This window comes from Legionella pneumophila subsp. pascullei (assembly GCF_900637585.1).
Classification (GTDB): Bacteria; Pseudomonadota; Gammaproteobacteria; order Legionellales; family Legionellaceae; genus Legionella; species Legionella pascullei.
Genome location: NZ_LR134380.1, coordinates 2,533,164 through 2,590,834 on the forward strand (window position 1 = coordinate 2,533,164; position 57,671 = coordinate 2,590,834).

The following is a 57,671-nucleotide window of genomic DNA, read 5'->3' on the forward strand; positions in this document are numbered from 1 at the left end:
ACATTTAAACCAACACCAGGCTTAAAATAATCCGTGGCCAGAAGACCTATCAGCAAAGCCAGGGTTGTGATGAAGGTAAAAAAAAGCAATGCCCCACCTGCCAAGCGCCCAACCTGCCTCATATCGTTCATTGCTGCGATTCCAGAGACCAGAGTGAGAAATATAATAGGAGAAATTAACATCTTAATGATTTTGATAAAAACATCAGCAATGGTTTTTAATTGAATCCCTACATCAGGCAAAAAGTATCCGAGTAAAATACCAATGAAAACACCCAGAAGAACTTGTACATATAATTTTTTTAGAAAATTCATTTTTATTCTCCAGGTCGTTTACTATAAACAACTATTCAAAAGCAAAGCATGAAGCACAAAAACTCTTTCCCTAGACAAATCATTATTACATGAATAGTTTAAATTATTCTAGATATGATCAATATTGATATATTTTTTCAATTTTAACTATTATTGCAACAATTTGAAGAGATTTTGAAAAATAAAATTGCAGAATCGATTATTTCAGGTTTGCTTGATGCATCATTATTATTGGATAAACCCGAATCCTCTTAGACTGTATCTGAGCAATCGTTAAGAAATGAGCCAAATGAAAGGAGTAAATTGTATACTCAGAGCCTAGGGGTTGTTGTATAAAAATAAACCATTTTCATCGTTGCCATTACTGATGTCACAAAGCCAATCGATAATTAATACGCTTGTTCCTAAAGCGGGATCATAGAAATTGACATGCAAAGTAGCAGTATTATCCTCGAAGACATTCAAACGGCCAGAAACAGATAAAAACACGCCAGGCGAATGTTCAAATATCTTGCTTGATACGGTAGTGACCGTATCTCGCAATTGATCATTAATTCTGGTTCGAAAATGCAAATACTCTGTAAAATTGAATCTTGTGGAAGCGCCATCCAAATTTTGTACTAATTGAGTTTGCAAGGTGGGATCTGTAATTTGGCACCGATCCAATCGTATAATAGCCTTGACATCATCACCTCGCTCAACCGCCCTAACCAATTGCGTAAAATTAGTCAACAAAGAAGTAACGGCATGGGCATGGCCTATAAATAAAGACAAATAAATTAACAAGAGAAACTGATTCCATTTCTTCATAACGTCCCCTCTTATTGATTAATTATTTGCTTAATCTTTAAGAACAAATATTATATAAAGTGTATAACCAATAATCTCTATTTACCAGAAAAGTACCCATGAAATTTCTTAAAGAATTGGATATAAGACTTTTAATAAAAGAATTTGGAGAATCTAATTGATCAAATTAAAAACATTTTCGCCATTAAGAACATTGGGTATTTTAAGTAAGTCGTGTAGAATTTGGTAGAGGCTAGAGTGTTCACAAGCCCTGTATTTTTAAAATGGATATCCTGTTGTTTCATCAGGGTAGATACCTTAGAACTCGCTTTGTACATTTAACTGAAAGAGACAGTATGCAAAACATACAGCACATGATTGACTACATTCTTCATATCGATGTTTATTTAAATGCCTTTGTATCAACATACGGTTTTTGGACCTATCTTGCCTTATTTGCTGTCATCTTTTGTGAGACAGGCCTTATCGTCACTCCTTTCTTACCAGGAGATTCACTGTTATTTGCTGCTGGAAGTATCGCCGCTCAACCAGGAAACCCTATGAATATCATGCTGTTGTTTGTCTTGCTATTCATGGCTTCAATATTAGGGAATCAAGTGAATTTTCTTGTTGGACGCGCAATAGGTCCCCGTGTCTTTACTGCCAAGCGCTCCTGGTTACTGAATCCCAAACATCTGCACGATACCCATGCTTTTTATGAGAAACATGGTGGTAAAACAATAATACTGGCACGTTTTATTCCCATAATACGCACATTTGCGCCATTTATTGCAGGTATTGGTAGTATGCGATCATTGCATTTCACGCTTTTCAATCTGATCAGCGGGATACTTTGGATTGGAAGTCTTCTAAGCCTGGGATATTATTTAGGCTCTATTCCATTAATAAAAGAGAATTTTTCATTAGTTATCTATGCGGTCATAGCGATTTCAATTTTACCGCCCATCATTGCATTAATTAGTAAAAAATCAACGTCCTCAATTAAAAAGTAATAAACTAAATGACTCAATTAAAAACATTTTTAACGAAGAGATTGGAGATTTTCGTAAATTCTGACTTTATGAGGATGTAAAAGACCAAGCACGCCTTTTACATCCCGCTCTCACTAGGGAACGTATCTGTTGGCAAACAATTGCACTTCTAAAACAGAAGCTAATTTATTTAAAGAAGAAGTAAAGTGCCTGGACAAATATTGTAAATCTTTTTTATTGTCATGATCCCCTTGTAATTCATGCAGTAACATTGTTCTATAGGAATGCGGGTGCGTATTTCCATTCCTGTTGTCATTTAAATAATGAACCAAGGCTTCTTTGGCTTGATTGTAATCTGTTATTTTAGAAAATGTTTTACAGAAATTATTAGCCCGATCCCGACCTGTTTGACCATGGTAATGAAAGAAGCAAAACCAGATACTTTCACTGTAAGTTGTATAAGCGAGCGTCGCATTGGCAACAATTCGTTTTAGTTGCTCCAATTTTCTTTGGTCTTCACTAACCACCGGCCTATCATGGAAAATCCCTTTACCGATTGGTTTATTGGTTTCATTTCCTTTCCTGTTATGAGGATTAGTTAGTGTATCAAAAGGAGGTACTATAAAGTCTCGAGCTGATTCTTTTCCAAGAAGATCCTCGGTAACTGTTGGTTGATCCATTGTTCTTTTAACTCCACTTAAAGGGGAGTTACGTGCCAGAAGCATTCCTGTAGTGGCTCTCGCCGTCGTAATTTGGGTAGTCCAATGTGTATTATTGCTATTAGTTAAAGTAAGAGTATGTCGTTCTGGAATATCGACAAATTCTTGAATTGGACTATCATTCCTTAGCACATGAAGATTCACCTCAAACGCTTCGGCTAAATAATCTAAATCCAAATGAGTTCCCCAGAAAAAATCCTGAGTGATGTTATTCATAGCAGTAATGATAGGTGACTCACTCCTTGGCTCTGTTTCCAGAGTAATATTGGCTGGATTCGTGGTTTCGCCATACAATAAATTCAAAAAGAGAGGAACCAAAACATCATTTTCATGCCCTGGATGTACACTGTCTCGATCGATCTCTGCCATTTTAATCAGTATAGGAACAGAATCTGCAAAAGGATTGAAACGGGAGTCCGTATCCTGAGGATCACCATAATATAAGGCTGCAAAATTAACAAAATTGCTGTTTCCAGTTAAGCGATTATAATTTCCATTTCTAAATACACAAACATTTCTTAATTCCCGTATTTGATATTGATAGGTCACTATTCTTAAGGAGCTTTGCAACCTGTCCAGTAATTCTTTATTGGGATCTTCAAGATTAAGTTGCAAAATCTCGTCGTATAGCCCTGAAATTGACCTATCGAGACCTACCCATCGCTCAAACATGGTTCTTCTATTATATTTTGCCTCTTCCTGAATTATATTCACCAGACCCATTGCAAAGGCATAAAAAGCACAATTGCCAAGGCCAGGATTATCAATGGTTCTTTCTCTTAAGAATACGCCAGGCTCTTCTATCAAATCCAATTGCTCAGATGTTGGTGCGCTGACTTGTTTATCACCGCGATAAGCCTCCAAAGACGTCATTTTCAAGTGTGGAGGCGTCGAATCCAGAAAACGCTCATTATCTTCTTCATTACACAACACATTCCAATGCTCTTCCTTATTCTCTAATCTGATTTTGATTCGGCTGTCCGTAATGTCTTCTTCTCTATTCTCAACCAGACTGATCGATAAAGCATCTGTCATACCCTTTAATTCATTGCAACTATAACCCCTTTGAAAGGCATGAGGATCTGAACTGATTTTTTTCTTTAAAGCAGATAGTAATTCTTTTGCTCGTTCTGTCAGAAATTGTTTTACATTTTCACGTGTCAGTTCAAGTGTGTAGTCTTTAAGAATTTCTCGTAGTTTATCCAATAAGGGAAGCCTGTCTTTTTTCAAATCCAGATTTTCCAATTTGGGAAAAAGAGCCTCGCCCAAATCCCCTGTGTTCTGCAATTGAAACCAGGCGTGTCCATTTTCAATACTGACCTTATTTTTCCATACAAGATTTGTTAATTCATTGAGAATTTCTTCATCCAGATGATGTTGATATTTCTGATTCAAATTAAATAATACAGGAGCCAAAATCAGCTCAATGTCTCTGGTATCGTTGTAATAGGCTAGCCACTCTTTTAAAGTTTTCCAACTTTTGGGGTTAAATTGCGGGTGATGTTTGGCAAATTCATCCAGTAAGGCCTGATAACCGGGTGTATCCGACTGCGAATCCAGTCTTCCGCTCAAGATCTCGATACTCAGCCCAATAGCCACTGCATTAAATAGACAAGCACCATCTCCAGTAGCCTTAATTGTCTTCGCCATACATACTCCCGATAGTTCTGGTCAGTGAATAAAATTAATGTTCACATATTGTACGCTAAGGGGGTATAATAATCAATTAAAAACAGCTCATCAGGCTTTTAAAAAATTAATTATCCACTGGGCAATAATTGTGTCATCCTCATGTAATTCAAGAGATTTCATCCCTTTTGCAAATTCAATTTCATTGACCGAATCCTCGCGAGAGACCATCAAATCACGAGAATAAGATTTAGTAAACTCAGGATGCCCCTGCACACTAAAGAAAGAACCAATTTGCATCATATAATTTGGACAAAAATCGCTTCCTGCTAATATCTCCGCACCGGTTGGTAACTCAATCACCTGATCTTGATGGCTAACCAATAAATTGAAGCAATTTAGAGATGGTTTCATCCATTCTTTAAATTGATAAATTTGATTTTGTGACATACCTACCCCCCAACCCTTGGGAGATTTAATCACTTTTCCACCTAAAGCTTTCGCTATTAATTGGTGCCCAAAGCAAATACCGATTAATTTTTTTTGAGAAGCATGCAAAGTACGAACAAACTCTTCAAGCTTTCTTATCCAGGGATAATCATCATTCACTCCATGTCGACTTCCTGATATCAGATAAGCGTCTACGGCATGCATATCCGTTGGCAGCTCCCCACGTTCCGCATCAAATACCGTAAATTCAAGAGTAGCATCTGCCGGGCGTAATAGATTGGCAAACATCTCAGGGTATTGACCATGATCTTCGACAAATACTTCACTTACCTTATCACAAAGCAAAATACCAAGATTCATTTAATTCACCTAATTAATTATCTCAAAATTCTCATCAGCTGGATTAGGGTTAATTTCAATATATAAGTCCTTTCTTTCTGATTTCTACCTGACTAAACCACCCGTTTCTGCACTTTTTCCTTTAAAACGATTACTCACCAATGGCTTTGCTCAATAATTCTTTGTATTGTTCGACTGAAAAGTGAACAGGATTAGAAGATGCTGCTGCATCCTCAGTGGCCATTTTTGCTAATCGGTCTATCTGAGAACAATCAATACCCAACTGGTTTAAAGTGTTTTCAATTCCCAATTCTAATCTCATTTGCTCTATCCAATCCAAAAAACCGTCAAATCCTTTGGATATTGACAAATAATTTGCCAGTCGTTCTATCTTGTTTTCAATTTCACTACGATTAGCCAATAAAACATAGGGCATCAAAATCGCATTAAGCCGCCCATGATGAACATCATAGATTGCGCCTAATGGATGAGCCAAGGCATGCATCGCTCCAAGACCACGCTGAAAGGCGGTAGCTCCCATTGCTGAAGCCACGAGCATATGTGTCCTTGCCTCCAGATCACTACCGTCCTTATAAGCCCTAATCAAATTCTCCCTGATTAATCTTATTCCTTCCAAGGCAATACTTTCTGCCATAGGATGATAATAAGGGGCACAATAAGCTTCAAGACAATGCGAAAGAGCATCCATACCTGTTGCGGCAGTAAGTGATTTGGGAAGTCCAACTGTTAATTCCGGATCCAGAATAACCATAGCAGGCAACATCTTAGGATGAAAAATAATTTTTTTAACCTGTTTTTCAGTATCGGTAATTACAGAAGCTCGCCCAACCTCTGAACCAGTTCCAGCTGTTGTTGGAACGGCAAGAACGGGTGCCATGGCTGAAACATTCACGCGGATCCAATTATCACCTACGTCTTCAAAATCCCACAAAGATCTATCCTGGCCAACCATTAAAGCAATGGCTTTGGCGGCATCCAAAGCCGAACCACCTCCGAAAGCAATCACACCATCGTGTTGACCAGCTTTAAAAGCATAAACTCCATTCATCACATTGTCGCCGGTGGGATTTGTTTTAATTTGGCAAAATAATCCTGTTCGCAAACCGGACGCCTGAGCCTGTTGTATGACTTTAATCACCATTGACGACGAAGCCAATCCTGGGTCTGTGACTAACAGCGGAGCATCCATTCCCAACTCACGACATGCTTTCGCTAATTCATTGATGCGTCCAGCCCCAACCAGGATTCGTGTAGGGTAATTCCAATTGACAATGAATGATTGGTTTTTCATGTGTGATCTTCCTTTAATTTGAAAAAGACCATTCTAACTGATAGCGAGTACCTTTTTGCGTGAAAGATTAGGTCTTTTTTATAATTTCATTTTGAGCTTTAAAACATAAGAAATGGTGTCTACCAGGCTTTAAATCTCAATTCTAGTTCTAATATGAAATGATTTGGGGCGTGTTAAATACTCATAGCCTATGGTGGATAAGGTGCAACCCCTGCCTGATTTTTTTACTCCTGTCCAGGCCAAACCCGGATCAAGATAGTCACAACGATTGATAAAAAAAGTACCCGTTTGTAATCGCTCGCCAATTGCTATCCCTTGATGAATATCCTGAGTAAACACAGCAGCAGTCAAACCATAATCACTATCATTCATCTTTTCGATTGCTTCTTCATCACTATCAACCGACATAATCCCTACGACTGGACCAAAAGTTTCTTCTGTCATAATTCGCATGCGATGGTTAACGTCGGTTAAGATTTGCGGCGCCAGATACGGCGTACCAGGCCTATCCATTGCAAAATCCTTGGTATTTATATGGGCTATTGCTCCTTGGGCTATCGCTTCTTTGATTTGCTCTCTGACAAAGTCAGCTGATGAAGCGCGTACGAGTGGACCAAGAGTGGTTTCAGGGTTATCAGGTCGTCCCAATTTATATTGTCTAATCAAATTAACCGCTTTACTAAGAAATTTTTCGTATATCTCTTTATGAACATAAATCCTTTCTATACCACAACAGGATTGACCTGAATTAAAAAATGCACCATCTATGACTGTTTCTACCGTATGGTTCAAATCAGCATCTGCCCTGATATAAGCCGGGTCTTTTCCACCTAACTCCAAATTCACCGGAATAAAACGCCCTGCCACTATCTGTTCTACTCTTTCACCGCCGGCAACTGAACCCGTGAAAGCTACAGAATTAACCACTGGTGATCTTATGACGGACTCTGTGTCCTCATGCGTCAAATGCAAATATTGAAAAACTCCCTTGGGTAAACCTGCTTTTTTGAATGCTTGATCGAAACGTTCAGCTACTAATGGCGTTTGCGCGGAATGCTTCAAAATCACAACATTACCTGCCATAAGTGCAGGAATAATGGCATTGACCGCTGTGAGATAGGGGTAATTCCACGGCGCTATAACCAGGATAACTCCCAACGGTTCTCGTTTGATGTATCTTATAAAACCTTCTTTTTCAGGTAATTCCACAGAAGCCAGAGAGGGTTCGGCCTGTGCAATCATATATCTTGCTCTCTCTTCAAACCCATTGATTTCACCCTCAGCATAGCGAATTGGTCTTCCCACTTGCCAACAGATTTCCTCTGCAATAGCTACTTTATTAGCGACAATCTCATTGACAGCAGCCAAACAATATTCCTGACGTTCTGCCAAAGAAGACAAAGACCATAGATTTTTGGCCGCTTGTGCTTTGCTTAAAACAAATTTTATCTCTTCTTGATTCGCATATTCTCTTTCAACATAAAGAGAGTTATCTACAGGAGAATAGGTTTTTAAGGTAGCAATCATTTTTAATCCATAAGTTTTATAAAATCTGTCGTTTCAATTAAATAATTTCAAAATACCTATCCAGTTCCCAATCAGTGATATGTTTTCTAAATTCTCTCTCTTCCCATTCTCTTGAAGCAGCAAAATGCTCAACAAATTCCTGACCAAATAATTCATAAGCAGCTGACGAGTTTTTTAAACTTTGTGCCGATTCCCATAATGTGCGCGGCAATGCCAAGTCAGGGCTATGATTTTGTTCGTAGGAATTCCCTTTTACCTGAATATCAGGCTCTAACTTATTCTCAATGCCATATAATCCTGATCCTATTGCAGCAGCCAATGCCAGATAAGGATTGGCATCTGCAGAACCCAAGCGATATTCAATACGTTGCGACTTGTCATTACCTGGAATGACTCGTAAAGCGGTGGTACGGTTCTCAACACCCCAGGTTGCCTCTGTTGGTGCCCAATAGCCAGGAATTAATCTGGAATAGCTATTCACAGTCGGCGATAACATAGCTAGAAATTCAGGCATTAACTTTTGTTGCCCGGCTAAAAAATGGCGTTGAGTTTTGCTCATGTTATATTCTCTGCCCGATTCATAAAATGCAGATTTACCGCCATCTCTATCTCGTAAAGACAGATGAATATGACCACTTTGTCCAGGGTAATCTCCTGACCATTTAGCCATAAAAGTTGCTATTTTATTATTGCGTTGCGCGAGAATTTTCATAAATGTTTTAAATAAGGCCGCTTTATCTCCCGCTGCCTCAGCCTCATCAACGGCTATTGCGGCCTCAAGGACTCCCGGGCCTGTTTCGGTATGTAAACCTTCAATAGGGAAATCCATTTTTTCTGCCATAGTGAGAATTTGATGATAAAATTCAGCGTGGACTGTATTTCGAATAATCGAGTAACCAAAATTATCAGGAGTAATAGGCTTCAGGTTACGAAATCCTTTCGCACGCACACTGTCAGGCGTTTCATCAAATACAAAAAATTCATATTCTAATGCGGCATAAACATCATACCCCATGCCCGCTGCTTTATTGATCACACGACGCAAGATCCCGCGTGGACAAATGGCTTCTGCTGCTTGTGAAAATTCAGCCATAAACAGCAGCTGATTTTCTTCAAATATTATTTCTCGACAAGTTGAGGGAATAATTCGCACTGAGGCGTCAGGATAACCTGTATGCCAACCAGTATATTTCACATTATCATAGAGCTTATCTTTAGAATCCCATCCTAAAATGACATCACAAAAAGCAAAACCATGCTCCAAAGCCGAAAAAAACTTGTTCCGGCTCATATATTTGCCCAGCATAACACCATCGATATCAAAAAGACCAACCTTAATATGAGTCAATTGTCTTTCTTCCACGATGCGTTTTGCATCTTCTATGGTCCTGACCTCTCTTGGGTTTAACATGGCATATCCTTATGTCGTTCTGTCAATGTAAGCTTTTTTATTTCTCAATGCCTAATTATGATGAAGACGACACTGAGACAATAACCCATTTTGAATCCAGTTTTTTAAATAAGACGCTGCTTTCATTCCGACTTCTTCAGCAGGTATCCACTGGCATAATCCCTCACAAAGTACCCCAAAAGAGGCTCCCTGAATCAGAGCGTCTAAAGCCCAGGCCTCTTCTTCCGACAAGCTGTAATATTGAATAGTATAATTTTGACCTCGCCATAACACCCAGCCAGTAGCAGCAGAACCCTCGTTCAATTCTGGAATCTCAAGGTTATTGACCAGAGCTTGCCACAATGGAAAAACATTCCAATAAAAATTAAGCCTATGGACTGATGAATGAAGCACAAACCCCATCTCTGCCCAGGATTCAGGTGGCACTGTTGCCATCTCTTCTACATTAAGCACCGTATTATCTGCAGCATCAAAGGCTAAGGTCATTTTCCATTCCAGTTCAGCCAGTTCATACAAATAATAGCAAGACTTCGCATAGTACTTTTTTATCAATTCAGGCAATCTATCACCATACCATCGGATTGAACGGTAAGGAGATGGGTAAGAATCAATATAACGAGTACTTAACTTTTCAAATTCCTTGGTACCTAAATATGCATATAAAGCGGGGTAATTTGCCGCTAAACATTCAATCAATCTCAATCGATAACCGTCTTTATAAATATTCAAACGAGTTTCTGATGAAACCAACTTTGTTGGCACTATGGATTCTTTAATTGAGTCCTGTCCGGAATAAATGAATTCTTGAAATTGGGATTGTAAGGTCAAGAGGGAATTCATACGGCTACCTTTTCTTTTGCAGCTTGTATGGCAAGGTGTTTTGCATGATTAATTTCACATAAAAGCTCGCTAAAATCTGGCATGTTATCATCACGCTCAATCATAGTTGATACAGGACCAAGTCTCTGTATGGTAGCTTCATAAAGATCCCAAACTGGCTCAATTACAGGAGCATTGTGGGTGTCTATAATGTAATCACCGTGATTAGTGTGACCCGCCAAATGGATTTGAGCTACTCTTCCAAGCGGCATGGAATTAATATAATCCATTGGATCGAAATTATGATTGAATGAACTGACATAAACGTTGTTAACATCCAATAACAAATAACAGCCCGATTGTTTTACTATTTCCAGAATAAAATCCCATTCTGACATTTCTGACTGTTTGTATGTAAGATAACTTGATACATTTTCAATCAAAAAAGGACGTTTTAAGAAATCTTGTATTTCTTGAATACGGGATACTATGTGCTGAATAGCTTCAGTTGTATAGGGAACCGGTAATAAATCATGTGTATTTAATCCATGAACGCCAGTCCAACATAAATGATCTGAAATCCAGGCTGGTTCAATACGGGAGGCTAATTCTTGTACCTGCTTTAAATAATCCCAATCCAAAGGATCAGTAGTTCCCAGGGAAAGAGAAACACCGTGCATGACAATAGGATAGTGTTCGCGAATTTTGTCCAGATAATAGAGGGGCTTGCCTCCGGGAATTAAATAATTTTCAGTTAATATTTCAAACCAATCCAAATCAGGTTTGCTCGTCAGGATTTCTTCATAATAATTTGGCCGTAATCCTAGACCAAAACCTAAATATGGTAATTTTTGAGCTAATTTATTGGGGAATACTTCCATAGTAGACCATAAAATAGAATGGGGACCAGGCATGTTTCTTCTCCATGCCTGGTAAGATGCGACTGAAATTAATTGCTATTACTCAGCAACAGTACCACCTTGTTTTTCGCAATCTTCTTTAGACATCTCAAGAATGCCTTTGCCTTTGCAAGAATTTTGACCTTTGCAAGCGTTATCAGCAGTTTTACAGCTGCCTTGACCTTTACAAGCATTAACACCTTTACAGTGAATAGTGGTAGCTGTAGCATCAACAGCAAATGCAGGAGCCAAAGCAAACATAGAAGCAGCGCCAACAGCTAAAGCAGCACCTGTTAATTGTAATTTATTCATAGCAATTCCCTTTTTAATTAAATGAAAATGATTATAAACCCGGCAAATATCAATCGTTTTGCCAATAGCATTTTAAGAATCAATAATCAGAAAAGTCAAGATTATCCAAACCGATAAATAATTATTTTTTCAAATAGTTAAGTAAATATATTTGAGCACACCACGAGTTTCTGAAAATACTTTATATCATCAAAACCCGGCCATTTAGTCAAACAGGCTCGGGAGCCAGTTAAATCAATATGATTGTTCCTAATTTTCTAACTATCTTTAGCTCTTATTCAAAATATTAAATCAAATATTATTTTGGGGATTCATTAATCCAAATTTACCTTTTCAAGATAGTCAGGTATCTTGCAATTCCATCCTAGTTCCGTTTCAATATGTCCCTTTAATCCCAATGCCGCTTGAGGCTCGCCATGGGTAATAAAAACCTTCTTTGGGGCTTTCTCAAAATGTTTTAGCCAAGTTAGTATTTCCTCATAATCTGCATGAGCGGAGGTATTGGTTAGCATTGCTACCTGGGCTCTGACTGGATAATCATCACCATGGATTTTAACGGTCGGTTCGTGATTTAACATTTTTTCACCTCTCGTGCCAACAGCCTGGAATCCGGTCAAAAGGATAGTGCTTGCAGCATCAGGAGCATATACCTTCAAATGATGCAAAACCCTGCCTCCAGTCATCATACCACTTGCGGAAATAATAATTTTAGAGCCATGTTCCCAATCCACTGCCATTGATTCGTCAGGGGTATGGACATAAGTCGCTATTTGACAAACAGCTCGACACTCCTCTGCACTTAAGCGATGCTCGTTATGATGTTTTAATAATAATTCAGTGGCATTAATAGCCATAGGGCTATCCAGATAGACTGGAATATCCGGAATTAATTTTTTTTGTTTTAAAATATACAAATAATACAACATAGTTTGTGCTCTACCGACTGCAAAAGCAGGAATTAGTACTGTTCCCCCTCTTTTGCAAGTCGTATTGACTATGTCGGCTATAAACGCTAAAGGATCGGTTTTATCATGCAAGCGATTCCCATAGGTTGATTCAATCACCAAATAATCGGCAGAGTTCATTAACGCGGAAGGCTTCATAACAGGATCATTGAGTCTTCCTATATCACCACTAAATAATAACTTGATTTGCTTTGTTTGGAATTGAATAAACGCAGATCCTAATATATGCCCTGCCCTATGCCAGCTCACTTCGCAATCATCCATTAAAGGATAGCTTGTGTCATATTCTACAGATTCAAAATACTTTAAAGTATTATTTGCATCTTCCTGAGTATATAAAGGTAAAGCCGGATGATGCTTACTGTATCCGTATTTATTGGCTCTTTTGGCATCCTCCTCATGCAAAAAACCACTATCAGGCAGTAAGATAGAACATAAATCGGTTGTTGCAGCAGTTGCATAGATGCGGCCCTTAAATCCTTGTTTCACCAATAATGGCAAATAACCGCTATGATCAATATGTGCGTGGGTCAAAACAACGGCATCTATCGATTTGGGAGATACAGGAAGGGGGGACCAGTTTCTAAGTCTTAATTCTTTTAATCCCTGGAAAAGTCCGCAATCTACTAAAATCTTTTTATTATTTGATTCTACCAGGTACTTAGAACCGGTAACCGTACCAGTGGCACCTAAAAAAGACAATTTCATAATAATACCTTGTTGTATGTCATTATCAGTACTGTAATGAATAACACGACCTATTGCCAATTTATTTTAAGTCATTTGGAGTTTCAAATTGTCAATATTTATTCCGCCCATTCCTTTGCGCTTATGGTGTGGATGCTTTTATAAAACTGTTTTTCAAGTTTTTTACCCATTTGTCCCGATTCTCTTTAGTCATATCCGATTCTTTAATTGCATAATGAAGTACATAAATTCCATCCTTGCCCTTGGTAATTTTCAAAATTTCGTCTTGTTGCAGATTAGCAGGTTCTTGAACTTTAAATTCAAAAATGAGCAGATCGGGTTTTTCTTCAATGACATTGACCGTATATTTTACCCCTGATTTATCCAGGTTATATAAAAATTCATTTCCAAACTGAGCTGGCGTCATGTTAGTTAAACCAGGCATAAATTGTGTGGTAATCAACTCTTTCCAATTATTTATATCATCTCCAACAGGAATATATTCAACGGTAACTACCTTATCTGTTTTCTTTCCCCAAGCAATCTTCCAAGGTCTGTCATCAAAACGAACCATTTGCTTCTCATAATTGATAACTTGTGAATCAACTGATGAATCAGCCAAAGGGACAATACTGCAATAGAGTTCTTCTTTATAGGTTACAAATTCCACGCATTTTGGGTTATTTTCTTTATTGACTTTGATTAATCCTTCTGGAAGAGAAGAGCTATAAGGTTCCGCGTAGCAAATAACCGAGCCTAGTAACCCAAGACATAAGCCAATGAAATAGTTCATGCTTTTAATCCAAAAAGTGGATACTATTTAATTGTAGACGTTGAAATCTATAACCCACAATTTTCATTAGATATACTGGTATATAATTATATTAGAGAGCTAATAAGGAGATTGCCATGAATGGTTGTAAAATCAGTCCTGTTGGACTAGGTCTTTCATTAGGAGTTTTATGGGGATTATCCTTATTAATCATGGGATTAATCGCCCATTTTTATACCTATGGCAGACCTTTTGTTGAAGCAATTGCCACCTTATATCTTGGCTATGAACCTTCCATCCTGGGAAGCGTCATTGGAGGTGTCATTGGCTTTATTGATGGGTTCGTCACGGGATTCCTTATCGCCTGGCTTTATAATTGCTTTAGCTGTTGTTCTTGTTGCAGAGGCAAAGAAAATAAAAAGGAATGAGCCTGCTAACAATGAGAGGTCATGCTGTCAATGACGTAAAGATCAACGTCATTGACAAGGGAAGTTAATTTGTTTAAGACAAATCGTTTAGGGACGAACAATAATATGGTTCTCAACTGACTGAACCCCCTGCACCTGTCTGGCAATTTGTTCAGCAATATCACTCTGGCGAATTTTTTTCACATAACCACTTAATATGACCACATTTTGATTGGATTCAACATGAATTTGATTGATCACAGGATCATTGCTTTCCATTAGTGAATTTTTTACCGACTGAGCCAAAGTCATTCCTGATGGATTAGATGGAGTAAACATGTTGCTGACTGTATTGGTCTGACAACCCGCTGTACACAAAATTAAAAACACAATGATTACACTGGATAAATATTTTAGCATCACAATCTCCAAGATAGAGTGGATTTACCTACACTGAATTAAAAGAGCCGAATAATAGCACAACTCCCCTTGTTTCTACAGTAAAGTCAATGCATTTGAATCATCATTTAGCAAGATAAACTTAAGCCTTTTCAAACGATAACTCAGATTGAATTGTTATTTATGGAATGCTGCTATACTATTTTTTATAAATCAAACACCTACAGGATGCAAGGTATGAAAAAAACAACTGAAAAACCTATCAATAAAACAAACGAAATGCCTGCCTCCTCAAAAAAAGAAATCCTAAGCCCACTAGAACAAATACCTGCTCCTGAACAATCCGATCCCATTTTCAGATTCATTGATAAGTTATACCAGGCTAATCTGGGAAAGTTAACTGCCGGTATAAGTCCTGCCGCACTGGGTACAGCCTATTACTCCTGGTTTGCTCAACTGTTACAATCACCTGGGTCAATGCTAAGGCTGGCTTATTATCCGCTGTTGCATGCTAACGATTATCTTTCCAACCTTTTCAAGTATGACAATCCCAGAGATGGCAAAGACGTCCGTTTTCATACTGAGAACTGGAGCTATTATCCCTGGCGGCTTTGGGCTGAGCAATTTCTCCAATTCGAAGATTGGTGTTTACAAGCCTCAAGCAAAGTTCCAGGTATACCACTTCATGTCAAAAGAACGGTAACCTTTTCCACCAGACAGATTCTTGATGCCTTATCACCATCCAATTTTATTTGGACTAATCCTGATTTGCTCCAGGAAACAATTCGCTCGAACGGGCAAAATTTAATTCGCGGAACAGAACTTGCCTTTCAGGATTTTGTAGAAAAGATAACAGGTTCTCCTCCTGCCGGTGTTGAGAATTTTATCCCGGGGAAACAAGTCGCTATAACAAAGGGGAAAGTTGTTTATAGCAATCATTTAATTGAATTAATTCAGTACGCACCCCAAACGGAAAAAGTATATAAAGAACCGATCCTGATTTTACCTGCCTGGATCATGAAGTATTATATCCTGGATCTGCTGCCGGAAAATTCTTTAGTGAACTGGCTAGTTAGACAGGGACATACCGTATTTATTGTATCCTGGCGCAATCCGACTAAAGAAGATAGAAATCTTGGACTGGATGATTATTATAAATTGGGCGCTATGGATGCAATAAATGCAGTGAGCAATACCATTCCACATACCAAAATCCATTTAATGGGTTATTGTCTTGGGGGCACAATGGCTCTTTTAACTGCAGCCGCGATGGCTCATGATCACGATAACCGTCTTAAAACCTTATCCTTGCTCGCTGCTCAAGGCGATTTTATTGATGCCGGAGAACTACTGCTCTTTATAACCAAAAGTGAAGTATCCTTTTTAAAAAGTATGATGTGGGAGCAAGGATATCTGGACACAAAACAAATGTCTGGAACTTTTCAAATGCTCCGTTCATACGATTTGATTTGGTCTAAAATGGTTCAGGATTACATGCACGGAACTCAAAGAGGAATGATCCCTTTACTGGCATGGAACGCTGATGCAACTCGTATGCCATATAAAATGCATAGTGAATACCTGGAAAAACTATTCCTTAATAATGATTTTGCCGAAGGTCGATTTATTCTGGACGGGAAACCTGTAGTAGGCGAAAATATTCGGATACCTGCTTTTGTCGTAAGTACAGAAAAAGATCACGTGGCTCCCTGGAAATCAGTATATAAAACCCATTTGCTGATCAATTCCGATATTACCTTTGTCTTGACTAATGGAGGCCATAACGCTGGAATAGTCAGTGAGCCAGGGCATGAAGGACGTTATTATCGTATTAGGGAAAGAAAAATGGATTCAACCTATCTTGACCCAACAACCTGGTTAAAAAAGGCTGAATCAAGAGAAGGATCCTGGTGGATTGCCTGGCATGATTGGTTAGTTAATCACTCATCCCAAAAACTGGTGCCTGCGCCTAAACTGGATAAAAACTTGCCCAATGCTCCTGGAAAATACGTATTACAAAAATAAAGGGATTAGTAATGAATAATGAATTTCTTGAAAATGTCACCTATGAAGAACTGACTTTAGGGCGTCAGGCGAGCTTAAATCGTACATTAACTCAGGATGATATTAATTTATTTGCTGCTATGTCTGGAGACATCAATCCCTCTCATGTAGATCCTCAATTTGCTAAAAGCGATGTATTTCATGGCGTAGTCGGACATGGTATGTGGTCTGGGGCTCTAATTTCTACCCTGCTGGGCACCGTCCTTCCCGGGCCTGGAACTATCTACCTAGAACAAGATATTCAATTTATAACTCCTGTTCGCATTGGAGACAATCTTACAATTACCATTGTTGTTCGTGACAAGCACCCAGGTAAATCCATTGTTCATTTCGACTGTATGGGTGTGAATCAAAAAGGAGAAACAGTGATTAAAGGTCTTGCTAAAGTCATTGCTCCGACTAAAAAAATGAAGGTACCCCGAACTGTTTTACCTCTGGTGCAAATCCATCACAATGATCATTTTAATAAAATCATTGAAGCTTGCAGCAATTTGCCGCCAATCAAAACCGCAGTCGTTCATCCCGTCACCGCTAATGTCCTGGAAGCCGTTTATGATTCAGTCAAAGCTGGCTTAATCACCCCTGTATTAATAGGCCCTATGGCAAAAATCAAATGTGCCGCAAATGAAGCTAAAATTGATTTATCCAATTGGGAAATGATTGACGCAGAACACAGTGATGCTGCTGCTTTTAAAGCGGTTGAATTAGCAGCATCAGGGAAAGTAGATTCCATCATGAAAGGTGCCCTGCATACTGATGAGTTGATGTCTGCAGTGGTACCTGCCACTTCTGGACTAAGAACCAAATACCGCATCAGTCATGCCTATGTAATGGATGCTCCAACTTACCATAAACCTTTAATCATTACCGACGCAGCCATTAATATAGCTCCAAACGCGGCGGATAAAGCAGATATATGTCAAAATGCAATCAATCTCTGGCGTGTTTTATATGGAGAAGAAACAAAACCCAAGGTAGCTATCCTTGCAGCCGTTGAGATGGTGAATCCCAAGATGCAGGCAACCGTTGATGCTGCTATCCTATGTAAAATGGCTGACCGAGGTCAAATAATTGATGGCATACTAGATGGCCCGCTCGCTTTTGATAACGCCATCAATGAACAAGCCAGTAAGGATAAAAACATTATTTCTCCTGTAGCCGGCGATGCTGACATTTTGTTGGTACCGGATATTGAGTCAGGAAATATGTTAGCCAAACAACTCACCTTTCTCGGGCATGCTGACGCAGCAGGAATAGTTCTCGGCGCAAGAGTCCCTATCATTCTGGCCAGCAGAGCTGATTCATTAAGAACGCGTTTATTGTCGTGTGCTGTAGCAACCAAGATAGCCGCGGCTCGTAAAGCAGGCAAAATAAAATGAGGTATTCCGCACTGTTAATTATCAACTCAGGTTCCTCCAGTGTTAAATTCCAAGTGTTCTCCAATACCGAGAAACTTGATCTCCTTGCTAAAGGCAAGATTATTAATATTGGAGGAAAACCATCTTTTACAGCAGTTAATACAACGTCTGATCACCAGAGCACTCCAATCACTTTAGAAAAGGATTTAACGCATGAGCAAGCCATTCATAACATGCTGGATTGGATTAGCCAACAGCAACAAAACTGGGAAATTCATGCTGTCGCCCATCGGGTCGTTCATGGTGGAGAATACTTCACTCAGAGTGTCCTGGTTACCCCGCAAATCATCAGCCAATTGGAAACACTGAATTCTCTCGCGCCCCTACATCAGCCTCATAATTTGGCCGCCATAAAAATAATTAACCGTATTAAGCCCGAATTACCACAGATTGCATGCTTTGATACCGCTTTTCACGCACAGCACACTCGATTATTCACTGCCTGTGCTTTGCCAGAATATTTAAGACAACATGGGATTCGACGTTATGGTTTTCATGGCCTTTCTTATGAGTGGATTTCTCTTGTTCTAAAACAAGATTACCCTGATTTGGCTAACAGTCGAATTATTATGGCCCACTTAGGCAACGGGGCCAGTTTGTGTGCGATGCATAAAGGAGTCAGTATCGATACAACCATGAGTTTGACAGCTCTCGATGGTTTACCGATGGGAACGCGGTGTGGCAGTTTGGATCCGGGGGCTATCATTTATATGATAAGAGAATTGAATCTTACACCATGCAAGGTGGAAGAATTACTCTATAACGAATCCGGCTTACTCGGTTTATCAGGGCAAACCAATAATGTGCAAGAATTACAATCCAGCTCTGATAAAAACGCTCAATTTGCTTTGGAGTATTTTTGCCTAAAAACAGCCCAATTTATTGGAATGATGGCCATTTCGCTAGATGGAGTAGATGGTATTGTATTCACAGGAGGAATAGGGGAAAATTCAGAACTGATCAGAGCAAATATCCTCAAGAGGATACAATGCCTACGGCCTTTTTCTGTTATTGTTATTCCTGCGAATGAAGAAAAAATGATGGCTATGCATACCTTGACAGCCCTCAGGACGTAAAGGCGTATTTTTACTGGCATAGGTAATGAGTATAAAAATGGATAAAGACTACTATAAAATAATGGGAGTCAGCCAGGATGCTTCTGAAAAGGACATCAAAATGGCTTACCGAAAATTAGCCCGCAAATATCACCCCGATATTAGTAAAGAACCGAATGCGGAAGAACGATTTAAAGAAATGGCAGAAGCCTATGAAGTCCTGAAAGACCCTAAAAAAAGGTCTGAATATGATCAATATCTGAAATACAAAGAATTCAATCCCCAAAGCCATGGATTTACCGGACGAAGAACTCAAGAACAACCATTTCAGGAATTTCATTTTGATAGTGACTTTTTCGAAACCTTATTTGGGCACTCTCGCTATCAACAGCAACCAATGACCGGTCAAAATTATCATGGCAAAATCACTATTAGCCTAGAGGAAGCTTACCATGGAGCGGTTAAAAACTTACAAGTTCCTGTTGATCAAGGCCCAGAGACTAAAATACAAACCCTAAAAGTTAAAATCCCTGCAGGGGTTAAATCAGGACAACAAATTCGCTTAGCAGGACAAGGAGGCAGTGGAAGCGGTGGAGGTCCTCGAGGCGACCTTTATTTAACAGTCGAAGTGATGAAACACCCTATATTTGATGTCATGGAGAATGATATTTACCTCACCCTGCCTATCACGCCGTGGGAGGCTGCTTTAGGAGCTACGGTTGTCGTCCCTACCCTGGCAGGAAAAATCGATTTAAAAATCCCACCAGGCTCACAAGGCGGACAAAAACTCAGAATTAAAAATCGAGGTTTACCCGGCTCAACCCCTGGCAATCAATATGTGCTATTAAAAATTATTACGCCTCCTGCACAAACGGAAGAAGCGAAAGCTTTGTATAAAAAAATGGCAGAGATAATGCCTTACAATCCTCGTAAGACTATGGGAGTATAAGCGTGGGCAAAGACAATCTTTTAATAGGCATGCTTATCGAAGAAACAACCACGATTTCTTTTGTAGAAGTATGCCAGAAATATCATATTCCTGAAGAATTATTCATTGAAATGATCGAACAAGGTTTGTTTCCAGATCAACCAACCGATCCCCAAAAAATCGCACTAGGCCAAAAAGAATTGCGTCGCCTTGAATCTGCCTTTCGGTTACATAGAGATTTGGGCATTAACCTGCCTGGAGTCGCTTTAGCCCTTGATTTGCTGGACAAAATCGATCGCATGCATCATGAGCTTGAAATTTTACGCAAGCATTTTTAGGCATCAGAATCTTTAGGATTATAATCAGGTATCTCTTTAGGGCGATAACCTTTGATCGTCCTAAAAAACTCGATAATGTACTGAAAATCCTTTTTAATATCTCCTGTGGTCCAAAAAGGTTCATGAATTCTGATTTCTTTAGTGGAATAATCAGGGCCCACCATCACTATAGGAATACCTGCTTGCCGGGCAATATGATAAAACCCTTCCTTCCATCTGGTCACTGGACTTCTGGTACCTTCAGGAGCCAGGCCCAGCTTTAATTCATCAAGTTGGCGAAACAACTCCACAACTTTCTCAACCCTGTTTCCCTTTTTAGAACGATCAACAGGAGTACCTCCGACAGCACGCAAAAAATAGCTCAAAGGGAAAAAGAATAACTGATGTTTAGCTAAAAAATTGATTTTAACGCCAACAACAAAACGGGCACACAAACAAATGACAAAATCCCAATTACTGGTATGAGGAGCAACAATCACAATATATTTTTTTTCATTAGGTAATTCACCAACTATCTTCCAACCTATCAGTTTAAAAATAAAACGACATATTTTTTGCATGACAAAAATCCATTTTTGTTTTAACCCCAGTATACTGGATTTTGATATTCATATAGAAGAAATTGTTATTTCAGATCTTCAAGGTACAATATTCTTTTTTTCGAAACAACTTGCCCTATGCTATATCATGATCCATTGATTTCAGAACACACCATGAAATGGGTGCGGACATTCATTATCAATCATACGATTTGTCCTTTTGCAAAAGGGCCTGTCAATAAAGGCACATTAAGGATAATGACTTCAGATACCCAAAAAAAGCATCAGGCACTTAAAGATGTAATCACCGAAATTCAATTTCTGGAAGAAAACCCTGCTGTTGAAACGACTCTGCTCATTTTTTCTCGAGCGTTTAAAGACTTTTTTTCTTATCTGGATTTCATAAACCTTGCTGAACAATTAATTCAAAACTTAAATTATGAAGGGATTTACCAACTCGCTACTTTCCACCCGGATTATTATTTTGCTGATACTCATCCAGATGATGTCTCCAACTACACAAATCGTTCTCCTTATCCCATGATCCATTTATTAAGAGAAGATAGCCTGGACAAAGCAATCGCTGCTTATGGTGATACCCAGACTATACCAGAAAAAAATATAGCGACTATGAACGAACTTGGTTTAGAAAAAATTAAACAGTTATTGGCTTCCATTTCTATGTCCTAGCACAAAAAATAGATCAGTCAGGACTTAGGAAAAACCCCAATCTCCTCGTTAAAAAATGTTTTAATTCTGTCATTTAGTTTATCTAAACTCCCTCATTAAAAACATTTTTTGCCTTGACTTTGGCGTTTTTTGTAAGTCCTTTAGAAATTAAGCTATTGTAATACCACCATGCTTTATAATTCATTCTTATAAATGACACCATCTTTCATAATCAATTTAAGGTTTTCATCCGGGTGGAGCAGAACATTTAAATTGACTAAAGGATTACCATCTACCACTAACAGATCAGCATAAGCTCCTTCGCTTATGACGCCAAGTTTCCCCTTTTGCATTAACAATTCTGCATTGACTACGGTAGCTGAGCGAATGATATTGGCCGCTGAATCAAGCATCTTGCGCATTTCAAATTCTCTTAGCTGATCTCTCTGTGCCTCAGGGCCCCACAAATCTGTACCAAAAGCAATAGGAATCTTATGTTTTAAAGCATATTCATAAACCTTTTTGCCTTTTTCAATAGTATTTTTCAAATTGGCGACAATAACATCAGACAACCGGTTTTGTTCAGCACTTTCAATTCTTTGCTCCAATGAAATAAATGTCGGATCGTAAAACACACCATTTTCCGACATTAACTCTACAGTTGGTTCGCTTACAAAATTAGCGTGCTCAATGGAACGCACACCCGATTTAATGCACTTTCTTACTGATTCATCACTATAAGCATGAGCCATGACATAAGTATTTCTTGCACGTGCCTCTTCAACGATAGTCGATAATTCCTCCTCGGAATATTCATACAGTGTTGGATTGCTAAGGGAAGGGAAAACAACCCCGCCTGAAGCAAATACTTTTAATTGTGATGCTCCTTTCCTTAACTCTTCTCGAGCCGCCCTCCTCACTTCATCAATCCCATCTGCAATAACAGACATCGTCGAGAAAGAACTGATATGCCCGCAAGGATCAATCTGTTCATTCGGTTTTCTAAAATCAGCTCCTCCACCCGTTTGCGTTAATGCTTTGCCGGAATAAAATAATCGAGGTCCAGGAATACTCTTATTATCCAGTAATTTCGCTATTCTAAAATCAGCGCCTCCAGCTTCTCGTAAAGTCGTAAAGCCATAAAACAAGCTATTTTTCAGATAATTAGCGGCAGCCAAAAATATCTCTGCTTCGGAATAGAAGATATTTTTTGGGCTCAGGGTCAATCCGGTAATATGAGCGTGAGCGTCGATTAAACCAGGCATTAATGTCTTCCCTTTGACATCAATAATGCGCATTCCTTCGAGAGGTTGAAGCGGTGTTTGCGACACTAGGGAAATCAAATCATTTTGTACCAGAACATCAAAATTTTTTCGAATCTCTGTAGACTCTCCCAAAATAACATTAGCATTTTTAAAAAGAATTGAGTTCATTATAATCTCGAAGTCATTAATCTAACTTACTCTATTTATAGTCTATTTTGAGAACTCCGATTTGATCTCCATTTTCCCTATCCTGCTTTTTCAAAAGTATTTAATTTAACAGAGCCCAATAGAAAATTAATAAAACTTAAGTCCACATTATTAAAATAATGTACTAATATTTATCATATAGAACTCATTGTCAGGTGCATCATGAACACACAAGATCCAGCACTTTCGATCTCAAATCCTCGATTATTATCAGCAATATATTTTGGTTTGTTATCAGTCGTTGGCACGATACTGATCAATGCGTTTCTCACTTCGATTGGAATTGAGGAAATTATCCCAGTCTATCAATCGGTTATTCTGGGAATGGTTGTAGCCTCCTGCACTGGAGCCATTTTTGGAGAAGCCATTGTTCACTGTAAAAAACCTTATAAAAGAAAAACCTTTTGGTTGGGATTCAGTATGGTTATCGCCTCACTACCCGTCTTCGATCTTGGCCTTGTCTTCTTGATGTCAGAAGCTAATGCCAAGCTTTTTGAAGTAACCGATTTAAGTAGGATGGTTTTGTTCTACCTGGTTGTTCTGGCTTATAGTTATGTGCTTTTTGGTATTTTGCTGGCTGTCGCATCCGGGCTTGCTGCTATGTATTTAAGAGGGCAATTGGTATACGATATTCTGCATACCCAAACTCGACGTCAAAACAAACACAAACATGCATTGGCAAAAAGTAAATCAGAAGGACACCCCCATAAAGTTCACCGATGAGCTTAAATCAGATGAGCTTTATAATCTATTGTCTCAAGGAGCGATCGTTATTACTCCTAACAATAGATTAAGCGGGGCAATTCTTCAGAATTACTTCTCTTATTGTTCCAGAAAAACGATTATTAAGCCAAGGTGTTTGCCTTTTAATACATTCCTGGTTAAATCTTATGAACAACTCAAATTACAAAAACCAGATCTGAAACATCCCATACTTTTAAACTCGGCACAATGCCAACATTTATGGCGAAAACTGATTAAATCTCATCCTGATATTCTTTATACGCAAGGTTTGCTTAAAACAATAATACAAGCATGGGAATACTGTGAGCAATGGCAACTTACACCTGAAGAGCCTGCTTTTCACTACACACCACAAACGCAACAATTTCAACAATGGTGGCAATCTTTTAATAAAACACTTAAAGAAATCCCTGCTATTCATCAGCATCAATTAATTCCTTTCCTGCTTGATTCCAATTATCAGGGATTAGTAAAAACTATTGTCTGGATGTGCTTTGATGACTTTAATCCACAGCAATTATCCCTGCAAAATTATTTCAACACGCAGGGAATAACCCAATATACTTATGATTTAAAAGAAAATCAGGTAATCCCTACAGTTTTCTCAGCTAAAGATAAAAGAACAGAATATCAAGGATTGATGACTTGGTTAGAAAAAAAAATTCAACAAGGAAAAAAGCAAATTGGAGTTGTTGTCCCTAACCTTGAACAGGAATCACCGGTTCTGAAACGAATTTTACGCGACTGTTTTGATCCCAATTTATTTAATATTTCTTTAGGCAAACCATTAAGTGCTTTTCACTTGATCTCTCATGCTTTCATTTGGCTGAGTCTGGATCACAATCTGTTAAATAATCATCAAGCGGCTTTGTTACTCCAATCACCCTACCTTAGCAAGGCAAAAGATGAGTTTCTTCAAAGATCGCATTACTTACAGGAAAGCAAATTATTGCAAGATTACTCTTTCCCCACAAAATTATTTATTGAGGACATTACCTACAATACGCCCAAACTGGCTGAATTGTTAAAAAATATGAATTCTTACCCTGAAAAAACAACCATTGATGAATGGATCGATTTATTTCAGGAACGGTTAAATGGCATGGGGTTCCCTGGAGATTATGTTTTGAACTCAGAGGATTATCAATGCTTTAACCGCTTCACAATGATTTTTGACGAATTAAGACAATTAAGTCTGCTAAGCAATGACTTAACTCAAACAGAGGCATTGGAAGCTTTAAAATTACTCATAGACAACACCATTTTCCAACCTCAAAAAAGTAACTCGCCAATTCAAATTTTGGGATTGTTAGAAGCATCAGGTTGTGAGTTTGACAGCCTTTGGGTCATGGGATTGACCGACCAATGTTTACCACAACAAACACGTTTGTCTCCCTTTATTCCAGCCGAATTACAGCGCGAACTGGGTATGCCACATAGCATCCCCGCAAGAGAACTCCAGTATGCCAAACAAATATTGCAAAGATTACAACGAGGCAGCCTGGAAACTGTTTTTAGTTATCCACAATTTGAGGACGACACACCTAATTTACCTTGCTCATTGATTATTCATTATCCTGCTTACATAAGCCAATCTGCTGACAATAAAACAAATTTTCAAAGCGATTTGGTTCCTCTTGAAGAAAACTATGAAGTGCCCGTCAAGCCCGATGAATCCATTTCTGGTGGTACCAGCTTACTAAGCAATCAAGCCAAATGCCCCTTTAAAGCATTTGCACAACACCGACTTAAAGCCAATCCTGCCCTAAAAACTACAGATGGAATGGATGACATGGAAAAAGGTCAATTGATACATAAGATCCTGGAGTTACTCTGGCAAAGATTAGAAAATCAGGAACAATTAATTAAACTAAAATCCGATGAACTCGAACGTTGCATTGATGAAGTAATACAGGGCGCTTTGAATCCAATTAAGCAACGGCATAGCCACGCTTTTCCTGACTTGGTAGCCAATGTTGAATACATGAGATTAAAACGAATTATCTTGTCTTACCTGGAGTGGGAAAAACAACGCCCATCGTTTAAAATCAAGGGCTTGGAAGAAAATCATTCGATTAATTTGGCCGGACTCGATTTTAAAGTGAGAGTGGACAGATTGGATGAAGTTGGTAATAAGCAATGGGTCATCGATTACAAAAGTACTCTTCCTGGCGGTAAACCATGGAATGAAGAAAGACCGATGGAGCCCCAATTATTACTTTATGCGCTGCTTAACGAACAAATTAATACTTTGTTATTAATTCAATTAAAAACCGGAAAAATCAAGCTCAGTGGCTTTAGTGAGGAAAAGTGGGAAACCAAAGAGATTCATACTTTAAAAGAAGATGAAAATTGGGAAGAGTATCGACAACGTTGGCTAGAACAATTAACCCATTTAGCAGAAGAAATTAAGTCCGGCCATTGTCCGCCACGCCCTCAAAATCTGACCATTTGCCAGCGCTGTGATTTTCAGAACTTATGTCGCTTTCAGACTAAACAATAAACCAGTTTTAATTTATTGGAACTACTTATGCATCATTTAATTCTTGGTTATGGCTATTGTGGTTATTACCTGGCTCAAGAGCTTCTTGAACATCATCAACAGGTAACCGTAGTATCACGACAATTAAAAAAGGAATTGGAACTTTCGAAATTACATCATATAACCCATGATCTCGAATACCCATTTCATTGGAACGAGCCCGATTCCATTATCTACTATCTAATTCCACCTCCTTCTCAAGGTACCTGCGATACTTTCTTAGAAAAGTTTTTAAATCAAAATTCATTAAATGCAAAGAAAATTATTTACTTTGGTTCAAGTGGAGTCTACGGAAACCACCAAGGAGCCTGGGTTGACGAATTATCAACTTGTCTTATTGATTCTCCACGTCAACAAAGACGATTGGATGCCGAACAACAATGGTTAACTTATTGCCAGCAACACAATAGAGAACTCTCTTTATTGCGTATTGCCGGTATCTACGGACCCAAAAGAATTCCAGTCGATGCAGCCAAATCAAAAACTCCGATAATAAAATCGACTGAAGCCCCTTTTACCAATCACATTTTTGTCAGGGATTTGGCTTTAATTGCTTATTTACTTGGCCAAAAACAAACGCCATCGGCTGTATACAATGTTGCCGATGGCAACCCAACGCCCATGGGCGAACTTCAACAAACAGTAGCAAGCGTATTAGGAATTGAATCCGCTCCCTATGAACCTTTTGACCAAGCTTGGGAAAAAGCGAGCCCTATGAAAAGAGAGTTTATGCAAGCTTCCAAACGACTGAAGATTGACTTGTTAAAAACTATATTGGGTAAAGATATCCGTTTTACCAGCTTGTATGATGCAATAAAACAAAGCTTATGACTTTATGTTTTTGTAAAAAACATTCTTGATAAGTTAAACTTTAATTTTCTTTAAAATATGGTATTATGCTGCCACATTGGTTATATATAATCCAATAATTCGTTATAAATCAACAGGATTTTAAATTTATAATTATAATTGAGGTAAACTATGCCTTCTTACAACAATGCCCGGCTCTTGGAAAAACGCTTGCAAAATTGTGATACACAATTAAATCAACTTTTTAATGGCCAGGAATTATCAAGAAAATTTCTCCATCAGTTAAATCAAATCAAGTATTTTTATAATTCAGCTTTCAATAAAACTGATAATGAAGACGATGGTATCGAAGCCATAGAAGAATATGAAAATTTCATCTCGTTGGTCTCACAGGTAAAGTCTGGTCAAATCAACGCTGATAAAGCAATTGAAACAATAAAAGATACGACAGAATCCAAGCAGGCTGATGTTATTATCGCCAATTTCTTTAAAGTCTGTGAACTGATGTTCTGGGCTGCTGCAGCATTTTTCAGTTATTTGGCTTGTGTATCAGTAGGTATCCCCTTAACTTTTTGCGAGCCTATCCTGGGTATTACCGTCTCCTTGTCTACCTTTTTGATGACAGTCAGTACAGCAAGCAAATTTTTAGATTGTTTTGATGAATTCGAGTCTTTAGATAAGATTAACGAACATGATCAAAATCAAAAAGATACTATTCGGTTTTTCAGTAAAACTTCAAACTCCACTTCATCAGTACGCAATAAAGAAGTCGAAGTAGAAGAAAGTTCACAGAGATTATATCCGAATTTACAAACCATCTAAATCAATAAACCATGACACATCAGACCAAAAATTATTTTGGTCTGATGTTTTGCCTCCAACCAAATCAATATTAATCTCCGATGTTTACTTATTCATCCTTAATCACCAAATAAATCATCACGGCTAAAATAGTAATGAAGATATGGAAAGCTGTGGTAAGAGCTGAGTTGAGCATGGGAGACATCCACATACCAAACCATTCCCCTCCTATGGACATAAAAATCACTTGCCAGGTTACAAAGCCCAACGTGAGGCCTCCGATAGCCCAATTCTTGGAATGATTAAAAACAGAAGCACTTTCATTTCTTGCCTTAAACAATTTCCACGCACCAATTCCGCAAAATATGGCGGTTAATAGTTCCAGGATAACAATGATAATAAATGCAACATAATGCAGGGCAGGACTAGTAATTGCTCGATAAGTAATTGTGGAATTAGGAAATACATCGCTCATGGTTAATACTTTTACTACAGCAGGAAAATTGGCAGAGTAATCCGTGATGTTTCCAAATGCAGTAAGTAAACAAAAAAAAGAAACCGCAACAACAAGCAACACCTTTGAGAATCTAATAATCATCATTTCATCCTTTGAAACAAGTTAAAAAAATATGCATCACCTAATTGATAAGAACCTTCATGAAAGAGATGCCCATGCTCTTTTCTACCCAAACCAGGTTCGCATTTTTCTAGCTTTGCTAGCCAAACCGATTAATCAAAAAATCTTAACCCAAACCCCTGCTCACGTTATCATCAACTACCTTTTCTCTCTGAGTGTTTCTGGCAAAACGCAAGAGGATATGATTCGCTCTGATTGTTGCCTCGTTCAGTGCTTCTTCAGGGCTCATCAAATCTGCAAACATTGCCTCCAGAACTTCATCATTAATTCCACGAATTTGATTTTGTGGTCCCATGTGTTTATACGGTTTCTCAGGCAAATTGTCTTCCAGATCTGTTCTGGCTAATAATAAAGTAGGATGTTGACTTGATTGCACAATGTTAGCGTAAATTCCTTTTAACCCCAAGGGCAGGTAACCTGTGTGCTCATGCCAACGCTTTTGCACTTCCGGTTTTGCAATGAATGCAAAAAATCTTGCAATTCCTCGATATTGCTCTTCTGTTTGTCCTCCGACAGCCCATAGAGCAGCGCCCCCTGCCACATTAGCATGTCTTATCAAACTAGCTTCAGTATCCAAAGGCATCGTTGCAACACCCAAATGAAATGGAACAAGGGCAGACAAACTGTTATAAGCACCCGATGATTGGCTAAACAGAGGGCAGACACTACTGGTAAATAAAATAGTGGCATCATCGACACGGCCGCCATAACGAAAATAATGCAAATCATGCCAGCGCTTTAGTCGTTGAAAATGAGCCATTAATTGGGGAGTATGGAAAGCAGCACGAGCAGGATTACCTTGAGTTATGGGCAATCCATGGATAGCAAGAAAAGATTCAAATAACACCCATCCAGGATAAGCCGTGGTATAAGTACAATCATAACCCGCTTTTTTAATTTTTTCTGCCATTATTTCCATTGCTGACCAGGTTTGAGGGAAGTTATGTTTGCCATATCCCACCTTGGCCAAAATGTCAGCATTATAGTATAGAACTGGTGCCGAGAGATTGAAAGGCATCGCCATTAATTGCCCATCTCTGCTATAAAACTCACGCACTGATTGAATAAAATCTTCTTTAGGCAAACTGATAGCCTGCTCTCCCATTAACAAATCAACGGGTTTGATCACGCCGGTAGGAGTTAACATGATTGAAGTACCCACTTCAAAAATTTGAACTATTGATGGCGCCTGGCGAGCTCTGAATGCAGCAGCAAAATTGGTGAGAGTTTCCGTATAGTTTCCTTTGTAAATCGGTTTGACTCGGTATTCACTCTGACTTTTATTAAAATCATCAGCGAGCAAGCGGACTTCATCACCCAAATGCCCGGCCATCGCATGCCAAAAAACCAGCTCAACTGGTTTGGCCTGAGCAGGCATGATACTTAGAAAAATTAACAAAAACAAAAAGAGTATTTTCATTTTAACAGGTCTGGATAATCACTAAAGAGTGCATCAACACCCCAATCAAATAACTTTTTGGCCAAACGTTTACGGTTTACAGTATAGGCGCATACCACATACCCTTGATTTTTGACTGCCTTCACTCGATCAGCGGTTAATATCTTTCTGTTAAAATGTATTGAGTAACATTCCAATTGTTTCGCTTTCTGTAACCAGTCATTATCCCACTCATGCAGCAATAACCCCAAAGGCATTTCTGGAGCAATACTGCGACATAACACCAAAGCATCCCATTCAAAACAGGAAACGAGAGGTAATTCTTTATTTTGAGGCCAATAGCGATGGATATGACTTAGCACCGCTACAGTGGTTTGCTCAACAGTTCCGGGATAAGGTTTTATTTCTATATTCGCCTGGACACCGGAAAAAGACAACCACTTTAACACGTCAGTAAAGTGTGGGATTTTTTCTCCCTTATACTGTTTTGAATACCAACAGCCGGCATCAAGACTGTGAAGATAATCTGCCTCCATCAGCCCCACCTCTCCTTTTCCATTCGTGGTCCGTTTCAAATTGTCATCATGAATGACAAAAGGTTCACCATCAAGGCTGCACATCACATCAAATTCAATGAAACGGCAACCTAGAGACAATGCTTTATTAAAAGCCGCCATCGTATTTTCCGGAGCATAGCCCGATGCTCCCCGGTGACCAATAATTTTTTCAACTACCAACAAATTAATCTCCCTGCTTACGATTGGATGCTGCCTCTACCATAGCGGTCAATATCAATTCATTACTTACTGTCAATGGTGCCGGAGCAGCAGCCATAGTTAAAGCATTCATTTCTTTCGCTTGATAAGCTCTTGGTTGCTGGGGAATACTGTCTCCTTCGACAAAAACCAGGTTACTGACAGAATAATTTTGTTTGGGATAGGCTTTATTCATACGATCTAGTTCATCATTCACTTGCTGGTAAAGCTGTTCACGAATCTTGGCACGTACAACCTGAGTCTCTTCCAAACTGGGTTTGAACTCTACGCCACTGATCTCATATTGAGCTCCCGGTTTACTGACTGATTTGGCATTTTGGTAAATATTGGTCAGAACAGATTGATCGACTCGTGCCTGAGCTTGTACATAAAGTTTCTCAAGACCAGAACTATCCTGAGAACGATCAAATTGCACCAAATGCCACTCCCCTTTAGCAATTTTGTTTAAGCTATCCATTATGTCAGCGCGTGCTTTCACTAAATCAGCATTACTTAGTGTGGCATTGATACTGACATTTAATAACGCTGTTTGGGTAGTAACCCATTTTTTGGCAGAAACTTGAAAAAAAATCTTATCAAGCACCAAATCAGGTGTCTCATCATCAGCCCAAGCAAAAGGAGTTAAGACCATTAAACCCAGCATCCAGGCGATTTTTCTCATAATATGCTCCATTCATAATGTTTCTATTGGAATTAGTGTATACCAGCAAACCAGAAGACACCACAGCAGTTTGAACCATAATCACTTAAATTAATGAGGCGATTATCACCCAAAATCAAATCCTATGCGGCATTTCTAGGAAACGGTCGGATTTGAGTGCACGTTGAGAAAACAAACAGGGTAAAAAAGCGCAGTATACATTGAGGTACATGAGCATTTTTTAGAATGTTTTTTTCTCAAGATGCGCCAAATATGGCATCACCAACAAACGGTCGGATTTGAGTGCAGGTTGAGAAAACAAACAGGATAAAAAAGCGCAGTGTACATTGAAGTACATGAGCATTTTTTAGAATGTTTTTTTCTCAAGATGCGCCAAATACGGCATCACCAACAAACGGTCGGATTTGAGTGCAGGTTGAGAAAACAAACAGGATAAAAAAGCGCAGTGTACATTGAAGTACATGAGCATTTTTTAGAATGTTTTTTTCTCAAGATGCGCCAAATACGGCCGTTTGCTAAGAATTACATTGATTTAATTGACGAATAGATCTATAACTTCTCCCAAAATTATTGCAAGAGGAGCTTAAAAAATGATGTCTGTTGACAATATTAAAAATGATAACCAGGTTTTGGCTGAAGAAGATTTCCTCGAATACGCATTGTCTCATGGATTTGGTGATTTACATTTTAAGGTGGATCCGCAAACAGGTATGAAGGCTATGATTGCAATTCATAGCACCAAATTGGGGCCTGCTTTGGGTGGTTGTCGATTTATTGAATATCCTAGTACTGCTGCTGCTTTGAAGGATGCTATGCGTCTTGCCAGAGGAATGAGCTTTAAGGCTGCTTCGGTCAATTTACCTTTGGGTGGTGGAAAATCGGTTATTATTAAACCTAAGGGTTTGTTTAATCGAACTGAGTACATGCATCGGTTTGGTGAATTTGTCAATGAATTAAATGGCAGGTACATCACCGCTTTGGATAGCGGTACTGAATTAAGTGACATGGACATTATTGCTGAGCATACTGACTATGTCGCCAGCTTATCCAGATATAATGGAGACCCGTCTCCTTCTACCTCTAAGGGTGTGTTAAGAGGAATTCAGGCTGCTGTTGCCTTTAAATTAGGTAAAGACTCGCTTAAAGGTCTGCATATTGCTATTCAGGGTTTGGGGCATGTTGGCTATGCTCTGGCAAGGCAATTACACGAATTGGGCGCGACATTAACTGTTGCTGATATTTCACCTGCTGCTGTGAACATGGCAGTTCAAGAGTTGGGAGCCAAGGCAGTCAGCACTGACATTATCCATAAAGTACCATGCGATGTATTTGCTCCTTGTGCTTTGGGGGCGATTATCAATGATCTCACTATTCCTCAGTTACAAACCAGTATTATTGCTGGAGCTGCCAATAATCAGCTCGCACACACTTACCATGGCAAGATTTTACACGAAAAAGGTATTTTGTTTGCTGTGGATTATGTTATTAATGCAGGTGGCTTGATATTTGCTGCCTCTAAATACTTGCAAACCCCTGAAGATAAGGTAAGCGAGCAAATTGATAGCATTTATACCTCTCTGACTGAAATTTTTACCCGCTCTGCTAAAGATAATTTACCTACTAGCGAGATTGCTGATACTTTGGCTAAGGAAAAATTGGCTTAATTTGGATACCGTTTATGAAGCATTTATCCCTTACTCCAGAGTTGTATGAATACCTGATTGATGTTTCCTTGCGTGAACATCCTGCTCTTACAGCATTACGCAAAGAAACATCCACTATGGAACTCGCCAATATGCAGGTAGCTCCTGAGCAAGCTCAATTTATGCAGATGCTCATACGTTTGATTGGCGCAAAGAAGGTATTGGAACTTGGTACATTCACAGGTTATAGTGCCTTGGCCATGTCCCTTGCTTTGCCTGACGATGGGCAACTGATCACCTGTGATATTAATGAGGGCTGGACAAAGCATGCTCATCCTTATTGGCGTGAGGCAAAGCAGGAACATAAAATTAAATTATGTCTTGGACCTGCCCTGGATACTTTACATTCACTACTTACTGGAGGAGGAGAGCATCAATTTGATTTCATTTTTATTGATGCTGACAAGACCAATTATCTGAATTACTATGAACTGGCTTTAAAGTTGGTTACACCTAAAGGATTAATTGCCATAGATAATATTTTTTGGGATGGTAAAGTAATTGATCCAAATGATACCAGTGGTCAAACCAGAGAAATTAAAAAATTAAATCAAGTGATTAAAAATGACTCAAGGGTCTTTGTCAGTTTGTTAGCTATAGCTGATGGGATGTTTCTGGTGCAGCCCATTTAATCTGTAAAATCCCCGGCAAGCAATACACTGCATTGCTATGTAAATAAGTACAAGGAGAATCTGATAATGCAAAATAACAACCCCTGCGGATTAGATGGCTTTGCCTTTTTAGAATTTTCAGGCCCTGATAGGAACAAATTACATCAACAATTTTCTGAAATGGGATTTCAGGCCGTTGCCCACCATAAAAATCAAGACATTACCCTTTTCAAACAGGGGGAAATACAATTTATAGTGAACGCTGCTCCTGATTGCCAGGCAGAAGCCCATGCTTCAACTCATGGCCCAGGCGCTTGTGCAATGGGCTTTAAAGTAAAAGATGCCAAAGCCGCTTTTCAATACGCTATTGCGCATGGCGGTACTGCATTTCAGGATGCTCCTCATGCCAATCACGGTTTGCCAGCTATCCAGGCTATTGGCGGTAGTGTTATCTATTTTGTGGATGAGGAACACCAACCTTTCTCTAATGAATGGAATATGACCTCATCAGAACCCGTTGTTGGAAATGGCCTGACCTCAATCGATCATCTCACCCATAACGTTTATCGTGGTAATATGGATAAATGGGCCAGTTTTTATGCTTCCATTTTTAATTTTCAGGAAATTCGTTTTTTTAACATCAAAGGAAAAATGACTGGTTTGGTCAGTCGAGCATTAGGTAGTCCTTGTGGCAAAATCAAAATTCCTTTAAACGAATCCAAAGATGATTTATCACAAATTGAAGAGTTTCTTCATGAATATCATGGCGAAGGGATTCAACACATTGCTCTCAATACCAATGATATTTATAAAACAGTCAACGGCTTAAGAAAACAAGGGGTCAAATTCCTGGATGTGCCGGATACTTACTATGAGATGATTAATGACCGTCTCCCATGGCACAAGGAGCCACTGAATCAACTCCATGCTGAGAAAATTTTAATCGACGGAGAAGCAGATCCCAAAGACGGCTTATTGCTACAAATATTCACTGAAAATATCTTTGGACCAGTCTTTTTTGAAATTATTCAACGTAAAGGCAATCAGGGATTTGGTGAAGGGAATTTCCAGGCTTTATTCGAAGCCATTGAAAGAGATCAAGTTCGACGTGGTACTTTAAAAGAATTGACCTAGAAAAACCGTTGAAATGTAATAATGATGTTTTTCAGGCATAAGCCAGGAGATTGTTATGAAACTCGCCAGTTTGAAGTCAACTCGTTCTCGCGATGGAGAACTCTGCATTGTCAACAGATTATTAACTACTGCAGTACGCGTTCCTCATATCGCATCAACACTTCAATATGCTCTGGATCATTGGGATGTTGTTGAACCTAAGTTACAAATGGTTTATCAACAGTTAAATGATAATCAAATTGAAGATGTCTTTGCTTTTGATCCCGAGCGATGCGCCTCGCCACTACCCCGCGCCTATCAATGGGCCGATGGCAGCGCTTATGTAAACCATGTCGAATTGGTTCGTAAAGCCAGAGGGGCAGAAATGCCCGCTGATTTTTGGACTAATCCACTCATGTATCAAGGGGGTTCTGATGCTTTTTTGGGGCCTCGTGATCCTATTTTAGTAAGCTCAGAAGCCTATGGGATTGATTTTGAATCTGAGGTAGCCGTTATCACCGATGATGTTCCCATGGGGATTAATCATATAAACGCTACCCATCATATAAAACTTTTGATGCTGGTTAATGATGTCTCTCTGCGTAATCTTATACCGGATGAACTGGCAAAAGGCTTTGGGTTCTTCCAATCAAAACCTGCCAGCAGCTTCTCCCCGGTAGCGATTACTCCAGATGAGCTGGGTTCCTGCTGGGATGGTCAACGCGTGAATTTGCCATTGATTAGCCATTTGAATGGACAATTATTTGGCCAACCCAATGCCGGAATTGATATGACCTTCTCTTTTCCTGAACTGATACAGCATGCGGCTAAAACAAGGTTTTTAACTGCAGGCACGATTATAGGTTCAGGAACTGTATCCAACCTCGACCGCAGCAAAGGTTCATCTTGTATCGCTGAAAAGCGAATGCTGGAAATGATAGAGTTCGGACAGGCAAAAACACCCTTTATGCGATTTGGAGATCGAATTCGTATAGAAATGCTGGATGATCAAGAGTATTCCCTATTTGGCTCCATTGACCAAATAGTGACAAAATACGATCTGGATTCCTTATGATACTATATGATTATTTCCGCTCTACTGCATGCTATCGAGTAAGAATCGCTCTTAACCTAAAAAAAATTGCCTACGAAAAAATTGAAGTGCATCTGGTTAATAATGGAGGCGAACAGCATAGTCTTAAGTATCATCAAATAAACCCTCAAGAACTCGTTCCCAGCCTGGACATCAATGGACATATCCTGAGCCAATCAATGGCCATCATTGATTATTTGGAAGAAATCTATCCAGAGATACCATTGCTTCCTCAAGACCCTTTTATGAAAGCCACTCTCAAATCAGTGGCTTTAATTATTGCTTGTGATATGCACCCTCTCAATAATTTAAGAGTGCTAAATCGCTTAAAAGAGCAATTTAAAGCCAATGAAGCACAGGTACTTGAGTGGTATCACCATTGGTTAAAAACAGGATTTGATGCTTTTGAGGAAAAACTTGGAGCTTTGGAGCGCGACAAGCCAGTCTGCTTTGGAAGTGACGTTAGCCTGGCAGATGTTTGTTTGATCCCCCAGGTTTACAATGCCCAACGATTTCATTTTGATATGGTGAATTACCCAATAATCAATGAAATCAATGAGTATTGTCTAACTCTACCGGCATTCCATGATGCGGCACCAGAAGCCAAGTCATCCTAAAACCATGCCCTTCGCAACTCCACCGTGATCACCCCTTTAGGGGTTTTCTCCAACATACTCCAGGCTGTTTTACATCGTTGCAGGTAACCAATTAAAACATTTTGATTGCTGCAACGGTACCTTACAGGCATTGAATCATATTGTTCATTAGAGTTTATAGCCAAACAATACTCGCCATTAACCAATTCAATAGCCCAGGGAAAAGCGCGAGACATATCCAAGGTCTTATGATGTTCGTTATTCAAAGGTAACGCTACGTTAATTTGCACACTATCACCAACCCATGGTGATTGAGGGCATACAGCCTCCATTTTTTTACTACCTGCTTTCACAAAACAGGGATCAAATAATTGGCCTTCAGCCTGACAACGCCACGCATCTTCACGTATAATTATCCGGGATTGTTCATAACATTGACCAGACATTATTTTTTTAATGACAGGTGGTGCTTGTTCAAAAACTTCACCAAAAGGCCTGTATAATTTTAGAACAGTATCGCTGGCACTGGCTAAAAAAGAAAAAAAACATAGCAATACGAGTAAAACTCTTTGCAACATGGTGTTCCCCCACGGATTTTATTTAGTGTATCATCACATTTTAATTCAGGGTTTAGGAAATACTGCAAATGGGAGCAAAATCAGCCCCTCAAAGGAGTGGAATATTTCCTAAGCCCTGAATCAATCGTTTTCGATTTTGGAGTATATAATGACAGAAGTCTTTACTATAAAACAATGTCTCGACGGCGAAATCAGTATTGATGAAACCGTTACGGTAAGAGGATGGGTGAAAACCCGAAGAGATTCAAAAGCTGGCTTGTCCTTCATCAGCCTTCATGATGGCTCTTGTTTTTCTCCCATACAAATCGTCGCTACCGATCAGTTATCCAACTACCACAAAGAAGTTATAAAATTAACTGCTGGCTGCTCAATGATAGCGACTGGAAAATTGGTAGCATCACAAGGAAAAGGGCAATTTTTTGAAATCCAGGCCGAATCTATTGAAGTGGTGGGATGGGTTGAAAATCCCGATACATACCCTATTCAAGCCAAACGCCATACTCTTGAATTTTTAAGAGAAGTGGCTCACCTGCGCCCCAGAACCAATACCATAAGCGCTGTCACCAGAGTGCGCCATTCATTGGCACAAGCCATTCACCGTTTTTATCATGAACAAGGCTTTTTTTGGGTTCATACACCTATTATTACTGCCAGCGACTGTGAGGGGGCAGGAGAAATGTTCAGAGTATCTACTCTGGATTTATTAAATATACCTAAAAATGATAAAGGACAAATTGATTTCAGTAAGGATTTTTTTGGCAGAGAAACATTCTTAACTGTTTCTGGCCAATTAAATGTCGAAGCCTATTGTATGGCCATGTCCAAAGTCTATACATTTGGACCAACATTTCGAGCGGAAAACTCCAATACAAGCCGACATTTGGCTGAATTCTGGATGATCGAACCAGAAATCGCTTTTGCAAATCTCGAAGATATTTGTAAACTCAGCCAAAATATGCTGCGTTATCTCTGTAAAACCGTTCTTGAAGAACGTGCAGATGATATGGACTTTTTCAATCAATTTGTTGCTCCAGGATGCATAGAGCGCATGGAACATATTGCGGATTCTGAATTTGAAATTATGACCTATACCGATGCCATAAAAGCACTTGAGGCGAGTGAGCAAAAATTTGAGTTTCCAGTGAGCTGGGGACTAGATCTGCAATCAGAGCATGAACGCTACCTAGCTGAAGTACTTTGCAAAAAACCTGTCATTGTGACAAATTACCCGCAAGAAATTAAAGGCTTTTACATGCGCCTTAATGATGATGGGAAAACGGTAGCTGCCATGGACGTTTTAGCTCCGGGTATTGGGGAGATTATTGGTGGCAGCCAACGCGAAGAGCGCTTGGAAATACTGGATAGACGCATGGACGAGTGCAACCTGAATAAAGAACATTATCAATGGTATAGAGACTTGCGTCGTTATGGCACTGTTCCTCATGCCGGATTTGGATTGGGTTTTGAACGCCTTATCAGCTATGTTACTGGAGTATCCAATGTGCGAGATGTAATACCATTCCCTCGCACACCAGGCCATGCCGATTATTAAATCGATAAGGCGCTTAAAGAATCTTCCTCAACTTCAGCTGTTTGTTGTTGAGGTTGGTTCCCCTCAGACAGCAATCGCCGTCTATTTCTTGGCGAAAATATTTTTTCTAACATCTCATCCTCCGGAGTTCTCGCAAGCGGTCCTCCTGCATCCACTGTATCATAATATTCCCTATTGAAATTAGAACCGGGTAGAAATCCTTTGTTACTTGTCTCTTGAGAAGCAGGATCTTTTGAAGGGTCGCCTGAGGGGGGTAAAAAAATAGAAAACCCTCTTCTATGCGACCTTACAGGTATACTACACTTGGGCTTTGATAATGGTTTGACTTTTTCTTTATCATCAATAGTGCTTGTAAACTCTTCCTTCTGAACTGTTATATCTATTTTTTCATCCATTATTAACACTCCTTATCTTATTTTTATTCTCTCGTATACAACACACCTTCATGCAAAATTAATACTCTGTCCATTCGTTCTGCAATCCGCTGATCATGGGTCACTATTACCAGAGCGGTATTCATTTTTTTATTAAGATCCAACATCAAATCAAACACCTTCCGGGCTGTTGCCTCATCCAAATTCCCAGTCGGCTCATCAGCCAGAACACAATGTGGTTGATGCACCAAAGCTCTCGCTATGGCAACTCTTTGTCTTTCTCCTCCAGACAACTGAGCAGGTTTATGCGCGAGCCTTGGTTTAAGCCCTACCTGTTCCAGCATATTAATCGCTTTTTCTTCCGCATTTTTTACCGCCATCCCCCCCAGTAATAACGGCATCATCACATTTTCAAGTGCCGTAAACTCAGGCAACAAATGGTGGAACTGATAAACAAATCCTAATTGTTGATTACGCAATTGACAACGCTGCTTTTCATTAATTTTTTGCCAATTGACATCGCCAAGGGTAATGGCGCCACTGGTTGGTTTATCCAGCCCCCCCAATAAATGCAAAAGAGTGCTTTTTCCAGAACCTGATGGTCCGATAATAGCGATTCGGTCCCCTTTTGTTATAGTTAAGTCAACTCCTTTTAATACTTCGACTGTAGAAGTACCATCATGATATGACTTATACAGTTTTTGACTGGTTAAAATGATGTCATTCATAATGTAAAGCCTCCGCAATGACTGTCCTTGATGCTCGCCAGGCGGGATAAATGGTTGCAGCAAAACTCATTAATAATGCCATGGCACAAACTTGCCACAGATCACGAAACATAATTTTAGAAGGCAAATAATCAACAAAATAGATGCTTGAAGACAACACCTTCACCTGGAAAAAGGACTGCAACGCATTAACTATCTCCGTTGCATTATTAGCCAACACCAAACCTCCTAATAACCCGAGAACCGTGCCAACCAGACCAACCATCATTCCCTGTACAATAAAAACCCATAAAATGGTAGAAGGAGTAGCGCCAATAGTTCTTAAAATAGCAATTTCTGCTTGTTTGTCATTGACTACCATCACTAGAGAAGACACCAAATTAAAGGCTGCTACAGCGATAATAAGCAATAAAATCATAAACATCATTGTTTTTTCCATTTTAACTGCTTCAAAAAAAGCCCCAAATTGCTGGGTCCAATTGCCTACTTGATACCCTTCTCCCAAACGATCAGATAATTCATAAGACAATTCAGGTGCTTTATAGACGTTATTGATTTTCATCTTTATGCCTGAAACATCATTCTTGTCGAATTGCATTAATTTTTGAGCATCTTCGATATTTATAAATGCTAATTTTGTATCGAAATTAAATCCTGTACCCGCAGAAAAAACGCCTACAACAGTAAAGCGCTTGAAACGAGGAATCATCCCCGCAGGAGTTACCGTTGCTTGCGGGATCATTATCGTAACCTTATCTCCAATCATCACTCCAAGACTATCCGCAAGGCCTTTTCCAAGAATAATCCCAAAATGTTTCAGATTATTCATATTACCTGCCAGTAGTTTATTATTAAGATGGGTTACTGATTGTTCTTTCTCTGGCAGAATACCCGTTAGAACGATAGGCAAAACCTGACCTTCGTGAGTCAATAAACCTTGACTTCCAACATAAGGTGCAATTGCCTTTATCCCTGGAATGGTTTCAACCTTTTTAACCAGTTGCGGCCAATCACTTAATTTTTCATCAGGACCTGTAATGGTAATTTCGGGTGCCATCCCAAAAAATCGACGATGAATTTCCTGATCAAAACCATTCATCACTGATAAAACAGTGATTAATACCATCACCCCCATGCCTATACCTAACATGGAACTTAGGGAAATAAAAGAAACAAAGTGATTTTTCTTGCGTGAACGCGTATAACGTAATCCGATAAAAAGAGCCAATGGTTTATACATAATCGTATCAAGCTGGATTAAAGTTAGTATTGTACAGCACTTACAGAAAAGGCCAAGATTGAAGCCTAAAGATTTTAAAAAACTTATTAATAATTCATCATCAGACAACCCACATACTTATCCACAGAATCTGTGGATATCTAATAGCTGGAGTTTCATAATTATGGGATTTTGGAACGGTTCATATTATTCATTGTCTTATTTTGATACAATACATTTTTTAAAAGAAAATATACTCTATGGATACATCCAAAAACAAAGCCGCTTCCGTTTCAGCCACTCAAGAGCTAAGAGCATTGTTTGAAATCGAAAATACCAACAGACAAGATGCTTGGTATAATCGTCTAATAACGTGCCTACCCCACGCTATCTTCACTAGTGGTGAACCTCAGATTATCTTTAATTCCGCAGGTCTCACCTACTATAACCTTGAGTTTACTGAAACCATCCCTGAAGATGGCAGCAACATAACAAGCTATACCATTCCTGAGCTCATCGATACGTTCTTAATCAACGAAGGGGTTGGCATAGCCATCGAAGCACGTAATCCAAAACATGCTATCGATCTAAGTTATGGCGACGTCTTAGGTTTCCATCTCTATCGTACGTTTGCTGAACCAGAGAATCATCCCTTCAAAACAGATAAAGCACATGCACATATTATCCGCGAAGGAACTGATATCCTCATCAGCGATGTTCCAGCGAAGATCCTGCCCAATACCTCAATAAAATTACTTGAAGCCATCATGCAGCATTTCGGTATCAACGACGCCAAAATCAAGCTCGTCTATCTCCCAGAAACCGAGCAGAATGAGTTAGTCTTCTCAATTGACAAGAATCAATTTACACACAACAAAATACAAGCACTGCTTCAAAAATTAGGCTGGTTTTTACCAAGGTATTACTCATATTTGGCCTGTGATCTGAACAATGTATCCCCTATAGTTGAAAAACACTAAAACCAAGTTAGCATTTTGCGCATTGGTTTCATTTATGTGTGATTACGCGTTGCAAATTCAATTATCATGGATTTTTAGACACCCTGGCCTGGCAGCATTAAACTGATTTGTCGTGTGTAATGTATCCGAGAAAGCCAAATCACTGGTTATAATTGCTTTTTGCATATATCTATGAGTCAAGGAATTGTCGGGCCAAGGCCCGACCTACGCTTGCTGAAGGGTTTCATCGAAAGATGAAATTGATTCAACGCCGTGCTTATGGGTTTGGAAATTTTTAAAATTATAGATTAAGAGTTAGAGTGCTTTGTGGATGAGTAAAGTGCCCCCGGATTTGGGGAAAAGCCAAAATTTGGTGCCCAGGGCCGGAATCGAACCGGCATGGTGTTACCACCGAGGGATTTTAAGTCCCTTGCGTCTACCTGTTTCGCCACCTGGGCATTCACTATTTTTTAATGGAGGCTGAGGCCGGAATCGAACCGGCGTACACGGCTTTGCAGGCCGCTGCATGACCACTCTGCCACACAGCCTCAAATCTATATACTTCGCTATTGCTCTAAAAAAAAAGCGACTTTGATGTCGCTTAAATTTGGAGCGGGAAACGAGACTCGAACTCGCGACCCTAACCTTGGCAAGGTTATGCTCTACCAACTGAGCTATTCCCGCGTCTCTACGGGATGAGATTCTACCGAAAATAAATACCCTGTCAACAGCAAAATTAACTTTTTTTCATTAACTCTGGCCAGGCAATAGCCAAATAAATCACCATAGACCAAATCGTCAAAATAGCAGACACATAAAGAAGAACAAACCCTAAACTCCCCCACCAGGAAACAAGGGGATTAAATGCCAGCAATAATACCAAAGCGATCATTTGTAAAGAAGTTTTAACTTTCCCTATATATCCAACTGCAACGCTAGCACGGCTTCCAACTTCTGCCATCCACTCGCGTAAGGCTGAAATTACAATTTCTCGTCCAACGATTACGATAGCAGGTATAGTGATATAATTAATATCCTTTGCTCCAACTAACAATAACAAGCTTGTCGATACCAATAACTTATCAGCGACGGGGTCAAGAAAAGCACCGAAATGAGACATCATTTCAAGTTTACGCGCAAAATAACCATCCAACCAATCGGTAATGCTTGCAATAGCGAAAAGAACAGCAGCAGTAGGATGAGCCCATTTGAATGGAAAATAAAATACCATGATGAATATAGGGATGATTGAAATCCGCATCAAGGTTAATATATTAGGCAAACTGGTTAATGTACTCACTGCTAAACATCCCCCTATTCTATTCTTCTGGCAACATCAGATAAGCTGACAATAACTTATAATCATCAAATACAGCTAAAGCACCCGCTGCTTTAAGCTCTTCCTCTTGCTGATGGTAAAAATCCATGCCTATAGCATTAACATTGATTCTTTTTGCCATTTCCATATCCGTTGCAGAATCCCCTATCATCAAAGTTGATGAAGGATCTCTCCCGAATTCCTCCATAATTTCCTCAAGCATTTGCGGACAAGGTTTTGCCGGTACTTGTCCAGCAGAACGTGTCACTTTAAATATTTTATCAAGCCCAGTTGCCTGAAGAGCACGGATTAGAGAATTGTGGCCTTTATTTGTAGCAATAGCCAAATCAACCTTTGCTTGATGAAGCTGCTTGATAAATTCTAATACCCCAGGTATTAAACGCACTTCTGTAGGTCGAGAAATCATCGCAGACTGTACCGCTTGTAACAGATCTTCCTGTTGCCCTGCAGTTAGATTGGGCAATGTCTTTTTTACTGCTTGAACCAAGCCCAAGTCTACGTATTTTCTTGCTTGATAGGGGTCGATATCACCAAAGCCCAACATTTTGGCTTCAGTAGCAACAGTATGTAAAATCACTCCCAATGTATCAGCAATCGTGCCTTCCCAATCAAAAATTACTAATTGATATGCACTACTCATAGCTCAATAAGCTCCTTGCACGTAGTTGCTTTAAAGTATTTCCAAATCCGTCGTCTACATCAGCTTGAAATACCTGCATTACTCCATTCAGATTGAATTGAATAGACCTTGCATGCAGATAAAGACGATTCTGTTGATAGTCTACACCATCCACCTCACCCACCTTAGCACCATATTTTTCATCACCAACAATGACATGACCAAAGTAAGCGCTATGAACGCGAATTTGATGTGTCCGTCCTGTTTTAGGAGAGGCTTCTACCCAACAGGCCTGATGATAATTTTCCAACAATTTAAAATCTGTTTCTGATGCCTTACCATCTTTCTGAACGGAAACAACTCTTTCCCCTGATTTCAATGTGTTCTTCTCGAGAGGAGCTGTAATTGTGATTTTCTTTTTACCGTCCCAATGATGCGTTAATAAAGCCCAATAAGTTTTTTGCACTTCGCGGGCTTCCAATAGCGCTTGAATAGCTCGTAATGTACTTCGTTTTTTAGCTAATAAAAGACAACCGGAAGTCTCCCTATCCAATCGATGTACCAATTCCAAATAGGATAAATCGTGCCTGGTCTTTCTTAAAGCTTCAATAACCCCCAGGCTTAAACCACTACCACCATGTACTGCAATACCTGCTGGTTTATTAATTACTAGCAAGGAAGAATCTTCAAAAATGATACTATCCTTCAAGCGTTTTGCCAAATTATCACTTACAAAAATTTCTTTAGAATCAGTCATTCGAATTGGCGGTATTCTTATACTGTCTCCAATTTGTAAGCGACTGTTAGCTTGTGCTCTTTTTTTATTAATCCGAACCTCGCCGCCACGAATAATCCTATAAATATGGCTTTTAGGGACTCCTTTTAAAATTCGAATCAGATAATTATCCAAACGCTGCCCATTCTCTTCAGAGCTAATTTCTTTATAACTTACTTCACTCATTGTCAATAAACCTGTTTTCTGAGCGTGATTTTTTTGATATGATTAGATATCGTACGGGAAAATCCCTTACGACCGAATTATAACGTATAAATAGAAAAATAGTTTAATAATCGATTCATAATCGATAAAAGATTTGTAATTAATTAGTTAAAATACTTGCATTCATCTTAATTTTTCATCATTAATCAAGAATGAAAAATTAACAGAATAGCATAAATTTAGCTAATTTGATAGCAAATCAAACTAAAGAAGCAACTGCTCAAGCGAATATAAAACAGGTTGGATTCAATAAGAACTTGAACCACAAGTTAAAGAATTACCCCTGTTTTTTCATCTTGATGAGCATGAGCAGATGCTTGGAAGAAAAAACAAGATGCGCTTCCATTTAAGTCGAAGATATAAGGAAGCGACCCAATACCAGAGTAAAATTGATAATTATTTCGACAGATACCTACGCATGCCAGACATGCTTTATACCAATTACGAATTATTGCCGGGCTTTTGCACGCCTGATGAAAGGCCTTTTTTTTCCAACCCACTTAATCTGTAAACGGTACATCATACAGTGTGCACCTTTAACTATTGAGGTAACATGCGTACGGTCTGTCAACAAGGTCATGGGTCAGCTTAAAGTTCCTCACCCTACCTGCTCAATAAAATTGTATTTCAAAAACAAAATTGAGCAATTAGGAAATAGGCTGTTATCGTTTCGCCAGAATAATAGAGACCAGGACATTAATTTTCTGACTCCCTCTCTCAGCACATTTAATATGAATGCAAGATGTGGAACCAGGAAAATTAACTTGGTGGCAAGAAAACTGTAGAAATGATCATACGCTTTATAGAGCCTTACACTATCTCGATGTAAATGCATGCGCCCTAAATATGGGGTTATACATGGAAAAAATGCTAATCAATGCAATGCAAACAGAAGAAATTCGTGTTGCACTCATTAAAAACAATCAATTATTTGATCTGGATATTGAATGCCCAGGAGAAATAAAGAAAAAAGGTAATATTTATAAAGCTATTGTCACAAGAAGAGAACCTAGTCTTGATGCTGTTTTCGTTGAATATGGTTCCAAACGTCAAGGTTTCTTACCCCTAAAAGAAATAGCGCCTGAATATTTAAGCAAAAACCCGGAAGAGTTTGGAGATGAGAAACCTCCAATTACCAGCCTTATCCGTGAAGGCCAAGAATTACTTATCCAGGTGGATAAAGAAGAAAGGGGGAATAAAGGAGCAGCTCTGACGACTTTTATTACTCTGGCAGGTTGTTACCTCGTTTTAATGCCCAACAACCCTCATTCTGGAGGAATATCAAGACGCATTGAAGGTGAAGAAAGAGATGAATTACGTGAAACATTAAATGCTTTAACCCTTCCTGAAGACATGGGGCTTATTATTCGCACCGCAGGTGTTGGGAAAAGCCTGGAAGAGCTGCAAGATGACTTAAACATGCTTTGCAATCAGTGGCAATCCATCAAGGAAGCTTATAATTCAGAACTGGCTCCTTGTCTGATTCATCAAGAGGGCGATGTCATTATTCGTTCCATACGCGACAATTTGCGAAAATCCATCAGTGAAATTATTATTGATGATCAAATCTCCTATATCAAAGCAAAACAATATATTGAACGCGTAAAACCAGAGTTTTTACCTAATCTAAAACTCTATAACAGTAGTATCCCTCTTTTTAATTTCTATCAAATTGAAAGCCAAATTGAAACAGCTTACCAACGCCAGGTCATGCTTCCTTCTGGAGGTGCCTTAGTCATAGATAGAACTGAGGCTCTGGTATCAATTGATATTAACTCTGCCAAGGCTACAGGCGGTGCCGATATTGAAGCGACTGCATTAAATACCAACCTTGAAGCAGCTGATGAAATTGCTCGTCAGCTTCGCCTGCGTGATTTAGGTGGCCTGGTAGTTATTGATTTTATTGACATGAGTTCAAGTAAAAATCAAAGAGAAGTTGAAAATCGGCTCAAAGAAGCGCTGCAAGCCGATAGAGCCAGAATTCAAGTCGGACGAATTTCACGTTTTGGTCTTCTTGAAATGTCACGGCAACGCCTCCGATTATCATTAGGAGAAACTGCCCAGGAAGTTTGCCCTCGTTGTGAGGGAAGAGGAACTGTACGTAGTATACAGTCTCATGGCTTATCGATTACCCGCCTTATTGAAGAAGAAGCGCTCAAAGAAAAAACAGCTGAGATTCAAGTGCAATTACCACCAGAAATGGCCACGTTCATTATGAATGAAAAACGCAATTTTATCAGAGATATTGAAAAAAGGCATAGCGTCAGTGTCGTTGTTATTGCGAATCCTTATTTGCACCCCCCACAATATACGATTACTCGTCTGAAAGAAGACAATGTAGGGAAATCTAAAAAACCAAGTTACTCTTTGATTCAACAACCTGAAGTACAGGTTCCCAGCAGTGATAAAGAGCCGGCGTCCCATGACGAACCTGCTGTTAAATCATTTGCCGAGCACAGGGCCATCAAACACCCTCATACCAGTTTCATTAAACGATTATGGACCAGTTTATTTGGCGGTCATTCAGCAGCTGCCCATACCGCAACTCAAGAACCCGGTAAAAAACATCATCATCGCGCTCAAAATCAAGGAAAACACACGTCTTCCAAAAACTCAGGAGGAGACAAACGTCAACAAGGCAGCAACCCAAATCGTAGACGTCGTTCAGGCGGAGGTCAGCAACGTTCTTCCTCAGGTAATACCAATGCTACTGCCAACACAAGCCAACAACGAAAGAAATCCAACACGAATCAGCAAAGTCATGGTGGCCAACAAGGCAATCGTTCAATCCCTGCAAAAAATGAAGGCAACAAAAAAAGGGAAGCCATACTGGCTAAAGAGCAAGAGGAGAAATAGGGTATATTAATTATGTACCCATTCATTATTCAATGAAAATTTATCCGCAAAATCCAGGCAACCTCTGGATTTTCGGATAAAACAGGGTGCATTTTATTGTCAGGATACTGATTTTAAAATTGTAACCTTTAAAAGAAGCCTGGTTCTTGTTCCTTATGCCCTTCTCTTAATTAACTAAAGCAATAGTCTGATTATCTTCTACCACCTCTACTTTAGGTTGGGAAACTTTACCTTTGGGTGAACTATAAATTCCATGGGAAAGCAAACCTGCATGAACAGGGTCATTGCTGGGTTTAACATTTTCTTTGTCTACTACTTTATCCAATCTATGTACTTTATCTAATTTAGGTAAACCCAATTTTTCCAAGCGTTCAACTTGTTGCTCCTGACGCTTTAATAATTCACTATAGCGCTCATTGCTTTTTCTTAATTCTTCTTTGACTGTTTTAAGTTCTTCTTCTGCCTTACAAATTCGCTCCGCAACTTGGTCAAAGCTGACTTGCTTCTCATTAAGGAACCCATCCAGTTTCTTTTGAAATGTGACACGTTGCTCTTCATCAGCAATAACTGTTCCTGTCAATGTCTGGACTGTTCCCTCCAATGTTCTCGCCACTGTTTTAGCCTTTTCAACTTCCAGACCTAAGGACAATCTGACTTCATGTAATTCAGCTATTTTTTCGGCCAGCTGCAATTGGCTTTTTTCGTATTCCTTTCTTATTTTTGATAGCTCTTTTTGATTCTTTTCCAATAAATCCGTTTGTTTTGTGGTAGATTCTTGAAGTTTTTTGACGGTTTTCTCCATTTCACTTGTATCTTTACGGAGCATTTTCTCAATTTCAATATATAACTCTACTTGAGCACTCAGTGATTCCACTTCATTGCCCAGCCTATCGATGTTATCAGTTAATCTGAGATTTTCATTCTTAAATTTCTCTATTTCCTCGGCAAACTTTTTGCGAATTGAATCCAATGCCTCAATCGTAATTTGTAACAGATCTGCCAAACCAAAAAGTCCTTCTTTTAATCGTTTGGCAATATTCACATTGCAAGTATGGTGGTCATCCAAAACAATTGCACCTGCTGTATAGGTTATTCCTGTTACTCCCCCTATTACTAATAAAACACCGATGTGGGCAAATAATCCTACTGCCAAAGTAGGTGCTGTCAGAACAATACCACCTGTAACTTTCTGCCACATAGGTAGTTCACCCCAGGCAGAGGCAGCACGAGTAATTAAACTGGGATTCTCAGCTATACTGTCTACTATTGATTCCAGGCTTTCTTTAACCTGGCTAAGTTGTTTTTGGGTATCAATGATTTGGGCGAGACTACCGTTTTCAACTTCAGGAGTGTCAGTACTTGCCTTAGGATCTTTTTCAGTACTGTCCAAGCTAGAAGTAGTGATTGTTGATTTGCTATCATGTTGGATCAATACTTGAAGCTCTGTTTCATTAGTAGCCATATTTACTCCTTACGATTAAAAATCTTCCTTAGATGTCCATTTTTAATCATAAATTATCAATAAGACAAGTAATTCTTGCATTTTTTACAATTAAATTTTATTTTAATAAACCAACCAAAAAAAAGTTCTGAAAATTCAAATACTAAGTCAAAATGAAACATTATCATCTTTTGATTTTTTAATGTTCTTTATGAATTAATATTCTTCATACCATATCAGATGGCATAATATTTTTTCTTTTATTTAAAATTTCAATTTTGTCTTCTCAAACAAACAAAATAAAAATAACTTAGTCTATTTGTCGCCAAAATTATTTCTGTAACTTATATCAAAAATTGATACAATCACGCATAAAAAGATACAGTTCATTTTTGATTATTTAATAATGAGGAAGTTTCTCTAAATGACATTTTGCATTGGTCAACGCTGGATAAGTAACACCGAATCACAACTGGGTTTAGGTATTATTACTGAAGTAGATGGCAGACAAGTTTCTATCAGTTTCCCGGCAGCTGGAGAGGATAGAATTTACGCTATAGATAATGCGCCACTAAGCCGCATAGTCTATAAAACAGGTGAAGAAATCCTTACCAATGATCAGCAAAAAATAAAAATAACTTCCATCCAGGAACAAGATGGTGTTTTACTGTATACAGGAAACGACGACTTGGGAAATGTGACTCAAGTTAGTGAACTGGCACTTAACTGTTTCATCAAACTTAATTCCCCGCAACAAAGACTCTTCAGCGGATTATTAGACAAACTGAACGCCTTTAAGCTTAGAATTAAAACCTTAGAGCATTTAGGTCGATTACAACAATCTAAAGCAAGAGGTCTATTAGGTTCACGAACAAACCATCTTATTCATCAAATCTATATCGCTTATGAGGTAGCTCAAAGATTTGCACCCAGAGTGATGCTTGCTGATGAGGTTGGTTTGGGGAAAACCATTGAAGCGGGAATGATTTTACATTATCAACTGCATACCGGCCGTGCTTCACGCGTGCTGATCATTGTTCCAAATTCATTGCTTCACCAGTGGTTTGTTGAAATGTTAAGGCGGTTCAATCTGCATTTCTCTATCATTGGTCAAAATCAATACGATGTCGTAGCAACCACGCATGATGAGTCAGAAGATAACAACAATCCAGCTGAATTAGCATCAGAGGATGGCAATCTGTTTGAAGGCGAACAACTGATATTAACTAGCCTGGATTTCCTTATGGAAAATGAAACAGCACGTCAGCAGGCATTGGCTGTACAATGGGATCTTCTGGTAGTAGATGAGGCTCATCATCTCTATTGGTCAGAAAACTCACAAAGTCCTCAATATACCTTCATTGAAGAATTATCCGCTCGAAGCACAGGCCTGCTTCTTCTTACTGCCACTCCTGAACAAGTTGGAATAAAGAGCCATTTCGCTCGTCTTCGCCTTCTTGATCCGGCGCGTTTTTATGATTTTTCAGCCTTTGTAAATGAAGAAAAACAATACCATAAAATTAATAAGATAGTTCAAGATCTCATTGACTATAAGGAAAAAAATGGAGTAGATGAGTTAAACTCTCAACTCCACTCTCATTTAAAACAACTCTTGGGTAAAGAGGCTCCTACTGGCATTAATGCTGCCATCAAAGAGTTACTTGACAGATTCGGTACAGGACGAGTACTTTTCCGCAATACGCGAGCCGCCATCAAAGGATTTCCTGAAAGAATAGTGCGCCCAGTAGGATTAACCTGCCCAACCCTTTATTCCGAGATAATTAGGGAATCCAACTTAATCCACCTTTACCCGGAAACTTTGATTAATAATGACTCCTGGATAGAGCATGACCCCCGAGTGAAATGGCTTGTTAATAAAATTAATGAATTACGCCCGGAAAAAATTCTGGTAATCTGCGCAAAAGCAAAAACGTCCATCAGTCTGGAACAATATTTAAAATTAAAAACGAGCATTCGCAGTACTGTTTTTCATGAAGGACTTACCATTATCGAGCGAGACAGGGCGGCTGCTTATTTTGCAGAACATGAAAATGGTGCGCAAGTTCTTGTTTGTTCCGAGATAGGAAGCGAGGGAAGAAATTTCCAATTTTCTCATCATTTGGTTTTGTTTGATTTGCCATTAAACCCTGATCTGTTGGAACAGAGAATCGGACGATTGGATCGCATTGGTCAAAATCACCCTATTGAAATTCATGTCCCCTATTTAGAAGGTACAGCACAAGAAAAACTGTTTCGCTGGTATCACGAGGGAATCAATATTCTTCAACAAAGCTGCTCCGTTGGCTTTTCGATTTTTGAAACTTTTGAAAATCGACTAACATCTATTTTGTCCAATCCCATGCAGGAGTCGAGCGAGCACACATTAGAGAAGCTTATTGCAGATACCCAATTACATACTTACCATATCAAAGAAGCCCTTAATGCGGGAAGAGATAGATTATTAGAGATAAATTCTTGTAACTACGCTATAGGGAAAGAACTAATTGAAGCGATAGAAGCAGAAGAAAATTGTCTTGAACTTGAAAATTACATGTCGCAAGTGTATCAGGAATATGGAATTGATCAGGAATATCATTCTGAGAACGCCGAGATATTACGTCCTGGTAACCACATGAAAACTGCTCACTTTCCGGGGCTAAAAGAAGACGGTATGACAGTCACTTATTCTCGCTCTAAAGCCCTTGTTCGTGAAGACATGGAGTTTTTAAGTTGGGAACACCCGATGGTTTATGACACGATGGAAATGATTCTAGAGTCAGAGCTTGGCAACACCACCATGACCACCATTTCAATCAAAAGCATAAAACCTGGGACTCTTTTCCTGGAAACTTTTTATACCATAAATTCCTCAGCCCCTAAATATTTACAACTTGACCGATTTATTTCTTCATTGCCAATTCGAATTTTGATGGATACGACTGGTAAAAACTTATCAAACATTTTAAGTTATGAACAGCTTAATAATCTATGTCAACCACTTAAACGTCATCTGGGTTACCCTGTTATTAAACAAGTTCGTGAAGAGATTGAATCTATTCTGCAACAAACCAACACAATCGCAGAAGTTCAGATGAAATTACTTGTTGAAGAAGCAAAATCAATGATGGAGCTAACGACTTCTCAAGAAATTAATCGACTGGAATCCCTGCAAAAAATTAATCCCGCCATTCGGCATGAAGAAATTGAGTTTTTTAAAAAGAAAATTTCAGAGAGTAATTATTTCATTAATAGCTCTACTTTAAAACTTCAGGCTATTCGGGTTGTAATTAATATCAGTTAGTTAATAATCCCTTGTCAAATAGATAAGTGATTAAGGGAAATTGATTGCCTTGCAGCTTAGAAGCGGGGCTCATCAAATCAACAACCATTAGATTATTAACGGAAAATTTCTGTTTATAGACCCGTTGCAACAGGATTAACACCAATATTAGGATTAATTCCACAATCGTCCAGAATTTTCAATAAATTATTTCCTTTACGGGTTAAGCGTTTAATACAGTACTCTTCCAGATAACTGCTCAAAACATAATAATATTCATCTAATATCAAAATATTAAGAATTTTCTCTGCTCTTTCCAGATGATGCTTCTTACCATGATCACAAGCCTGAAACAAAATACCTCCCAATATTGCAGCAATACTTGCCTTGCGTTCTGGACTAGCTAAATAAAAGCGTTGTATGCATTCATCAAGGGCCCTGTCTTTATCCCACTCGACCCATTCTTCATAAAGTGATAAAGCTATGTCAGGATTAAAATTTTCTAAACTGGTTAGCTCTTGCATAGCATACGCGACTGGGACAACCGCCTGTACATTAGCCCAGGAACAATTTCCGCTGATTTGAGAACTAATTGGCATTTGAGCAAAAGGAAGCAATCCCAATTGCTGATTGATCACTTGATGATAATATCGTCTGTTTTGTTTTTTATATAAAAAGTCATGAATAAAATTGACGGTCAGTGCCTCTGGCCTGGTTATTCGGTAAATGTTAACGCTTCCTTCTTTCAAACTGTTTTCACCCCTGTCAATTTTTGCCCACCACTGGTGATAACGGACAAAACATAAGGCATGACCACGACTTGCTGCAGGAAGAATCAGCATGGGGGTTTTTAACAAAGCAGCGATACGGTTGAAATGCTGTTCGCCAAGTCTGGGATGATGTTGATATTGCAATAACTCTGCCGCGTCAGTAAAAGCATCCATAATATTATGAATATAAGGAAAATAATCCCTTAAATGTCGGGTTGAATAACTACTGATGAATCTCCGCAATGAGTCTTTTACAACAGCAACTGTGAATTCCAAAATAAACCCTTCATAATCAAGTTCGATGAATTCACCTTGCGCATTGACAATATCCACATCACCTTGCAATTCAAATCGATGGCCAATCAATTTGGCATTAATAAAATCAAGAGCAAAATCAAGTTTCGCACCATGATGATACAACAACTGCTTTATTGCATCTTGGCCACGCAAAACCGGGTAAACCAAAACACAAAGACCATTGCGAGTGTAAGCATTAGGATCAGCGCCATAGGTTAACAAAAGTTTGGTCATATCCAAATCATTATTGTCCACTGCCCAATGTAAAGGAGTACGTCCTGTGACATCTGACTTGTTAATATCAACTTTTCGAGCGATTAACTGCTCCGCTATTTTAATTTGTCGTGTAATGGCACACTCTATGAGGGGAGTAAAACCATATTCATCGATATCATCCAAAGACTCCCCTGCGCGCAGATAAGCATCAAAATCAGGCATTCTATGACTGATAATATCGTTTGCAATACTCATTTAGGGCCCCCGGGGGGTAGGTGCTGTAGTAAATTTTGGCATATTGCCTAAACGTAATTGTTTTTCTTTATCCTGTTCTCTTCTCTCATTATCAAATTCCCTCCGGGCTTCAGTATTGAGCGGCGGTTCAGGGTTTAAATTAGGATCTATTCCATCGAAACGCTGGCTGTTCAATTCGGGATGTTGCAATATACTGTTTTGCAACTCCCCCTCTGGAGCAACCTTGATTTCTTCTTCAGGATGTTCACGTGCTTTAACAGAAGCAAATCTCCTCTCTCCCTGCTGCTCAGCCAAACGTCTGCGCCTTTCCATTGCTTTTGTTTCAGCCACTAAAAAAGTACTTTCACTTCGATTGGAAGGTAAACGTGTGGGTAACTCGACATGAAATACTGAGCCCAGCAAGACATAAACAGCCGCAGAACCACCATCCTTGGGCTTGGCACTATGAAATGCCAATACGTCATTGATCTGAGGCAACCACCGATTAACCAGATTTTTCATTAAAGGCGGTTTGTCCTGAGAATTATCCGCGCCATGAATAATAAGAATGCATTGTTTATTACTTTTTATTTGAGTTTGGATAAATTGATATAAGCTCTTACGCGCAGATTCAACGTTTAAACCGTTTAAATCCAGTTCCGCTTCCCAAGGAATTTTCCCATTTTTTAAATCATTGAAGCGTTTTGATGATAAATCGGACCGAGAGTAAGACAATACAGTACTCGCGAGTACTATCTCTTCGATCTCATCGGATAAATAATATTCTTTGGCCATCTTTTTCAAAATTTAACAGTCATAATAGAAGTATAACTTAGGATATAAAAAGTATGGCATTTTTTCTAACATAACCTGCATGATCATATGGAGGACATACAGGTTTGCTATCAAGCTGCTGAATCTCTGTTATTATGTCAACGGAGGCTTCACAGAAACTCTCTTTGCAGTATTTCAGCAATCTGTACCGCGTTAGTTGCCGCACCTTTTCGGATGTTATCTGCGACTATCCACAAATTTAGTCCACAAGGATGAGAAATATCCTGTCTTATGCGCCCTACAAAAACATCATCATGCCCGACTGCATTCTTAATTGCTGTGGGATAACTTGCTTTAGAAAGATTATCCACTACGGTAACGCCAGGTGCTTTTGCTAAAAGCGCGCGGGCATCGTCAGCCGTCAAAGGCTTTTTTAACTCCAGATGAACCGCTTCAGAATGCCCATAAATAACAGGAACTCTGACGGCTGTAGGGTTAACCATAATGCTGTCATCTTCCATAATCTTGCGAGTTTCCCAGACCATCTTCATCTCTTCTCGGGTATACCCATTGTCTTCAAATTGATCAATATGAGGAAGCGCATTAAAAGCAATTTGCTGAGGATAAACTTGAACATTGGCTGGCCTGCCATTTAAAAGATCGCCTACCTGAGCAACCAGCTCGCTGATAGCTTTTTTGCCAGTCCCGGAAACAGACTGGTAAGTCGCTACATTGATACGACTGATACCAACAGCATCATAGATTGGCTTTAGAGCAACTACCATCTGAATAGTGGAGCAATTAGGGTTAGCAATAATACCTCTTTTAGTATAATCAGCGATTCGATGAGGATTAACTTCAGGGACAACAAGAGGAATATCATCTTCATAACGAAAACAGGAGGTATTATCAACCACCACACACCCTGCAGCCACAGCTTTTGGCGCATACTCTTTTGAAACAGCGCCACCAGCAGAGAATAAAGCGAGATCCACTTGGCTAAAATCAAATTCTGCCAAATCCAAAACATCCAATTCCTGATCTCGAAAAGTCACTGTCTTGCCTACTGAGCGAGAACTCGCTAATGGATAAAGGGATTCAATTGGAAAATTTCTTTCTTCCAAAACGGTTAAAAAGGTTTCTCCAACAGCGCCTGTTGCCCCTACAATAGCTACATTCAAATGTCTGCTCATTATGACCTCATCTTACCATCAGTTAACAATGCGTTAGTCAAGTATATCCCCTATTTACGAAGCAAAGTACTGACTACGACACGGATAAATTTTTAAACATTCTAATTTATTATTTACACTGTGCTTTATGTCGTAAATAATGATCCATTAACACCAAAGCCATCATTGCCTCTGCAATTGGTACAGCTCTTATTCCCACACAAGGATCGTGCCGTCCCTTGGTTACTACAGTGACCTCTTCACCTTCAGTATTAAGCGTCTGTCCTGGAGTCGTAATGCTTGAAGTGGGTTTTAGAGCGATACTCACTTCGATGGGTTGTCCAGTCGCTATGCCTCCTAAAATGCCACCTGCGTGATTACTCAAAAATCCCTTCGAAGTCATTTGATCCCTATGGCTACTTCCCAGCTGCTCCACTGCATTAAAACCAGCTCCTATTTCAACACCTTTAACAGCATTAATCGACATCATGGCATAAGCGAGAGTCGCATCCAGTTTATCAAATACCGGATCTCCCAACCCTATTGGCACTCCCCGTGCCAGTATCTTCACTCGGGCACCAACGGAATCGCCCTGGCGTCTCAAGCGATCTATATAATCAGCCAGCTCGTGAACTTGCTTATTATTAGGGCAAAAAAAAGGATTTTTATCGATTTCATTTTCATTTTCAAACTGCAACTTCAAATCGCCCATTTGTTGCAAATAGCCAACAATATCCAGGTTTAAATAACGCTTTAGATACAATCTGGCAATGGCACCGGCAGCAACTCGTGCGGCTGTCTCACGAGCGGAAGATCGCCCTCCTCCCCTATAATCTCTGTGCCCATATTTATGATGGTAGGTAAAATCAGCATGCCCTGGTCGGAACAAGTTTTTAATGTCTTCATAATCACGGGAACGCTGATCAGTATTCTGTATCACTAATGCAATGGGAGCTCCTGTTGTTTTCTCCTCAAATACACCAGATAGAATTTGTACCTTATCGTCCTCTCGCCTCTGGGTGGTGTATTTGGACTGGCCCGGTTTGCGTTTGTCTAGAAAAGGTTGGATATCTGCTTCATTTAAAAGCATTCCGGGAGGACAACCATCGACTACACATCCGATAGCGGGACCATGGCTTTCACCAAAGGTTGTTACAGTAAATAACGTTCCAAAGGTATTCCCTGACATGCCTTACTCGCTTATTAAAAAAATTCTTCTAATTGCTGTTTTGTTAATAAAAACACCCCTTGCCCGCCGTTACTCATTTCCAGCCAGGTAAAAGGAACCAAAGGATAGGCTTCGCATAAAGCTTGTTCACTATTACCTACTTCCACGACCAAAACTCCATGTTCACTTAAATAAGCATGGGCATTCTTTAAAATTTTTTCAATAATAGCTAAACCATTATTTCCTGTTTCCAATGCCAAAACCGGTTCATGGCGATATTCATCCGGCAGGGTCTGCATCTCTTCCTTACCCACGTAAGGAGGATTGCTCACGATCAAATCGTATTGTTTCCCTGACAGTGCTGTAAAACAATCCGATTCAATC

General features: G+C 39.2%; 53 protein-coding genes, 3 tRNA genes and 1 pseudogene (2 of these 57 cut by a window edge). 22 read left to right on the forward strand and 35 right to left on the reverse strand.

The features are described from left to right. Together dctA and EL201_RS11270 are read right to left on the reverse strand one after the other, a co-directional pair. A protein-coding gene (gene dctA, locus EL201_RS11265; protein WP_027222347.1) for a C4-dicarboxylate transporter DctA crosses the window boundary here: on the reverse strand, nucleotides 1-314 show its start. 979 nt of this gene lie to the left of the window's left edge; 314 of the gene's 1,293 nt are visible here — the first part of the coding sequence; the start codon lies at nucleotides 312-314; its stop codon lies beyond the left edge, outside the window. Between the two features lie 318 nt (nucleotides 315-632). Continuing rightward, complete coding sequence (locus EL201_RS11270; protein WP_027222348.1) at nucleotides 633-1,124, reverse strand: VirK family protein; 492 nt, start codon at nucleotides 1,122-1,124, stop codon at nucleotides 633-635. Nucleotides 1,125-1,459: 335 nt separating this feature from the next. On the opposite strand from EL201_RS11270, the gene EL201_RS11275 reads away from it, so the two are divergent. Then, complete coding sequence (locus EL201_RS11275) at nucleotides 1,460-2,116, forward strand: DedA family protein (protein WP_027222349.1); 657 nt, start codon at nucleotides 1,460-1,462, stop codon at nucleotides 2,114-2,116. Nucleotides 2,117-2,229: 113 nt separating this feature from the next. Here the strand turns inward: EL201_RS11275 and EL201_RS11280 are convergent, their stop codons facing one another. From EL201_RS11280 to EL201_RS11325, 10 genes are all read right to left on the reverse strand, one after another. After that, nucleotides 2,230-4,464 carry a hypothetical protein gene (locus EL201_RS11280; protein ID WP_027222350.1) on the reverse strand — a complete coding sequence of 745 codons (2,235 nt, stop codon included), beginning with the start codon at nucleotides 4,462-4,464 and terminating at the stop codon, nucleotides 2,230-2,232. A 90-nt stretch (nucleotides 4,465-4,554) separates the two neighbouring features. Beyond that, nucleotides 4,555-5,253, reverse strand: coding sequence for a glutamine amidotransferase-related protein (locus EL201_RS11285; protein ID WP_027222351.1), 699 nt, complete (start codon nucleotides 5,251-5,253; stop codon nucleotides 4,555-4,557). A 130-nt stretch (nucleotides 5,254-5,383) separates the two neighbouring features. Continuing rightward, entirely contained in the window at nucleotides 5,384-6,544 is a 1,161-nt protein-coding gene (locus EL201_RS11290) for an iron-containing alcohol dehydrogenase (RefSeq protein ID WP_027222352.1), read from the reverse strand. Nucleotides 6,545-6,673: 129 nt separating this feature from the next. After that, entirely contained in the window at nucleotides 6,674-8,071 is a 1,398-nt protein-coding gene (locus tag EL201_RS11295) for an aldehyde dehydrogenase family protein (protein WP_027222353.1), read from the reverse strand. 37 nt (nucleotides 8,072-8,108) lie between these two features. Beyond that, entirely contained in the window at nucleotides 8,109-9,482 is a 1,374-nt protein-coding gene (locus tag EL201_RS11300) for a glutamine synthetase family protein (RefSeq protein WP_027222354.1), read from the reverse strand. A 51-nt stretch (nucleotides 9,483-9,533) separates the two neighbouring features. Then, nucleotides 9,534-10,322, reverse strand: coding sequence for an HvfC/BufC N-terminal domain-containing protein (locus tag EL201_RS11305; protein WP_027222355.1), 789 nt, complete (start codon nucleotides 10,320-10,322; stop codon nucleotides 9,534-9,536). After that, nucleotides 10,319-11,182, reverse strand: a complete 864-nt coding sequence (bufB, locus tag EL201_RS11310) for an MNIO family bufferin maturase (protein ID WP_027222356.1) — start codon at nucleotides 11,180-11,182, stop codon at nucleotides 10,319-10,321. The genes EL201_RS11305 and bufB overlap by 4 nt, the downstream gene beginning before the upstream one ends. 78 nt (nucleotides 11,183-11,260) lie before the next feature. After that, a complete protein-coding gene (bufA2, locus tag EL201_RS11315; RefSeq protein WP_010947964.1) occupies nucleotides 11,261-11,512 on the reverse strand; it encodes a BufA2 family periplasmic bufferin-type metallophore in 252 nt (83 codons plus the stop codon). A gap of 314 nt (nucleotides 11,513-11,826) precedes the next feature. Further along, nucleotides 11,827-13,185, reverse strand: a complete 1,359-nt coding sequence (locus tag EL201_RS11320) for an MBL fold metallo-hydrolase RNA specificity domain-containing protein (protein ID WP_027222357.1) — start codon at nucleotides 13,183-13,185, stop codon at nucleotides 11,827-11,829. Between the two features lie 121 nt (nucleotides 13,186-13,306). Beyond that, entirely contained in the window at nucleotides 13,307-13,957 is a 651-nt protein-coding gene (locus tag EL201_RS11325; protein ID WP_027222358.1) for an HI_0983 family protein, read from the reverse strand. Nucleotides 13,958-14,073: 116 nt separating this feature from the next. On the opposite strand from EL201_RS11325, the gene EL201_RS11330 reads away from it, so the two are divergent. After that, nucleotides 14,074-14,364 (forward strand): bacteriophage holin, encoded by a 291-nt coding sequence (locus EL201_RS11330; RefSeq protein ID WP_027222359.1) that lies wholly within the window; start codon nucleotides 14,074-14,076, stop codon nucleotides 14,362-14,364. A gap of 87 nt (nucleotides 14,365-14,451) precedes the next feature. On the opposite strand, the gene EL201_RS11335 is transcribed toward EL201_RS11330, so the two are convergent. Next, nucleotides 14,452-14,763 (reverse strand): BON domain-containing protein, encoded by a 312-nt coding sequence (locus EL201_RS11335; RefSeq protein WP_027222360.1) that lies wholly within the window; start codon nucleotides 14,761-14,763, stop codon nucleotides 14,452-14,454. Nucleotides 14,764-14,979: 216 nt separating this feature from the next. Between EL201_RS11335 and EL201_RS11340 the strand changes: the two genes are divergently transcribed. The 5 genes from EL201_RS11340 to EL201_RS11360 are packed head-to-tail and all read left to right on the forward strand — an operon-like array spanning nucleotide 14,980 to nucleotide 20,545. Continuing rightward, the gene (locus tag EL201_RS11340) at nucleotides 14,980-16,767 is read left to right on the forward strand and encodes a PHA/PHB synthase family protein (RefSeq protein ID WP_027222361.1); all 1,788 of its coding nucleotides are present in this window, start codon (nucleotides 14,980-14,982) and stop codon (nucleotides 16,765-16,767) included. An 11-nt stretch (nucleotides 16,768-16,778) separates the two neighbouring features. Then, the gene (locus tag EL201_RS11345; RefSeq protein WP_027222362.1) at nucleotides 16,779-18,185 is read left to right on the forward strand and encodes a bifunctional enoyl-CoA hydratase/phosphate acetyltransferase; all 1,407 of its coding nucleotides are present in this window, start codon (nucleotides 16,779-16,781) and stop codon (nucleotides 18,183-18,185) included. Beyond that, complete coding sequence (locus EL201_RS11350) at nucleotides 18,182-19,300, forward strand: acetate/propionate family kinase (protein ID WP_027222363.1); 1,119 nt, start codon at nucleotides 18,182-18,184, stop codon at nucleotides 19,298-19,300. Before EL201_RS11345 ends, EL201_RS11350 begins: the two co-directional genes overlap by 4 nt. Nucleotides 19,301-19,337: 37 nt before the next feature. Continuing rightward, on the forward strand, nucleotides 19,338-20,228 hold the full coding sequence (locus tag EL201_RS11355; RefSeq protein WP_027222364.1) for a DnaJ C-terminal domain-containing protein: 891 nt from the start codon (nucleotides 19,338-19,340) through the stop codon (nucleotides 20,226-20,228). 2 nt (nucleotides 20,229-20,230) lie between these two features. After that, complete coding sequence (locus EL201_RS11360) at nucleotides 20,231-20,545, forward strand: chaperone modulator CbpM (protein ID WP_027222365.1); 315 nt, start codon at nucleotides 20,231-20,233, stop codon at nucleotides 20,543-20,545. On the opposite strand, the gene EL201_RS11365 is transcribed toward EL201_RS11360, so the two are convergent. After that, nucleotides 20,542-21,105 carry a lysophospholipid acyltransferase family protein gene (locus tag EL201_RS11365; RefSeq protein WP_027222366.1) on the reverse strand — a complete coding sequence of 188 codons (564 nt, stop codon included), beginning with the start codon at nucleotides 21,103-21,105 and terminating at the stop codon, nucleotides 20,542-20,544. The two genes, EL201_RS11360 and EL201_RS11365, sit on opposite strands and share 4 nt — an antisense overlap. Before the next feature lie 117 nt (nucleotides 21,106-21,222). Here EL201_RS11365 and EL201_RS11370 point away from each other — a divergent pair, with 117 nt between their 5' ends. Continuing rightward, nucleotides 21,223-21,774, forward strand: coding sequence for a DUF1415 domain-containing protein (locus tag EL201_RS11370; RefSeq protein ID WP_027222367.1), 552 nt, complete (start codon nucleotides 21,223-21,225; stop codon nucleotides 21,772-21,774). A gap of 173 nt (nucleotides 21,775-21,947) precedes the next feature. On the opposite strand, the gene EL201_RS11375 is transcribed toward EL201_RS11370, so the two are convergent. Next, nucleotides 21,948-23,186 carry a metal-dependent hydrolase family protein gene (locus EL201_RS11375; protein ID WP_027222368.1) on the reverse strand — a complete coding sequence of 413 codons (1,239 nt, stop codon included), beginning with the start codon at nucleotides 23,184-23,186 and terminating at the stop codon, nucleotides 21,948-21,950. Between the two features lie 201 nt (nucleotides 23,187-23,387). On the opposite strand from EL201_RS11375, the gene EL201_RS11380 reads away from it, so the two are divergent. From EL201_RS11380 to EL201_RS11395, 4 genes are all read left to right on the forward strand, one after another. Then, on the forward strand, nucleotides 23,388-23,948 hold the full coding sequence (locus tag EL201_RS11380; protein WP_027222369.1) for a hypothetical protein: 561 nt from the start codon (nucleotides 23,388-23,390) through the stop codon (nucleotides 23,946-23,948). Next, the gene (locus EL201_RS11385; RefSeq protein ID WP_027222370.1) at nucleotides 23,896-26,472 is read left to right on the forward strand and encodes a PD-(D/E)XK nuclease family protein; all 2,577 of its coding nucleotides are present in this window, start codon (nucleotides 23,896-23,898) and stop codon (nucleotides 26,470-26,472) included. Before EL201_RS11380 ends, EL201_RS11385 begins: the two co-directional genes overlap by 53 nt. 27 nt (nucleotides 26,473-26,499) lie before the next feature. Further along, nucleotides 26,500-27,342, forward strand: coding sequence for an SDR family oxidoreductase (locus EL201_RS11390; protein WP_027222371.1), 843 nt, complete (start codon nucleotides 26,500-26,502; stop codon nucleotides 27,340-27,342). A 150-nt stretch (nucleotides 27,343-27,492) separates the two neighbouring features. Continuing rightward, the gene (locus EL201_RS11395) at nucleotides 27,493-28,143 is read left to right on the forward strand and encodes a DUF5638 domain-containing protein (RefSeq protein WP_027222372.1); all 651 of its coding nucleotides are present in this window, start codon (nucleotides 27,493-27,495) and stop codon (nucleotides 28,141-28,143) included. 88 nt (nucleotides 28,144-28,231) lie between these two features. Here EL201_RS11395 and EL201_RS11400 read toward each other — a convergent pair whose 3' ends face one another. The 4 genes from EL201_RS11400 to EL201_RS11415 all read right to left on the reverse strand — a co-directional run bounded on the left by EL201_RS11400 (nucleotide 28,232) and on the right by EL201_RS11415 (nucleotide 31,595). Then, nucleotides 28,232-28,720 carry a DUF2165 family protein gene (locus EL201_RS11400; protein ID WP_027222373.1) on the reverse strand — a complete coding sequence of 163 codons (489 nt, stop codon included), beginning with the start codon at nucleotides 28,718-28,720 and terminating at the stop codon, nucleotides 28,232-28,234. Between the two features lie 145 nt (nucleotides 28,721-28,865). After that, nucleotides 28,866-30,179 (reverse strand): extracellular solute-binding protein, encoded by a 1,314-nt coding sequence (locus EL201_RS11405; protein WP_027222374.1) that lies wholly within the window; start codon nucleotides 30,177-30,179, stop codon nucleotides 28,866-28,868. Further along, nucleotides 30,176-30,895 carry a glycerophosphodiester phosphodiesterase gene (ugpQ, locus tag EL201_RS11410; protein WP_027222375.1) on the reverse strand — a complete coding sequence of 240 codons (720 nt, stop codon included), beginning with the start codon at nucleotides 30,893-30,895 and terminating at the stop codon, nucleotides 30,176-30,178. The genes EL201_RS11405 and ugpQ overlap by 4 nt, the downstream gene beginning before the upstream one ends. Before the next feature lie 4 nt (nucleotides 30,896-30,899). Then, nucleotides 30,900-31,595 (reverse strand): hypothetical protein, encoded by a 696-nt coding sequence (locus EL201_RS11415; RefSeq protein ID WP_027222376.1) that lies wholly within the window; start codon nucleotides 31,593-31,595, stop codon nucleotides 30,900-30,902. A gap of 590 nt (nucleotides 31,596-32,185) precedes the next feature. Here EL201_RS11415 and EL201_RS11420 point away from each other — a divergent pair. From EL201_RS11420 to maiA, 5 genes are all read left to right on the forward strand, one after another. Then, a complete protein-coding gene (locus tag EL201_RS11420) occupies nucleotides 32,186-33,259 on the forward strand; it encodes a Leu/Phe/Val dehydrogenase (RefSeq protein WP_027222377.1) in 1,074 nt (357 codons plus the stop codon). A gap of 14 nt (nucleotides 33,260-33,273) precedes the next feature. Beyond that, nucleotides 33,274-33,930, forward strand: coding sequence for a class I SAM-dependent methyltransferase (locus EL201_RS11425; protein ID WP_027222378.1), 657 nt, complete (start codon nucleotides 33,274-33,276; stop codon nucleotides 33,928-33,930). Between the two features lie 66 nt (nucleotides 33,931-33,996). Beyond that, on the forward strand, nucleotides 33,997-35,043 hold the full coding sequence (gene hppD, locus EL201_RS11430) for a 4-hydroxyphenylpyruvate dioxygenase (RefSeq protein WP_027222379.1): 1,047 nt from the start codon (nucleotides 33,997-33,999) through the stop codon (nucleotides 35,041-35,043). A gap of 55 nt (nucleotides 35,044-35,098) precedes the next feature. Continuing rightward, nucleotides 35,099-36,097 (forward strand): fumarylacetoacetate hydrolase family protein, encoded by a 999-nt coding sequence (locus tag EL201_RS11435; RefSeq protein WP_027222380.1) that lies wholly within the window; start codon nucleotides 35,099-35,101, stop codon nucleotides 36,095-36,097. Then, nucleotides 36,094-36,732, forward strand: coding sequence for a maleylacetoacetate isomerase (maiA, locus tag EL201_RS11440; protein ID WP_027222381.1), 639 nt, complete (start codon nucleotides 36,094-36,096; stop codon nucleotides 36,730-36,732). The genes EL201_RS11435 and maiA overlap by 4 nt, the downstream gene beginning before the upstream one ends. Here maiA and EL201_RS11445 read toward each other — a convergent pair. Beyond that, nucleotides 36,729-37,289: a hypothetical protein gene (locus EL201_RS11445; RefSeq protein ID WP_027222382.1), complete on the reverse strand. Its 561-nt coding sequence runs from the start codon at nucleotides 37,287-37,289 to the stop codon at nucleotides 36,729-36,731. The two genes, maiA and EL201_RS11445, sit on opposite strands and share 4 nt — an antisense overlap. Nucleotides 37,290-37,437: 148 nt before the next feature. Here EL201_RS11445 and asnS point away from each other — a divergent pair, with 148 nt between their 5' ends. Next, complete coding sequence (gene asnS, locus EL201_RS11450) at nucleotides 37,438-38,841, forward strand: asparagine--tRNA ligase (RefSeq protein WP_027222383.1); 1,404 nt, start codon at nucleotides 37,438-37,440, stop codon at nucleotides 38,839-38,841. Here the strand turns inward: asnS and EL201_RS11455 are convergent. From EL201_RS11455 to EL201_RS11465, 3 genes are read right to left on the reverse strand one after another with little or no spacing between them, the layout of a single operon-like run. Continuing rightward, nucleotides 38,838-39,236, reverse strand: coding sequence for a hypothetical protein (locus EL201_RS11455; protein WP_027222384.1), 399 nt, complete (start codon nucleotides 39,234-39,236; stop codon nucleotides 38,838-38,840). The two genes, asnS and EL201_RS11455, sit on opposite strands and share 4 nt — an antisense overlap. Before the next feature lie 23 nt (nucleotides 39,237-39,259). Then, nucleotides 39,260-39,943 carry a lipoprotein-releasing ABC transporter ATP-binding protein LolD gene (gene lolD / locus EL201_RS11460; protein ID WP_027222385.1) on the reverse strand — a complete coding sequence of 228 codons (684 nt, stop codon included), beginning with the start codon at nucleotides 39,941-39,943 and terminating at the stop codon, nucleotides 39,260-39,262. Then, the gene (locus tag EL201_RS11465; RefSeq protein WP_027222386.1) at nucleotides 39,936-41,183 is read right to left on the reverse strand and encodes a lipoprotein-releasing ABC transporter permease subunit; all 1,248 of its coding nucleotides are present in this window, start codon (nucleotides 41,181-41,183) and stop codon (nucleotides 39,936-39,938) included. Before EL201_RS11465 ends, lolD begins: the two co-directional genes overlap by 8 nt. 239 nt (nucleotides 41,184-41,422) lie before the next feature. Here EL201_RS11465 and EL201_RS11470 point away from each other — a divergent pair, with 239 nt between their 5' ends. Then, nucleotides 41,423-42,142, forward strand: coding sequence for a hypothetical protein (locus tag EL201_RS11470; protein ID WP_027222387.1), 720 nt, complete (start codon nucleotides 41,423-41,425; stop codon nucleotides 42,140-42,142). 209 nt (nucleotides 42,143-42,351) lie between these two features. Continuing rightward, nucleotides 42,352-42,420: pseudogene (locus EL201_RS11475) on the forward strand (transposase); the annotation flags it as partial. A gap of 72 nt (nucleotides 42,421-42,492) precedes the next feature. Here EL201_RS11475 and EL201_RS11480 read toward each other — a convergent pair. From EL201_RS11480 to EL201_RS11505, 6 genes are all read right to left on the reverse strand, one after another. After that, nucleotides 42,493-42,579: transfer RNA gene (locus EL201_RS11480), tRNA-Leu, on the reverse strand. Between the two features lie 16 nt (nucleotides 42,580-42,595). Then, nucleotides 42,596-42,669, reverse strand: a tRNA-Cys gene (locus EL201_RS11485). Between the two features lie 60 nt (nucleotides 42,670-42,729). After that, nucleotides 42,730-42,805, reverse strand: a tRNA-Gly gene (locus tag EL201_RS11490). A 52-nt stretch (nucleotides 42,806-42,857) separates the two neighbouring features. Beyond that, complete coding sequence (gene pgsA / locus EL201_RS11495; protein ID WP_027222388.1) at nucleotides 42,858-43,421, reverse strand: CDP-diacylglycerol--glycerol-3-phosphate 3-phosphatidyltransferase; 564 nt, start codon at nucleotides 43,419-43,421, stop codon at nucleotides 42,858-42,860. 19 nt (nucleotides 43,422-43,440) lie between these two features. Next, nucleotides 43,441-44,100 carry an HAD family hydrolase gene (locus EL201_RS11500; RefSeq protein ID WP_027222389.1) on the reverse strand — a complete coding sequence of 220 codons (660 nt, stop codon included), beginning with the start codon at nucleotides 44,098-44,100 and terminating at the stop codon, nucleotides 43,441-43,443. Continuing rightward, nucleotides 44,093-45,040, reverse strand: a complete 948-nt coding sequence (locus EL201_RS11505) for an RluA family pseudouridine synthase (protein WP_027222390.1) — start codon at nucleotides 45,038-45,040, stop codon at nucleotides 44,093-44,095. Before EL201_RS11505 ends, EL201_RS11500 begins: the two co-directional genes overlap by 8 nt. A gap of 897 nt (nucleotides 45,041-45,937) precedes the next feature. Between EL201_RS11505 and EL201_RS11520 the strand changes: the two genes are divergently transcribed. Continuing rightward, nucleotides 45,938-47,935 (forward strand): Rne/Rng family ribonuclease, encoded by a 1,998-nt coding sequence (locus EL201_RS11520; RefSeq protein WP_032828980.1) that lies wholly within the window; start codon nucleotides 45,938-45,940, stop codon nucleotides 47,933-47,935. A gap of 166 nt (nucleotides 47,936-48,101) precedes the next feature. On the opposite strand, the gene EL201_RS11525 is transcribed toward EL201_RS11520, so the two are convergent. Continuing rightward, complete coding sequence (locus EL201_RS11525; RefSeq protein ID WP_027222392.1) at nucleotides 48,102-49,397, reverse strand: LegC2/C7 family Dot/Icm T4SS effector; 1,296 nt, start codon at nucleotides 49,395-49,397, stop codon at nucleotides 48,102-48,104. A gap of 403 nt (nucleotides 49,398-49,800) precedes the next feature. Between EL201_RS11525 and rapA the strand changes: the two genes are divergently transcribed. Further along, entirely contained in the window at nucleotides 49,801-52,677 is a 2,877-nt protein-coding gene (gene rapA, locus EL201_RS11530; protein ID WP_027222393.1) for an RNA polymerase-associated protein RapA, read from the forward strand. A gap of 113 nt (nucleotides 52,678-52,790) precedes the next feature. On the opposite strand, the gene ankH is transcribed toward rapA, so the two are convergent. The 5 genes from ankH to prmB all read right to left on the reverse strand — a co-directional run. Continuing rightward, nucleotides 52,791-54,194, reverse strand: a complete 1,404-nt coding sequence (gene ankH / locus EL201_RS11535; protein WP_027222394.1) for a Dot/Icm T4SS effector AnkH/LegA3 — start codon at nucleotides 54,192-54,194, stop codon at nucleotides 52,791-52,793. Next, nucleotides 54,195-54,968 (reverse strand): Smr/MutS family protein, encoded by a 774-nt coding sequence (locus EL201_RS11540; RefSeq protein WP_027222395.1) that lies wholly within the window; start codon nucleotides 54,966-54,968, stop codon nucleotides 54,195-54,197. Nucleotides 54,969-55,117: 149 nt separating this feature from the next. Then, nucleotides 55,118-56,140, reverse strand: coding sequence for an aspartate-semialdehyde dehydrogenase (locus EL201_RS11545; RefSeq protein WP_027222396.1), 1,023 nt, complete (start codon nucleotides 56,138-56,140; stop codon nucleotides 55,118-55,120). A 109-nt stretch (nucleotides 56,141-56,249) separates the two neighbouring features. Beyond that, a complete protein-coding gene (aroC, locus tag EL201_RS11550) occupies nucleotides 56,250-57,308 on the reverse strand; it encodes a chorismate synthase (RefSeq protein ID WP_027222397.1) in 1,059 nt (352 codons plus the stop codon). Nucleotides 57,309-57,322: 14 nt separating this feature from the next. Then, a protein-coding gene (gene prmB / locus EL201_RS11555; protein WP_027222398.1) for a 50S ribosomal protein L3 N(5)-glutamine methyltransferase crosses the window boundary here: on the reverse strand, nucleotides 57,323-57,671 show its end. The gene runs 581 nt beyond the window's last position; only the last 349 of its 930 coding nucleotides appear in the window; the start codon falls outside the window, past its right edge; its stop codon occupies nucleotides 57,323-57,325.

Bases quoted from the DNA above. Each gene is read 5' to 3' on its own strand.
- EL201_RS11330 (WP_027222359.1), top strand. From the start codon at position 14,074: ATGAATGGTTGTAAAATCAGTCCTGTTGGACTAGGTCTTTCATTAGGA.
- asnS (WP_027222383.1), top strand. From the start codon at position 37,438: ATGACAGAAGTCTTTACTATAAAACAATGTCTCGACGGCGAAATCAGT.
- maiA (WP_027222381.1), top strand. From the start codon at position 36,094: ATGATACTATATGATTATTTCCGCTCTACTGCATGCTATCGAGTAAGA.
- EL201_RS11285 (WP_027222351.1), bottom strand. From the start codon at position 5,253: ATGAATCTTGGTATTTTGCTTTGTGATAAGGTAAGTGAAGTATTTGTC.
- EL201_RS11420 (WP_027222377.1), top strand. From the start codon at position 32,186: ATGATGTCTGTTGACAATATTAAAAATGATAACCAGGTTTTGGCTGAA.
- EL201_RS11545 (WP_027222396.1), bottom strand. From the start codon at position 56,140: ATGAGCAGACATTTGAATGTAGCTATTGTAGGGGCAACAGGCGCTGTT.
- EL201_RS11415 (WP_027222376.1), bottom strand. From the start codon at position 31,595: ATGAGAAAAATCGCCTGGATGCTGGGTTTAATGGTCTTAACTCCTTTT.
- EL201_RS11395 (WP_027222372.1), top strand. From the start codon at position 27,493: ATGCCTTCTTACAACAATGCCCGGCTCTTGGAAAAACGCTTGCAAAAT.
- EL201_RS11520 (WP_032828980.1), top strand. From the start codon at position 45,938: ATGGAAAAAATGCTAATCAATGCAATGCAAACAGAAGAAATTCGTGTT.
- EL201_RS11320 (WP_027222357.1), bottom strand. From the start codon at position 13,185: ATGAAATTGTCTTTTTTAGGTGCCACTGGTACGGTTACCGGTTCTAAG.
- EL201_RS11445 (WP_027222382.1), bottom strand. From the start codon at position 37,289: ATGTTGCAAAGAGTTTTACTCGTATTGCTATGTTTTTTTTCTTTTTTA.
- EL201_RS11540 (WP_027222395.1), bottom strand. From the start codon at position 54,968: ATGGCCAAAGAATATTATTTATCCGATGAGATCGAAGAGATAGTACTC.
- EL201_RS11435 (WP_027222380.1), top strand. From the start codon at position 35,099: ATGAAACTCGCCAGTTTGAAGTCAACTCGTTCTCGCGATGGAGAACTC.
- EL201_RS11325 (WP_027222358.1), bottom strand. From the start codon at position 13,957: ATGAACTATTTCATTGGCTTATGTCTTGGGTTACTAGGCTCGGTTATT.
- EL201_RS11300 (WP_027222354.1), bottom strand. From the start codon at position 9,482: ATGTTAAACCCAAGAGAGGTCAGGACCATAGAAGATGCAAAACGCATC.
- EL201_RS11470 (WP_027222387.1), top strand. From the start codon at position 41,423: ATGGATACATCCAAAAACAAAGCCGCTTCCGTTTCAGCCACTCAAGAG.
- EL201_RS11380 (WP_027222369.1), top strand. From the start codon at position 23,388: ATGAACACACAAGATCCAGCACTTTCGATCTCAAATCCTCGATTATTA.
- EL201_RS11370 (WP_027222367.1), top strand. From the start codon at position 21,223: ATGCTATATCATGATCCATTGATTTCAGAACACACCATGAAATGGGTG.
- lolD (WP_027222385.1), bottom strand. From the start codon at position 39,943: ATGAATGACATCATTTTAACCAGTCAAAAACTGTATAAGTCATATCAT.
- EL201_RS11425 (WP_027222378.1), top strand. From the start codon at position 33,274: ATGAAGCATTTATCCCTTACTCCAGAGTTGTATGAATACCTGATTGAT.
- EL201_RS11385 (WP_027222370.1), top strand. From the start codon at position 23,896: ATGCATTGGCAAAAAGTAAATCAGAAGGACACCCCCATAAAGTTCACC.
- bufA2 (WP_010947964.1), bottom strand. From the start codon at position 11,512: ATGAATAAATTACAATTAACAGGTGCTGCTTTAGCTGTTGGCGCTGCT.
- EL201_RS11280 (WP_027222350.1), bottom strand. From the start codon at position 4,464: ATGGCGAAGACAATTAAGGCTACTGGAGATGGTGCTTGTCTATTTAAT.
- EL201_RS11525 (WP_027222392.1), bottom strand. From the start codon at position 49,397: ATGGCTACTAATGAAACAGAGCTTCAAGTATTGATCCAACATGATAGC.
- hppD (WP_027222379.1), top strand. From the start codon at position 33,997: ATGCAAAATAACAACCCCTGCGGATTAGATGGCTTTGCCTTTTTAGAA.
- EL201_RS11340 (WP_027222361.1), top strand. From the start codon at position 14,980: ATGAAAAAAACAACTGAAAAACCTATCAATAAAACAAACGAAATGCCT.
- EL201_RS11390 (WP_027222371.1), top strand. From the start codon at position 26,500: ATGCATCATTTAATTCTTGGTTATGGCTATTGTGGTTATTACCTGGCT.
- EL201_RS11270 (WP_027222348.1), bottom strand. From the start codon at position 1,124: ATGAAGAAATGGAATCAGTTTCTCTTGTTAATTTATTTGTCTTTATTT.
- ankH (WP_027222394.1), bottom strand. From the start codon at position 54,194: ATGAGTATTGCAAACGATATTATCAGTCATAGAATGCCTGATTTTGAT.
- bufB (WP_027222356.1), bottom strand. From the start codon at position 11,182: ATGGAAGTATTCCCCAATAAATTAGCTCAAAAATTACCATATTTAGGT.
- EL201_RS11345 (WP_027222362.1), top strand. From the start codon at position 16,779: ATGAATAATGAATTTCTTGAAAATGTCACCTATGAAGAACTGACTTTA.
- EL201_RS11350 (WP_027222363.1), top strand. From the start codon at position 18,182: ATGAGGTATTCCGCACTGTTAATTATCAACTCAGGTTCCTCCAGTGTT.
- EL201_RS11365 (WP_027222366.1), bottom strand. From the start codon at position 21,105: ATGCAAAAAATATGTCGTTTTATTTTTAAACTGATAGGTTGGAAGATA.
- aroC (WP_027222397.1), bottom strand. From the start codon at position 57,308: ATGTCAGGGAATACCTTTGGAACGTTATTTACTGTAACAACCTTTGGT.
- EL201_RS11500 (WP_027222389.1), bottom strand. From the start codon at position 44,100: ATGAGTAGTGCATATCAATTAGTAATTTTTGATTGGGAAGGCACGATT.
- EL201_RS11355 (WP_027222364.1), top strand. From the start codon at position 19,338: ATGGATAAAGACTACTATAAAATAATGGGAGTCAGCCAGGATGCTTCT.
- EL201_RS11290 (WP_027222352.1), bottom strand. From the start codon at position 6,544: ATGAAAAACCAATCATTCATTGTCAATTGGAATTACCCTACACGAATC.
- EL201_RS11295 (WP_027222353.1), bottom strand. From the start codon at position 8,071: ATGATTGCTACCTTAAAAACCTATTCTCCTGTAGATAACTCTCTTTAT.
- EL201_RS11335 (WP_027222360.1), bottom strand. From the start codon at position 14,763: ATGCTAAAATATTTATCCAGTGTAATCATTGTGTTTTTAATTTTGTGT.
- rapA (WP_027222393.1), top strand. From the start codon at position 49,801: ATGACATTTTGCATTGGTCAACGCTGGATAAGTAACACCGAATCACAA.
- EL201_RS11465 (WP_027222386.1), bottom strand. From the start codon at position 41,183: ATGTATAAACCATTGGCTCTTTTTATCGGATTACGTTATACGCGTTCA.
- EL201_RS11400 (WP_027222373.1), bottom strand. From the start codon at position 28,720: ATGATTATTAGATTCTCAAAGGTGTTGCTTGTTGTTGCGGTTTCTTTT.
- EL201_RS11305 (WP_027222355.1), bottom strand. From the start codon at position 10,322: ATGAATTCCCTCTTGACCTTACAATCCCAATTTCAAGAATTCATTTAT.
- EL201_RS11405 (WP_027222374.1), bottom strand. From the start codon at position 30,179: ATGAAAATACTCTTTTTGTTTTTGTTAATTTTTCTAAGTATCATGCCT.
- EL201_RS11505 (WP_027222390.1), bottom strand. From the start codon at position 45,040: ATGAGTGAAGTAAGTTATAAAGAAATTAGCTCTGAAGAGAATGGGCAG.
- EL201_RS11275 (WP_027222349.1), top strand. From the start codon at position 1,460: ATGCAAAACATACAGCACATGATTGACTACATTCTTCATATCGATGTT.
- EL201_RS11455 (WP_027222384.1), bottom strand. From the start codon at position 39,236: ATGGATGAAAAAATAGATATAACAGTTCAGAAGGAAGAGTTTACAAGC.
- EL201_RS11375 (WP_027222368.1), bottom strand. From the start codon at position 23,186: ATGAACTCAATTCTTTTTAAAAATGCTAATGTTATTTTGGGAGAGTCT.